Origin of the sequence: Hymenobacter puniceus, from assembly GCF_014333525.1 — a bacterium.
In the GTDB taxonomy this organism is placed as follows: Bacteria; Bacteroidota; Bacteroidia; order Cytophagales; family Hymenobacteraceae; genus Hymenobacter.
In genome coordinates, this window is record NZ_JACSCX010000014.1 from 1 (window position 1) to 41,626 (window position 41,626).

The 41,626-nt window shown below is 59.5% G+C and carries 28 protein-coding genes and 1 riboswitch; of the genes, 14 read left to right on the forward strand and 14 right to left on the reverse strand.

Going from position 1 to position 41,626, the window contains the following annotated elements; genetic code table 11:
- Positions 1–465: 465 nt before the first annotated feature.
- The 3 genes from H8B14_RS20495 to H8B14_RS20505 all read right to left on the reverse strand — a co-directional run bounded on the left by H8B14_RS20495 (position 466) and on the right by H8B14_RS20505 (position 3,802).
- Positions 466–1,755 (reverse strand): serine hydrolase, encoded by a 1,290-nt coding sequence (locus H8B14_RS20495; protein WP_187317546.1) that lies wholly within the window; start codon positions 1,753–1,755, stop codon positions 466–468.
- A gap of 251 nt (positions 1,756–2,006) precedes the next feature.
- A complete protein-coding gene (locus tag H8B14_RS20500) occupies positions 2,007–3,230 on the reverse strand; it encodes a hypothetical protein (protein WP_187317547.1) in 1,224 nt (407 codons plus the stop codon).
- 113 nt (positions 3,231–3,343) lie between these two features.
- On the reverse strand, positions 3,344–3,802 hold the full coding sequence (locus H8B14_RS20505; protein ID WP_187317548.1) for a GNAT family N-acetyltransferase: 459 nt from the start codon (positions 3,800–3,802) through the stop codon (positions 3,344–3,346).
- A gap of 146 nt (positions 3,803–3,948) precedes the next feature.
- Here H8B14_RS20505 and H8B14_RS20510 point away from each other — a divergent pair, with 146 nt between their 5' ends.
- The 4 genes from H8B14_RS20510 to H8B14_RS20525 all read left to right on the forward strand — a co-directional run bounded on the left by H8B14_RS20510 (position 3,949) and on the right by H8B14_RS20525 (position 10,208).
- Positions 3,949–5,349 carry a PQQ-dependent sugar dehydrogenase gene (locus H8B14_RS20510; RefSeq protein ID WP_187317549.1) on the forward strand — a complete coding sequence of 467 codons (1,401 nt, stop codon included), beginning with the start codon at positions 3,949–3,951 and terminating at the stop codon, positions 5,347–5,349.
- A 246-nt stretch (positions 5,350–5,595) separates the two neighbouring features.
- A complete protein-coding gene (locus H8B14_RS20515) occupies positions 5,596–6,930 on the forward strand; it encodes an Nramp family divalent metal transporter (protein WP_222840672.1) in 1,335 nt (444 codons plus the stop codon).
- A gap of 94 nt (positions 6,931–7,024) precedes the next feature.
- The gene (locus tag H8B14_RS20520) at positions 7,025–9,277 is read left to right on the forward strand and encodes a TonB-dependent receptor (RefSeq protein ID WP_187317551.1); all 2,253 of its coding nucleotides are present in this window, start codon (positions 7,025–7,027) and stop codon (positions 9,275–9,277) included.
- A gap of 85 nt (positions 9,278–9,362) precedes the next feature.
- Positions 9,363–10,208 (forward strand): transporter, encoded by an 846-nt coding sequence (locus H8B14_RS20525; RefSeq protein WP_187317552.1) that lies wholly within the window; start codon positions 9,363–9,365, stop codon positions 10,206–10,208.
- Positions 10,209–10,271: 63 nt separating this feature from the next.
- On the opposite strand, the gene H8B14_RS20530 is transcribed toward H8B14_RS20525, so the two are convergent.
- The 3 genes from H8B14_RS20530 to H8B14_RS20540 form a co-directional block, all read right to left on the reverse strand.
- Positions 10,272–11,483, reverse strand: coding sequence for a DUF1501 domain-containing protein (locus H8B14_RS20530; RefSeq protein WP_187317553.1), 1,212 nt, complete (start codon positions 11,481–11,483; stop codon positions 10,272–10,274).
- A gap of 138 nt (positions 11,484–11,621) precedes the next feature.
- Entirely contained in the window at positions 11,622–13,196 is a 1,575-nt protein-coding gene (locus H8B14_RS20535; RefSeq protein WP_187317554.1) for a DUF1800 domain-containing protein, read from the reverse strand.
- 220 nt (positions 13,197–13,416) lie between these two features.
- On the reverse strand, positions 13,417–16,026 hold the full coding sequence (locus tag H8B14_RS20540) for a lamin tail domain-containing protein (protein ID WP_187317555.1): 2,610 nt from the start codon (positions 16,024–16,026) through the stop codon (positions 13,417–13,419).
- Positions 16,027–16,121: 95 nt separating this feature from the next.
- On the opposite strand from H8B14_RS20540, the gene H8B14_RS20545 reads away from it, so the two are divergent.
- Positions 16,122–17,120, forward strand: a complete 999-nt coding sequence (locus H8B14_RS20545; protein WP_187317556.1) for an aspartate-semialdehyde dehydrogenase — start codon at positions 16,122–16,124, stop codon at positions 17,118–17,120.
- A gap of 130 nt (positions 17,121–17,250) precedes the next feature.
- Complete coding sequence (locus H8B14_RS20550) at positions 17,251–18,405, forward strand: TonB family protein (RefSeq protein WP_187317557.1); 1,155 nt, start codon at positions 17,251–17,253, stop codon at positions 18,403–18,405.
- Positions 18,406–18,500: 95 nt separating this feature from the next.
- On the opposite strand, the gene H8B14_RS20555 is transcribed toward H8B14_RS20550, so the two are convergent.
- From H8B14_RS20555 to H8B14_RS20565, 3 genes are all read right to left on the reverse strand, one after another.
- Positions 18,501–19,733: an isocitrate dehydrogenase (NADP(+)) gene (locus H8B14_RS20555; RefSeq protein WP_187317558.1), complete on the reverse strand. Its 1,233-nt coding sequence runs from the start codon at positions 19,731–19,733 to the stop codon at positions 18,501–18,503.
- Between the two features lie 181 nt (positions 19,734–19,914).
- Positions 19,915–20,667: an alpha/beta fold hydrolase gene (locus H8B14_RS20560; protein ID WP_187317559.1), complete on the reverse strand. Its 753-nt coding sequence runs from the start codon at positions 20,665–20,667 to the stop codon at positions 19,915–19,917.
- A gap of 231 nt (positions 20,668–20,898) precedes the next feature.
- A complete protein-coding gene (locus tag H8B14_RS20565; protein ID WP_187317560.1) occupies positions 20,899–21,432 on the reverse strand; it encodes a YceI family protein in 534 nt (177 codons plus the stop codon).
- A 322-nt stretch (positions 21,433–21,754) separates the two neighbouring features.
- On the opposite strand from H8B14_RS20565, the gene H8B14_RS20570 reads away from it, so the two are divergent.
- Positions 21,755–25,222 (forward strand): PAS domain S-box protein, encoded by a 3,468-nt coding sequence (locus tag H8B14_RS20570; protein WP_187317561.1) that lies wholly within the window; start codon positions 21,755–21,757, stop codon positions 25,220–25,222.
- A 70-nt stretch (positions 25,223–25,292) separates the two neighbouring features.
- On the opposite strand, the gene dxs is transcribed toward H8B14_RS20570, so the two are convergent.
- Positions 25,293–27,230 carry a 1-deoxy-D-xylulose-5-phosphate synthase gene (dxs, locus tag H8B14_RS20575; RefSeq protein WP_187317562.1) on the reverse strand — a complete coding sequence of 646 codons (1,938 nt, stop codon included), beginning with the start codon at positions 27,228–27,230 and terminating at the stop codon, positions 25,293–25,295.
- 238 nt (positions 27,231–27,468) lie between these two features.
- Here dxs and H8B14_RS20580 point away from each other — a divergent pair, with 238 nt between their 5' ends.
- The gene (locus H8B14_RS20580; RefSeq protein WP_187317563.1) at positions 27,469–28,548 is read left to right on the forward strand and encodes a lysylphosphatidylglycerol synthase transmembrane domain-containing protein; all 1,080 of its coding nucleotides are present in this window, start codon (positions 27,469–27,471) and stop codon (positions 28,546–28,548) included.
- 104 nt (positions 28,549–28,652) lie between these two features.
- Here the strand turns inward: H8B14_RS20580 and H8B14_RS20585 are convergent, their stop codons facing one another.
- On the reverse strand, positions 28,653–31,238 hold the full coding sequence (locus H8B14_RS20585; RefSeq protein WP_187317564.1) for an erythromycin esterase family protein: 2,586 nt from the start codon (positions 31,236–31,238) through the stop codon (positions 28,653–28,655).
- 195 nt (positions 31,239–31,433) lie between these two features.
- On the reverse strand, positions 31,434–31,850 hold the full coding sequence (locus tag H8B14_RS20590; protein WP_187317565.1) for a lipocalin-like domain-containing protein: 417 nt from the start codon (positions 31,848–31,850) through the stop codon (positions 31,434–31,436).
- Positions 31,851–32,083: 233 nt separating this feature from the next.
- Between H8B14_RS20590 and H8B14_RS20595 the strand changes: the two genes are divergently transcribed.
- The 4 genes from H8B14_RS20595 (at position 32,084) to H8B14_RS20610 (ending at position 37,276) form a co-directional block, all read left to right on the forward strand.
- Positions 32,084–32,365 carry a LysM peptidoglycan-binding domain-containing protein gene (locus H8B14_RS20595; protein WP_187317566.1) on the forward strand — a complete coding sequence of 94 codons (282 nt, stop codon included), beginning with the start codon at positions 32,084–32,086 and terminating at the stop codon, positions 32,363–32,365.
- Between the two features lie 418 nt (positions 32,366–32,783).
- Positions 32,784–32,897: riboswitch (SAM riboswitch) on the forward strand.
- 388 nt (positions 32,898–33,285) lie between these two features.
- The gene (locus tag H8B14_RS20600; RefSeq protein WP_187317567.1) at positions 33,286–34,668 is read left to right on the forward strand and encodes an O-acetylhomoserine aminocarboxypropyltransferase/cysteine synthase family protein; all 1,383 of its coding nucleotides are present in this window, start codon (positions 33,286–33,288) and stop codon (positions 34,666–34,668) included.
- A 315-nt stretch (positions 34,669–34,983) separates the two neighbouring features.
- The gene (locus H8B14_RS20605; protein ID WP_187317568.1) at positions 34,984–36,036 is read left to right on the forward strand and encodes a homoserine O-acetyltransferase family protein; all 1,053 of its coding nucleotides are present in this window, start codon (positions 34,984–34,986) and stop codon (positions 36,034–36,036) included.
- Positions 36,026–37,276 (forward strand): homoserine dehydrogenase, encoded by a 1,251-nt coding sequence (locus H8B14_RS20610; RefSeq protein ID WP_187317569.1) that lies wholly within the window; start codon positions 36,026–36,028, stop codon positions 37,274–37,276. Before H8B14_RS20605 ends, H8B14_RS20610 begins: the two co-directional genes overlap by 11 nt.
- 71 nt (positions 37,277–37,347) lie before the next feature.
- Here H8B14_RS20610 and H8B14_RS20615 read toward each other — a convergent pair whose 3' ends face one another.
- Positions 37,348–38,568 (reverse strand): carboxylesterase family protein, encoded by a 1,221-nt coding sequence (locus H8B14_RS20615; RefSeq protein WP_187317570.1) that lies wholly within the window; start codon positions 38,566–38,568, stop codon positions 37,348–37,350.
- 167 nt (positions 38,569–38,735) lie between these two features.
- Here H8B14_RS20615 and H8B14_RS20620 point away from each other — a divergent pair, with 167 nt between their 5' ends.
- Positions 38,736–39,641: a S66 peptidase family protein gene (locus H8B14_RS20620; protein ID WP_187317571.1), complete on the forward strand. Its 906-nt coding sequence runs from the start codon at positions 38,736–38,738 to the stop codon at positions 39,639–39,641.
- A gap of 18 nt (positions 39,642–39,659) precedes the next feature.
- Positions 39,660–40,193: a GNAT family N-acetyltransferase gene (locus H8B14_RS20625; RefSeq protein ID WP_187317572.1), complete on the forward strand. Its 534-nt coding sequence runs from the start codon at positions 39,660–39,662 to the stop codon at positions 40,191–40,193.
- A 228-nt stretch (positions 40,194–40,421) separates the two neighbouring features.
- Here H8B14_RS20625 and H8B14_RS20630 read toward each other — a convergent pair whose 3' ends face one another.
- On the reverse strand, positions 40,422–41,441 hold the full coding sequence (locus H8B14_RS20630) for a M28 family peptidase (protein WP_187317573.1): 1,020 nt from the start codon (positions 41,439–41,441) through the stop codon (positions 40,422–40,424).
- Positions 41,442–41,626: the final 185 nt, after the last annotated feature.

Below are 41,626 nucleotides of genomic sequence, written 5' to 3' on the forward strand. Positions count from 1 at the left end.
TCCGTAGTCATAAGCTGCGCTGCCCCTTCCGAGCGAAGCGGGCTGCAAAGGTACAACGACCTTTTCGAAGTTGCAAGTGACGCCAGAAGAAATTGTGTTTTTCTGCGCCAACTTAGCCGCCTCCGGTTGAAGCGGGTTGCAAAGGTAGCAACACTTTTTCTTCGTTTCCAAGTTCCAGCAGAACTTATTTTTCTGCCCCGGGCCGGCCGGAACCGGTGAAGCGGGCTGCAAAGGTAAGTGAACTTCCCCGGGATTTGCAACCGCAAAAAAACATTCTTTCAGCGCTGGCCGTAGGGCCCTTTCCCGTACCGCGTTTCGGATTGGGAGTGCAAAAGTAGTAGCCCATTGCTCCTTATGCAAGCCCGGAGCGAAGAAAGTTTAAGGTAAAGCCTACAGCTTCCTTTTTAGGCAGCTGATGTGTAACTACTTATCAGCTATTGAAGGTTCAAATGAAAATAAAAAAGTTTACCTGATCGGCTCCAACTTGAAAAACTCAGATAAATCAGGCGCAAACTCATGTGGGCGGTGGGCCTCGTACTGCAGTACTTGTTGGCCTAGCTTTTCCAGAAAAGGCAAGCCGATGGTTGTATAATCGTAGGCACCGTCGTTGATAATGCCATCTTGATTGACGTAGAGGACGGCGCTCAGCAGAAATTCAGTTTGAGTAGCGGCGTCGGCGAAGTAGGCGACGTCGGATAAGTACCCGTGTGACATGCCAACCACATTATAGATATGCAGCGAGGGACGTGTTTCTGCTTGTGGGCGGCAACCATAGTATAGGTACTTCTTATAAGCATCGAAATATTGACTAGCAGTATATGGCTTGTAGCCTGAGCCGTGTGGTGTGTGATGCAGATAATAGCGCAGGAAGGAATAATCGTCGGGAGTTAGCTGGAATTGTTGGGAGACGGGTATGGCTTGCGGGAAGATGATGGCTTTTAGCATATCGGTAATATGCCGCAGCGAGAGATAATTGGCGGTAGTGAAGTCGAATGGCTGCAAAACGATACGTCCTTCGGCCTGATGTGCTCTGCCTTTGGTGATGCGCCCTAACGGGTGGTTGAATGGAATTGGATTGGTAGCGGCGGGTTGCTGGTGGAGCAATGCTCCGCTTGGTGTGAAAAAGTCAATCGGGTTGGTGTGGCGGTTGGCTTCCGGGTTGCAGGGAGCGAAACGGCGCACGATACGGGTATCAGCGTAGCCTAGCTGCGCCAGACGTTCGTTGAGGGGCCGCTGGCCCAGAAATTCATACAGCCGGTTGTAGGCGTTGTTGTCGCTGACGAGCAGCATCCGTTTGATATAGTTGCCTACGGTATTGAGACGGTCGGGATCGGCGGCGGGGTTGTAGGGAGCGGCGGTCTGGCAGCGGAAGGCGGTGCGGGTGGCCATCGGACTGTGCCGGGTGAGGCCTGGCTTAGCCAGTTGGTTGAGCTTTTCGAGCGCCAGCGCAGCCGTGGGCAGCTTTACGAGACTGGCCGGATTGAAATATCGGTGGGCATCAACCTGGAAGTTGTGCTGGACGAAATGTGGCTGGTTATACTCGTCGCGGTTGATCTGGGTATAAATAATCTGTAGCTCATATTCGTGGGGGTTATCGGCAATGCGGGCTAGCTGGGGGTCAGTATGCAGCAGGCTGTCGAGTAATGGGCTGTTAGCAGTCTGCTGGGTGGTTGAGTGGGGCGCAACATAGCTCGGTATGTCTATGGCGGATTGCCCCGTCGCAAGGCATGGTAGCGCCAGCCAGTGCAGTAGCATACCGAACCGGAGTATACCTATTATATAAGAGTGGCTCATATTCGAAAATTACGCAATCAACAAGCGAGACATTGATTGAGCGGAAACACACTATACAGATAAGCAGGCTTCTTTTCTCCTACCCCAGGTAAGTTGATAATGGAGAGCCTGCCGGTAGACTTGGGATTGTACCTACCAACGAAACAAGCCACAGCATCGGCCGTGGCTTGCTCGGAAAGAATATTCGGCGGCGGATTCCTGATACCCGCAGGCTATAGCATTGTTTTGCGGCGGGCCAGCAGCAGGTTGGAATCGTTCTGTCGCCAGTTGTAGCCGGTACCGAAGGGCAAGGGGCGTGGCCGGTTGGCGGTATCGGTATACACCGTGGTCAGTTCGGGCTGGTAGTGTCTGGCAAACAGGCTGATAGGTCGCTTATAGGCACCGTAGTACGTAAGGTGCCAATCAGTGGGGCGGATATATTTCATGGCGATACCTGAGTCGTCTTGGAGTAGATAATTGCTGCGCGTGAGAATAAGGTTGCGGATTTCGCTGAAGTAGGGCTTGTGCATGAGGTAAGTGGCCGATTTCACGTAGGTGGTCAGCGGCCCCAGGCTGGACACGTATTTCACTATGGCTTTCTTGTTGGTCCCCATTTTCCAGTCGCTGATGTCGGCAGAGAAGTACTGCGCCTTCTGCAGCCTGCCGGACGCACTAAGCATGGCTAGCTCGACGCCGGGAATAACGTTGGGCCCAGGACGGCGCCTACTACTACTACTATCGGCGGGAGCCAGTTGGCCATCGGTGGAAAGCTGCACGTATTTTACTTCCTGAATCTGGTGGCCGGTTCGGGCGGCGAACAGCATCATCAGCGGGAGGGCACCATCCAACTCCACGGACTTAAGATCGACAGCCATGTCGTTGGTGCGAAAGAAGCTGAAGTTCAGCACTGACCACAATGACGCCTTAAGGGCCGGAAACAGCTTGGGGTTACTGAGCGTGGTGCGACCGGGCACAGATCCTACTGGCTCCAGCCCTACCAGCACGTAGGTGCTGCTTTCCGGAAACATCGTCACGACGTTGAGCAAATCAGGACCACTGAATGGATAAAATACGGTAGGGCTGGCTGCCCGGACCGAATCCAGCTCCGTAGCAGCCCATTGCTCTATTTTGGTGGTGCGCGTGGCGTGGTAGCTGGTCCAGCTTTTGTCGGCGTCGGTGGCGAAAGCCTGCCACGCGGGAAGCTCCATCAGCTGCTGCAAGTCGCTTTTGCGGCTTACTAACTGGCCGGCAAGATAAGCGGCTACATCGTGCACGTAAACCGTATCGGGGCGCGGGGCGGCAGGTGCTGATGCAGTTGCTACGGCTGTATCGGGGCGAGGTAGTGCAGGAGCTGCGGATTCAACAGACGTTTTCTTCTGGTCAGAGCAGGCACCCAGAACCAGCAGCGCGGCAGGCAACGCGGCAGGCAATAGGAGCCGGTAGGCAGAGATTTGCATGAAAAGCGTTGGGAATGAGAAGAGCGTCAAGATACGGTGTTGGTGTGTTTCAGAGGAAGGTGTTGCGCTATCATTGCCCGAGCACCACGAACACCGGCACCTAGTTTACTGCTTTAGTTGGCCGTTTCGGCGCCGTAGGGGTTGTGCTTGCGGATTTCCATGAACCGCTCGGGAACTGCTAACGGAGCGAAACCGAATTGCTCGTACAGCCCATGGGCATCGAGGGTAGCCAGCATCCGGCGCCGCAGGTTTTGTAGTTGCGGATGCGCCCACACCACTTCCATCAGCCACTTCGACAACCCCTTGCCTTGATAGGCAGGCAGCACGAATACGTCGCAGAGCCAGGCAAATGTGGCATAATCGGTGACGACGCGCGCAAAGCCTGCCAGCTGGCCCTCAGGAGAGTAAAGCCCGAACGGAAGTGAGTTGGCTATGGCCTGCTTTACGGTTTCAATAGGAATGCCTTTGGCCCAGTAAGACTCGAGGCTTAGGTAAGCATGAATGCCGACTAGGTCGAGACGGGCAGGGTCGGTGCTGATGGTGAAGCCGCTGGGATGAATAAGGCTTGGCATAACTGAAAGGCATTGTCTGTGAACAATTTGCTTGTTCGTATATTCACTACCAAGCAACGTGGCCAAAGCTACAAACCGGCCGCCAACCTATGGGCAGGTCCGGCAGGCAGCAGGACACCCCTATTTCTCACCCTATCAGTTTTCCCATGAAACGTATTCCTACTCTCCTGCTGCTGGCCGGTTTAGCGACTCCGGCCTGCGCTCAGCAGAATCCGCCACTGGCAACCTATACGGTGGGCACCACTACGCTCACGCTGTCGGCTGTTGCCAACAACCTGAATACGCCCTGGGAACTGCTGTGGGGCCCGGATAATTTCCTGTGGATGACGGAGCGCGGCGGCCGTATCAGCCGCATAAACCCTACCACCGGCCAGGTAGTGCCGCTGCTGACCGTGGCCGACGTAACGGAAACCGGCGAAAGTGGCCTGCTGGGTATGGCGCTACACCCCGACTTCACGACTTCGCCTTTCGTGTACATCGTGTACAACTACACCGACGCCGGGGCTCTTAAGGAGAAGCTAGTGCGCTACACGTATTCGGCTACGGCAGGCACCCTGAGTAGCCCGCTGATACTGCTAGGCAACATTCCGGCCGCGACTACGCACAGTGGCTCACGCCTGCTCATCCTGCCCGACCGTACCCTGCTCATGACCACCGGCGACGCACAGCAACTACCTGAAGCCCAGAATAGAGCTTCGCTGAATGGCAAAGTACTGCGCCTAAACCTTGATGGCAGCGTACCGGCCACTAACCCTACGGCGGGCAGCCTGGTGTACACGCTGGGCCACCGCAACCCGCAGGGGCTTGCAAGGGCAGCTTCAGGCCGGCTCTACAGCTCGGAGCACGGCCCCAACAACGACGACGAGGTGAACCTGATTGAGCCGGGCCGCAATTATGGCTGGCCAAATGTGGAGGGTTTCTGCAATCTGCCCGCCGAGCAGACATTCTGCAGCGCCAACAACGTGCGCGAGCCACTGACAGCTTACACGCCGACGATTGCCGTAGCCGGCCTCACGGCATATAATAGCCCCGCCATTCCGCAATGGGCCAACTCCCTGCTGATGGTAAGCCTGAAAGCCGGCAAGCTTACCGCTATACAGCTCAATGCGGCCGGCGACCAGGTAACCAGCCAAGCCGACTTATGGAGCGGTACCTACGGACGCCTGCGGGCCATTTGTGTGTCGCCGCAGGGCAAGGTATACCTGACCACCAGCAACCGCGACGGCCGCGCCACGCCCGGCGCCACCGATGACCGGCTGCTGGTACTGGAAAATCGGGCTTTCACGCCTAGTTCCACTCGCAATGCCCAGTCGGCGGCGCTGAGTGTGTGGCCGAACCCAGCCGCACGAACTGCTACTGTACGGCTGCCTGCACCGGCCAGTGCAGCTCTCACCTTACATGACGCAGTAGGGCGCCTCACTCAAACGCTCCCTATGGCGGGCCGCTCGGAACTGGTGTTGGACCTGAGCCGCCTCGCGCCGGGTGTATATACCGTTCGGACGCAGCTAGATGGTACGCCAGTGCAGCGGAAGTTATTGGTAGAATAGCACCTGCTGTTGAAAGCCGGCCACTGTCTTCTTCCTAAAGATGGTGGCCGGCTTTTTCGCGTTTAAAGAGTGGTTGTATTTGATAAAACCTATTTAGGCACGACACTTCTGAAAACCTTTTCTGAGTGAAACCGGTATTCATGGTGTCTTTAAAAATATTTTTAGACAAGTCTAAAAACGTATATTTGCGTCTCATTACCTCCGTACCTTATGCCTACAACAGTACAGCCTACGCCCGTGCGAGAAATGCCCCCCGCGGCGGAAACCGGCTGGCGGCGGGCCCGCACGTCTTTGTCTTTGAGCGAAGTTCACGGGAGCATTAAGGTGCCAGCCCTCAGTGCTTCGTTTTGGCGCAAAATGCGGGCGTTTTGGGGACCAGGACTGATGGTGGCCGTAGGCTACATGGACCCCGGAAACTGGGCTACCGACATTGCCGGCGGCTCGCAGTTTGGCTACACACTGTTGTCGGTTATCTTGGTTTCCAACCTGTTTGCGATGCTGCTGCAGCATCTGTCGGCTAAGCTCGGCATCGTGACCGGGCGCGACCTAGCGCAGGCCTGCCGCGACCATTACTCCAAGCCGGTGGCCATGGTGCTGTGGTTTCTGTGCGAAGTAGCCATTGCTGCCTGCGACCTGGCCGAAGTCATCGGCTCGGCCATTGCCCTAAATTTGCTGTTTGGGCTGCCGCTGCCCTGGGGCGTGGTGCTCACCATCCTGGATGTGCTGGTGGTGCTGATGTTCCAGAGCCGGGGCTTCCGTGTGATTGAAAGCATCATTGCAGGCCTCACGGTGGTAATTTTTGGGTGCTTCCTGTACGAAATCATTGTATCAAACCCTGATTATTTCGGCATTCTGGGCGGATTGGTACCGCAGCCACAAGTCGTGACCAATCCCAAGATGCTTTATATAGCCATCGGGATTCTGGGCGCCACCGTCATGCCGCACAACCTGTACCTGCATTCCAGCATCGTGCAGACGCGCGCTATCGAGCAAACTGAGCCCGGCAAGCGCATGGCCATCAAGTTTGCTACTATCGACTCGACGGTAGCGCTGTTTCTGGCGTTTTTCGTGAATGCGGCCATTCTCATTACTTCAGCAGCTGCCTTTCACCGCAATGGCCTGCAGGACGTGGCCGACATCGGTGACGCGCACAAGCTGCTGGCACCAGTACTCGGTGCAGGGGCAGCCAGTGTGGTGTTTGCAGTGGCACTGCTGGCTTCGGGCCAGAACTCTACGCTTACGGGCACGCTGGCCGGCCAGATTGTGATGGAAGGCTTTCTGGATATCAAGCTGCGTCCCTGGCTGCGGCGCCTCATTACACGGGGCATTGCCGTGGTGCCAGCCCTCATCGTCACGATTATCTACGGCGAGAAAGGCACCGGCGAACTGCTGGTGTTGAGTCAGGTGATTCTGAGTTTGCAGCTGAGCTTTGCCGTGGTGCCGCTGGTGCTGTTTACGAGCAGCAAGGCCAAAATGGGCGTGTTCGTGAACCGGCCTTGGGTTCAGGTAGCTGCGTGGATTGTGTCAGGTATTATCATCGTGCTAAACGCCTACTTGCTCTACAAAACCTTTTTCGGGTAACAAAAAGCGCGGCTGCCAGCTAGGCTCCGCGCTTTTTTTGCGCATAAAGTTTTAGCATAGTCTAAAAAATAAATAACCATTCAGCTAAAAACACATGAAGCATTTCTTCTTTCTGCTGTTGCTGAATCTGAGTACGCTATTGGCAGCGCAGGGCCAGATAGGTAGCATCCGCGGGACGGTGCGGGCTGAGGGCAAAGTGGTACCATTTGCCAGCGTGGGCCTGAAAGGTAGCAGTATGGGCGCTTCGGCCGACGAAAACGGTGCGTTTGTGCTGCTGAAAGTGGCGCCCGGCAATTACCGGCTGGTGGCCAGCGCCGTGGGTTTCCAGCCAGCGGAGCGGAACGTGACGGTAACGGCCGATAAGCCTACGACCGTGAATGTGGCCCTGACGCCGAGCAGCAGCGCGCTGGGCGAAGTGGTGGTGAGCGGCACGCTGGGCGAAGTTATCCGGAGCGAGTCGGCGGTGGCGGTGGAGCTGTACACGCCGCGCTACTTCCAGAAAAACCCCAGCCCCTGCCTGTTCGAGAACCTGACGATGGTAAACGGCGTGCGGCCCCAGCTGAACTGCAACGTGTGCGGCACCGGCGACATCCACATCAACGGGCTGGAAGGTCCCTACACGATGGTGCTGATTGACGGTATGCCCATCGTCAGCTCGCTGAGCACGGTGTATGGCCTGAGCGGCATTCCGAGCAGCTTGGTGGAGCGGGTGGAAGTGGTGAAAGGCCCGGCCTCGACGCTTTACGGCTCGGAGGCAGTGGGCGGGCTCATCAACGTCATTACCAAGAACCCGGCGAAAGCGCCCCGCTTTTCGGCGGATATTTTCGGCACCTCGCACCGCGACCTGAATGTGGATCTGGCTACGGCCGCCAAGGTGGGTACGGCCTCCACCCTGCTCAGCACCAACCTGTATGGCTACAACCAGCGCCGCGACGTGAACCAGGACGGTTTCACGGATGTGCCTACCCAGCAGCGGGTGTCGGTGTTCAACAAGTGGAGCTGGCAGCGGCCCGAGCAACGCGCCGCCAGTGTAGCGGCCCGCTACTACTACGAAGACCGGTTTGGCGGCCAGCTGGACTGGCGGCCTGAGTTTCGGGGCGGCGACAGTGTGTATGGCGAGAGTGTGTATACCAGCCGCTACGAACTGCTGGGCCAGTACCACTTGCTGGTGGCGGGCCAGAAGCTGCTGCTGAGCGGCTCCTTCAACCAGCACCGCCAGAACTCGGCCTACGGCACCACGCGCTACAACGCCACGCAGCGCGTGGGTTTCGGGCAGCTGACCTGGGCCAAAAGCCCCAGTATCCGGCACAACCTGCTGCTGGGCGCGGCTTTCCGCTCTACCTGGTACGACGACAACACGCCCGCCACGGGCACCGAAACCCGCAACCAGCCCGATTTGATTCACTTGCCCGGCGTGTTTGTGCAGGACGAGTTCCGACTCACGCCCGACGCCACCGTGCTGGCCGGCCTGCGCTACGACTACAACCCACGCCACGGCAGCATTGTCACGCCGCGCCTCAACTACAAGTGGGGCACCCTAGACGGCAGCCGCGTGCTGCGCGTGGGCGTGGGCAATGGCTACCGGGTGGTAAATTTGTTTACAGAGGACCACGCAGCGCTAACCGGCGCCCGCGAAGTAGTGGTACCCGAGGCGCTGCAGCCGGAGCGCAGCTGGAACGCCAACATCAACTACACCCGCTTCTTCACCACCAAAGCCGGCACGTTTTCGCTGGATGGCAGCGCGTTCTACACCTATTTCACCAACAAAATCAGCCCCGATTACGACACCGACCCCAACCAGATTGTGTACCGCAACCTCGACGGCTACGCCATTTCGCGGGGAGTTTCGCTGAATACCGACGTCACGTTCAGCAAGCCCTTGAAGCTATTGGCCGGCATCACGCTGATGGACGTTTTTCGGAAAGAGCGGCCGGTAGATGGGGGTGCGCTTCGGCGGGTGGCACAGCTGCACGCGCCGGTGTTTTCGGGTACGTATTCGGTTAGCTATACTTTCGCGCAGCTGGGCTTGTCGGTGGATTATACGGGGCAGGTGAACGGGCCCATGCAGTTGCCGGTGCAGCCCAACGACTTTCGGCCCGGCCGCTCGCCGTGGTTTTCGCTGCAGAACCTGCAGGCCACCAAGCGGCTGGGGCCACACCTGGAAGTGTACGGCGGCGTGAAAAACCTGCTCGATTTCCTGCCCCGCCACGCGCTGCTGCGCGCCTTCGACCCGTTCGACAAAACCGTGGGCCAGGACAACCCGAACGGCTACACCTTTGACACCAGCTACAACTTTGCGCCGCTGCAGGGCCGGCGCACGTTTCTGGGGCTGCGGTACAGTTTGTAGAGCTAGGCAGGGAGGCCTGCCTCGTTTAAAGGCTGCCTGTAGTACAAAGGGCTAACTTGCGCGGGCTGCGCTTTTCCCTGCCACTATGCTGCTTACTCTCACGCTGGCCCTGGGCCTGACCGGGGCCCCAACTGCCCCCGATACGCTCAAACGCCCCGGCCAAACCAACGCTGCCACCACCGGCGAAACTCCGCAGCGGCAGCTACGCCCGCTCAATGCCGACCGGCCCGGCGTGACGGAAAGCCCCAATACCATCGACCCCGGCCATTTTCAGCTGGAAACCGACCTCGTGCGGCTCATCAACAGCAAGCCGGGGCAGGAAACCCGTTCCCGCACCTTGCGCCTGAACGCCTTTGCCATCCGGGCCGGCCTCACCGACCACACCGAGGTGCAGGTATTCGTGGACCCGTACACGGTGGAAAAGCAATGGGCACCCGGTGAGCCGATGGCGCGGAGCGCTGGTTTCGGCGACGTGGCCGTGCGCGTGAAGCACAATTTCATCGGCGACGATGACGAAACCGAGCCGCTGGTAGTGGCTGCCATCGGCTTCGTACGCCTGCCCACCGGTGGCAGCGAAGGCGCCGGCGGCTTTGAGTACGGCATTCTGGTGCCGGCCACCTACAACTTTCAGCATGAGTGGCACCTCAGCGCCCAAGCTGCTTCGTTTCTGAGCTATGACCGTGACGCCAAGCAACACGCCGTGGAATTAGCGCCCTCTTTTGCCGTCGACCACGGCTTCAACGACTGGTTGGCCGCCTTCGCTGAATTTTCCACGCGCCGCAACCTGAAAACCCGGCAGTGGACTTCCGCTATCAACGTGGGTCCTATTTTCCACGTCAGTGAGCGGGTACAGCTGGACTTTGGCCGCCGCTTTGCCCTCAGCAGCAGCGCCGACCGAGAGTATTATCTGGGCTTCGTGATAGAGCGGTAAGTAGTTTTAGTTGCTGGCTGTCAGCGAGAAAAAAACCAACAACCGACAACTACCTACTGACAACTAAACCAGCCCTTTCAGGCGCTCGAACTGGCTGCCGAGGATAGCCTTGTCGTCGGCTTCCAGCCAATCGTGGAGGACGGTGGCATAGAGGCTGCGGAAGTCCAGCTGGTGGCGCAGGTCGCCTTCGAGCAGGTTTTGCAGGTCGGGGGCGTTGTTGAGGACGCCTTTCTGCTTGAGGCCGCCGCCCAGCAGCAGCACGTTGTTGGCGGTGCCGTGGTCGGTGCCGTTGCTGGCATTCTGGCTCACGCGCCGCCCAAACTCCGAAAACACCAGCACCAGCGTGTCGTCGAAATTGCCGGCCTTCTGCAGATCCTCGGCAAAAGAGCCCAAGCCTTCCGACAAATCACCAAGCAGCTTGCCCTGCTGCTCCTGCTGCCGCACGTGCGTGTCGAAGCCCGTGAGCGACACGTAGAACACGCGTGAGCCGACGCCGGAATTAATCAGTTCGGCAGTGGTTTTGAGGTTGCGGCCAAACTCGCTGTTCGGGTACGCCACCGCCGACTTATACACCTTGCTGGTCTGGTACAGATAGTCGGCCGACGACGAGGTTTCGGCCAGCGTCTTGTAGAGGTAATCCAGCTCCGACACTGCACCAGCGGGCTGCTGACGGCTCACCTGCGCAATAAACTGGTTCTGGGTCAGCTGATGAAACTTACCCGGATTTTTCAGCGCCAGCCCCTTGCGCAGGTCGCCCTTCATGGCCAAACTCAGCGTGTCGTCTACCTCCAGGCCGTTGTAGGCGGTGGGGCAGCTGGGGCAGTTCGAGTCGAGGTAGCGGCCGAGCCAGCCGGTGCTCAGGTACTCATCGGAAGCCGAGCCACTCTGCCAGATATCCATCGAGCGGAAGTGCGACCGGTCGGGGTTGGGGTAGCCCACGGAGTTGAGCACAGCCACGTGGCCCTGGTCGTAGAGGCCTTTGAGGCGCGTCATGGCTGGGTTGAAGCCCAGGTCTTTGTCGAGGGCCAGGATGCCGCTCTGCTCCCGGATACCGAGCGTAGGGCGAGCCTTGTAGTATAGGTCGTTGCGGTACGGAATAACGGTATTGAGGCCGTCGTTGCCGCCGCCGAGCTGCACCACTACCAGCCGACGGCCGCGGGCGTCGCGCAGGTCTTTGAGGCCCTGGCGGTCCAGCGCGTGCAGAAACGAGGGCACAAACAGCAGGCTGCTGGCCAGCACGGAGGTTTTGAGGAAGTCGCGGCGGGTGGTAGACATATTCTATTACGTTTGGTCATGCTGAGCTTGCCGAAGCATCTCTACCGCTTCGTTGCAGTAGCAACTGATTACCCTCAGTAGAGATGCTTCGGCAAGCTCAGCATGACGTTCATTACAAATGCTTTTCAGCACATAAGTCTACATCAGCTGATATTCCGGCAAGCTCAGCAAGCTGGTCACCATAGTGCGGAGGCGGCCTTCGGCGGGGGCTTTGTCGGCGGCTTGCTGAATGACGGTTAGATTTTCGGGGCGAATGGGCGCCTGTAGAACGAAGCGGCTGAGCGCGGCGGCTTGCTGTGGGGGCGGCGTTTTGGACAGTAGCGCCTGCACCGGTGCCAACTTCACAGTGGTTTTCACCTGCTGCTGAAACGTGCGCTCGGCTTTGCTTAGGTTGGGCGCAATGTCGTTTTCGTCTTGTTTGAGCGCCACATTGAACTCGGCGTTTTTAAGCAGCACCGAGGGCAGCTGCAGCCGGTACAGCAGCGACGACGAGTCAATCCAGTTGCGGCCGCCGGGCCAGCCGGCCACGTTCGGCGGCTGAAACAGCGTCTGGCCCAGTGCCTTCTGAAACACAATCAGCGGCCTGTCGTCCACCAATTGCAGGCCCATAGTGCGCTTGATGCCGGCCAGCAGCTCCACCGGCGACTTGATGCGCGTGCCCACGTTGGCGGGCTCGTAAAACCACTGCGCCGAAAACATCTGCTCCAGCAATGCGTTGATGTCATAGCCACTCTTGAAGAACGCCTGCGCCATCGGCTGAATGTGGGCGGGGTTGGGTGTGTCGTTCACGAAGAAGCGGTAGAGCTTGGTGGCAATGAACTCGGCCGTGCGCGGCTGCTCCAGAATGATGGCCAGCACCTGCTCGCCGGTGAAATTGCCGGTGCGCCCCAGGAAGGTTTTGGGGCCGTCATCGTGCTGGTTCTGACGGAATACGAACTCGCCCTGGGCATTGTAGCCCCAGCCGGTAAAGGCGCGGGCGGCTTCCTTCACGTCGGTTTCCGAGTAGTTGCCGCGGCCCAGCGTGAACAGCTCCATCACCTCGCGGGCGAAGTTTTCGTTGGGGCGCTGCTTGCGGTTTTGCTGATTGTTGAGAAACTGCAGCATAGCCGGCTCCTTGCTCACGGCCAGCAATAAGTCAGAAAACTTGCCCAGCGCGAGTTGTCGGATGGTATTGTTGAGGTGCAGGGCCGCATCGGGGCGGCGCACGCGGCAGGCAAAGTGCCCGTGCCAAAAGAACGTCAGCTTCTCCCGCAATTGCGCTGGTGAAGTAGCCATGCGGGTAAGCCAGCCAGTATTCATGGCGTAAAAAGCCTGCTGAATGCTCTGGTTCTGCATTTTCCGCTGTTGTGCGCTCATGTCCTGGCGGCGCAGTAGCGGCGGCTGTGAGCGTCCCTTCTGCTGATTCGCCAGCGCCGAGCGCACCGGCAGCGCCGTCACGGGCACTTCCATTTCGGCACCCATAGTCGTCTGGTCGGGTGTGGTTACCATGCCCGACTGCGGCTTGCCGGCAGCCGGCGCCACCGGCCGAAATTGGGTTAGCGGCTCGGTATAGCGCATTTGCGGGCTGTCGAGCAGCTCCACTTTTTCGGAGTTGCGCAGCAGCTGGCGCAACGCCTTGCGGGGCGTGAAGCCGGCCGCCACATCCTCAGGCCGCGGCCCGAACCCAGCCCGCCAGTACAAGTGCTGAAGCTGTTGTTGCGTCGTCAGAGTCATGATAGTTGGACGCAGAGTATGGCAGCAGGTTTAATGCTGTCATTGCGAGGCCGAAAGCCGTGGCAATCCTTCCTCTAAAAGATGTGAGCTTCAATTAAGCGACAAGCGCTCTGGCAGTATACTAACCTACCGCTGGAAAGCTTGTCGGTAAGGGTTGCTTGGCTCAGAGAAAGGAAAGATTGCCACGGCCTTCGGCCTCGCAATGACAGCTTAGGTGCGCTTAGAATCTAGCGCCCAGCACCACCGTTTTGCGGTATTGCTGCTTGCTGCCGCCGTTGGGTTTGAACAGCTCAATCTGCAGCACATAGTAGCCGATGGCCGCTTTCTGGCCTTTATCCGTGAGGCCGTCCCACTGGAAAAAGCCAGTGGTAGCCAGCGTCTCGTTGCGGGCCAGGCGGCGCGTGAGGCGGCCCTGCGCATCATACACATTCACGCTGCCCGCGTAGCCGGGGCCATCAAGCTGGTAGTTGAGGGTAGTGAAATCCTGCTGGCCGTCCTCGTCGGGCGTGAAAACCTCGGGCACCACGCTGAACTGCTGGTTGCCGGCCGCAGCGTCCTGCTGCTGGGAATTAGGGCGGCCGGGCGTGGCATAGCCCGCACTGCTGGCCGCCGAATGGAAGTTGCTGGCCGTACTCGGCCCCGCGGCCCGAATCCGCTCCAACGACACGCCATTCACATCATCGAGCAAGCGCAAATGCTGGTCGGCGTTGTAAGCGAAACGGTCCAGCCGGCGTCCCTGGTTGTCGAACAGCGCCACAATGCCGGCATCATCCGGGAAAGTAGGAAAGGCAGACATAGCCAGGAAGGCAGCCGGGTCGGAGCTGGTGGGATACTCGCGCTGCACGATGTCGGGGCGGGTGGTGAGCAGCAGCAGCTGGCCGGGCGCCAGCACGTAGGGCCCGGCGCTGACAGCCTCCGCGTCGGCGGTGCTGTCGGGGCGAATATTGGCCAACTGCCAGCCCTGCACGTCGAGGTACTTGCCAGAGCGGTTGAGCAGTTCCACAAAATCCACGGCGCTGGTGCGCGGGTTGAACAGGATTTCGTTGACCACCACGTCGCCAGCCGCTACGGGCGAGGGCAGCCCGAACGTAGCTGAGGTAGCCGGGCCGGCGGCATTGCCCACGCAGTCGAGGGCGCGCTGCACGGTCAAGGTCAAGGGTTGGCTGGCTTGTAGCGCCGTGGCCAGTGTGAGGTCTACCACCCGGAAATCGGGTGAGACGGGTGCGGCGCGTGTGACGGCCGTAGTGGGCGTGAGCGTGTAAAGCGCAGGGTTGGCAGCCGTCAGGCTATCGAGTTTTTCCCCAAAAAACAGCCGCACAGTGGTAGAATTGAGAGCCAGAGCGCGCAGCAAAACCGGGGCCGTACGGTCGGGGTTAATGGCACGCACGGAATTAGCGCGGCCGGGCGTGCCGCCGCGGGCGTCGGTGCTGGCCGTCCAGTTTTCGATGCCCGCGCAGGGGTTGGCCGTATCCACCATTTCCAGGCTCCAGCCGCCGTCTTTTTTGCGGCTGTCTTTGTACCAGGTGTCAGAATAGCTGATTTCAAACAGTGTGCGGCCGGTGCGGGTGCGCAGTAGCAGCTGGTCGCCGGCATTGCTGAGGCTGGGGAAATTACTCAGCCCGAACACCTTGCCGAAGGTTGCAAACAACGGGGCCCGCGTGCTGCCACACACCACAGCATACTCACCGGGCAGCAGCGTCGCGCCGGCCGGAAACACCGCCGGATTACCCGTCTGGCCTGGTTTGAGCAGCTGCACACCCGCCAGATCCAGCACAGCCGTGGCCGAGGGATTGTGGATTTCCAGGTACTCCGAGGCCGGCAGCCCCACCACCGGCGTCTCATCAGCCATGATTTCAGTGATGAGCACCTGGCTGAAGGCTGGGGCCACAGCCGTACCGCTGTAGCTGAACGTGGCTGTGAGCGGGCCGGCAGCGGTGTTGCCGTAGAGGTCAGCCACGTTGCGGGCTTCCACAGTATTGCTGCCCAGCGGCAACGGCCCGGCCAGCGTCAGGTGCACGATAGTTGGGTCGGTGGCGTCGCGCAGGGCGGCCGTTACGGCGGGCGCGCCGGCCCCCGTCAGCCGGTAGCTAGCGGCGTTCTGCGTAGCCGACACCGGCTCATTGAACGTAACATCAAGCTGCTGCGGGCCAGTGACACCGGCGATGATGGCGCGGGGCGGCGCCGTATCCGTCACACGGAAATCATCGAAGGAAAATGCCCGGTTGTTGGCCGATGAGTACGTCAGATACACCCCAAACCAGGCGCCGCGCTGGTACGTAGCATCAGAGGCCGTGCCTTCGCTCACATAGCTGGTGCCACCCGTCAGGTCGCGTTCCAGCGTCCAGACGTCGGCGACGGAGCGCGTAACGCGCACCCGCACGGGGTTGTTGGTGGCCGAGCTGAGCGTAGCATCAGCACCGTTGATGACGTAGGCGGGGCTGCCGGTGGCGTCTTTACGGAACAGGGCCACTTCATCGGGGGTGCCGCCGAGGCGCACGAAGTAGCCGCGGTTGCCGGTGGCTTTCAGGTCGGATTGCTCGGCTACCAGCCACACGTCGGCATAGTTGCCGCTGCTAGTCGCCAGCCGCAGATTCGCCCAGAACTCCCAGGTGGTGCCGCCCGTGGCGGCCTGGCACGGCGTGGCGAGTTGCAGCTGGGTGCCAGTAACAGTGGGGCCATTGCTTTGCAGCTGCTGGTTAGCTACCTGAAAGCTGGCGGCGTCGCCGGTCCAGGCGGGGTTTTGGGTGAAGTCGCCGTCGGTAAAGGAATCGGTAAGCTGGGCTGCCGCCGTGAAAGGGCTTAGCAGCAATAACAGTAGCAGTTTTTTCACGGGCACTAGCATCAGGAAAGCAGGCAACGCCCGCCAGGTAGAAGTATGGCATGAAAGATAACCGCTTTACCTTTACGCCCTAATCCTTGATGCACATGAAAGTAGCCGTAGTAGGTGCCACCGGTTTGGTGGGCACCGAGATGCTGAAAGTACTGGCCGAGCGCAACTTCCCGGTCACCGAACTGCTGCCCGTGGCCTCCGCCCGCTCGGTGGGCCAGGAAATCGAGTTCCAGGGCAAGAAATACAAGGTGGTGAGCATGGACGACGCCATTGCAGCGCGTCCGGCCGTGGCCATCTTCTCGGCCGGCGGCTCCATCAGCAAGCAGGAGGCGCCGCGCTTCGCTGAAGTGGGTACCGTGGTCATCGACAACTCCTCGGCCTGGCGCATGGACCCCACCAAAAAGCTGGTGGTGCCCGAAATCAACGCCCGGGAGCTGACCGCCGCCGATAAAATCATTGCTAACCCCAACTGCTCGACCATCCAGATGGTGGTGGCCCTCAACGAGCTGCACAAACGGTATAAAGCTCAGCGCATCGTGGTGAGTACCTACCAGAGCGTGACGGGCACCGGCAAGCAGGCCGTGGATCAGCTGCTGGAAGAGCGCGCCGGCCAGACGCCCACCAACCCCGCCTACCCCCACCGCATCGACCTGAACGTGCTGCCCCACATCGACGTGTTCGAGGACAACGGCTACACCAAGGAGGAAATGAAGATGGTAAACGAAACCAAGAAAATCTTCGGCGACGACACCATCCGTGTAACGGCCACCACCGTGCGCATCCCAGTGATGGGCGGCCATTCCGAAGCCATGAACGTGGAGTTTGCCGAAGAATTCGACCTTGACGAAGTGCGCGCCATCCTGCGCCGCACCGAAGGCGTGGAGCTGGTGGACGACGTGAAGAACAACATCTACCCCATGCCTAAAGACGCCCACGGCCGCGACGCCGTGCTCGTCGGCCGCCTCCGCCGCGACGAAACCCAGCCCCGCACCCTCAACCTGTGGGTGGTAGCCGACAACCTGCGCAAAGGCGCCGCTACCAACGCCGTGCAGATTGCCGAGGCCATGCTAAAAATGGGCTTGCTGATGGCCTAAAACGGCCTTTTCAAGTAGTGAGTATTCAGGCTGTCATTGCCATACAACCAGCCAATGATAGCCCGAATACTCACTACCTATCACTCAGCGCTTACCCGCTATATCGTCTATCCGAGCTTATCCAACTTTCATGCATTCCGCAGTCCGTACCCTTTCTTTTGTAGCCCTATGCGGCCCGGCTTCGGCCGTGGCGCAAACCGCCTCCCCTACCCGCCCCGGCACCGAGCAGGTTATCAATAAAATCTACACCTACGTGGAGCAGATGCCCGAATTTCCGGGCGGCCAGCCCGCACTGTTCCGGACGCTGGGCCAGACGATAGTGTACCCGGCGGAGGCGCTGCAGCAGGGGCTGGAGGGCAAGGTGTTTGTGTCGTTTGTGGTGGCCGCGTCGGGGCAGGTACAGGACGTGAAGGTGAGCAAGAGCGTGCACCCGCTGCTCGATGCCGAGGCGCTGCGCGCCGTGCAGGCGCTGCCGGCTTTCGTGCCCGGCAAGCAGAACGGCCGCCCGGTGGCAGTAGCCTACACGCTGCCCATTGCGTTCAGAGTGCCCGCGGAAGCCGCGCCGGTAGCAACGGCCCCGGTGGCACCGCTGCTCACGGGCCCGCGGCCGGCGGCTAAGGAAGGCCGTAGCCCGCGCCCGCAGGGTGGGCAGGAGGCGTTGGCCGAGTACCTGAAAACCGTTGCATACCCCGCAGACGCTCAGCAGGCCCAGGCCTCCGGACTCATCGTGGTGGAGCTGACCGTAGGTGCCGACGGCAAGGTGAGCAAGGTGAGCACCGATAACGGCATCGGCCTGCAGAACGGGCAGGCTACCCGCCTGATGCCCGCGCTACGCTTCGCCGCCATCAGCCTGCTCAACGACGCTCCTGCCTGGGCGCCGGGGCAGCTGAAGGGCAAAAACGTATCCAGCAACATCCAGATTCCGCTGCAGTTTGACGCCGCCAGTGGCATCGTGTCCATCGTTCCCGGGCTGCGGCTGTTTCCCGACGAAGGCCCTGCGGTACCGGGCGGGCCCGAAGCCCTGCTCAGAACCATGTCGCAGAGGCTGCAGTACCCCATGGAAGCACTGCGCAACCAGCGGCAGGGCAAAGTGGTGCTGTTTCTGCAAATCAGCGAAGAAGGCCGCCTGGAGCAGCCCTTGGTGGTCGGGCCAGTATCGCCGGAACTTGATGCCGAAGCCTTGCGCGTAGCAACTCTGCTGCCGCCCGTATTTCCAGCGCTGGAGCAAGGCAAGCCCGTACGCAGCTACTATCTGCTACCGGTGGTATTCGAGATTCGGGAGTGACGAAAACACCCTAGCCATTCTTTTCAGCAAACAAAAAAGCTCTTCCGGATATCCGGAAGAGCTTTTTTGCTATTCAGCTTTAAACCGAAACAGCCCTACTTGGCCAGCTTGGCTTTCAGATTCTCATCCAGCGCAGCCAGGAACTCCTCGGTGTAGAGGTAGTCTTTGCCGTGCTCCACTTTGTTGCCGTGGATGCAGACGGCGAGGTCCTTGGTCATCTTGCCGCTTTCCACGGTTTCAATGCACACGGCTTCTAGAGCGTGGCAGAAGTCAATCAGCTCCTGGTTGTTATCCAGCTTGCCGCGGAACTCTAGGCCGCGCGTCCAAGCGAAGATGCTGGCAATGGGGTTGGTGCTCGTAGGCTTGCCTTTCTGATGGTCGCGGTAATGACGCGTTACGGTGCCGTGGGCAGCTTCGGCCTCCATGGTGCCGCCGTCGGGCGTAACCAGCACGGAGGTCATCAGGCCGAGCGAGCCGAAACCCTGGGCCACGGTGTCGCTTTGCACGTCGCCGTCGTAGTTTTTGCAGGCCCACACGAAGTTGCCGTTCCATTTCAGGGCCGAGGCCACCATGTCGTCAATCAGACGGTGCTCGTAGGTGATGCCGGCTTCCTTAAACTTCGCCAGATAATCCTGCTCATAAATCTCCTGGAAGATGTCCTTGAAGCGACCATCGTACTTCTTCAGGATGGTGTTCTTGGTGCTCAGATACAACGGCCAGCCCTTGCTCAGGGCCTGGTTGAAGCAGGCGTGGGCAAAGCCGCGGATGCTTTCGTCGGTGTTGTACATAGCCAGGGCCACGCCGTCGCCTTTAAAGTTGTACACCTCAAACGACTGGGTTTCGCCGCCATCCTCGGGCTGGAAGGTTACGGTCAGCTTGCCTTTGCCTTTCGTTACGAAGTCGGTGGCGCGGTACTGGTCGCCGAAGGCGTGGCGGCCGATGCAGATCGGGGCTGTCCAGTTAGGTACGAGGCGGGGCACGTTGCTCATCACAATCGGCTCACGGAATACGGTGCCGTCGAGAATGTTGCGGATGGTGCCGTTCGGTGACTTCCACATCTGCTTCAGGCCAAATTCCTGCACCCGCTCCTCGTCGGGGGTGATGGTAGCGCACTTGATGCCCACGCCGTACTGCTTGATGGCGTTGGCCGCGTCAATAGTTACCTGGTCGTTGGTTTCGTCGCGGTACTCAATGCCGAGGTCGTAATACTTAATATCGAGCTCCAGATAGGGCGTAATCAGCTTGTCCTTGATGAACTTCCAGATGATGCGCGTCATTTCGTCGCCATCCAGCTCTACTACCGGGTTTGCTACTTTGATTTTGGTCATGGGTCAGAGGGGAATATGTGGTAAATCGGTTCGGTGCGGAAATGGCAGTACGTACGGGTTTGACGTGCTCAGGGCCAAACCTGCCTAAGCAGCCGGGCCGTATCTGCCGCCGCAAAGATATGGGCTGCCGCGAGGTGCGCCCCCGGTCCTGGCCGGACCGGCAAATTAGCTTGGTTTCCGGTTAGCTGAGCACGCCTCCCGCGAAATCCAGTACGGCGCGGCGCGTAAGTTCCGGCTCCTCAAAGAAGCCGAGGTGCCCTACGTCGCTGAGCAGCAGCGCGTGGCTTTCAGCCGGCAGCGCCAGTTGGGGCAGCAGGCTTTCGGTGGGTACCGCCACGTCTTCTTTGCCGGCAATGAAAAGCACCGGAAACTTGGCGTCGCGCAGAATGTGAGTACGGTCGGGGCGGTTTTTCATGGCTTCCAGCGCGCCCAGCACCGTGGCTTCGGGTGTGGCCCGGCCAATGTCCTCCAGAAACTCGCGCCGCTCCAGCAGCCGCTCGCGGTTGGCGGGCGCAAACAACGGCCGAATAAACGATTCCATGAACTTCTCCACGCCGTGGCGGCGCACGAAGTCCATGTTTTTGTCGCGGTTGGCCTTTTTCTCGTCGGTATCGGGCAGGGCGGTGCTGTGGAATAGCACGAGGCCGGCCACCATTTCGGAGTAGCGCTCAGCAAACGCCAAAGCCACGTAGCCGCCCATGCTGTGGCACACCAGCAGCGCGCGTTCCACGGCTTTCTGGCGCAGCTGCTCGGCCACGTAGCGGGCCTGGGCCTCCATGCTGTAGTCGCGGATGTCGTGCACGTTGGTGCCGTGGCCGGGCAGGTTCAGGGTCAGCAGGCGGTATTCGGCGGGAAACTCGCGGGTGAAATCCGTCCACACCTCGCGCGATTCGCCGAAGCCGTGGAGCAGCACAATAGTTGGTTGGGAAGTCATAAGAAGAAGGCCGCGGCCAACCGCGGCCGCGCAATGTAGGATGGGCACAAGTACGCACATTTGCGCAGCTTGGCTGCTCCGCTTCCGCTGCCAGAGCGCAAAAGCGCCTGTCTCCCAAGCGAGAAACAGGCGCTTTCACTGATTATAGCCATGCAGTGTTTGTCCGCTGAGCAACCTGATTAAACGGTCTGCAGGTATGCCGACTCAGCGGAAAAGCATAGCGGCAGGACCTTAGGCCTGCTTGGCAAACTGCAGGCTGGCCTGCAGCTTCACGTCGTCGCTTACCACAATAGAGCCGGCTTCGGTGATGCCGCTCCAGGTCAGGCCGAAGTCTTTACGGTTGATTTTGCCGCTCACTTCGAAACCCGCTTTCTGGTTGCCGTAAAAGTCGCCGGCCTGGCCGCCGTACTCCACGTCCAGCGTGATAGGCTGTGTTACGCCGTGTAGAGTCAGGTTGCCGGTGAGCTTGTATTCGCCCTCACCTTCTTTCACGAAAGACGTCGACACAAACGACAGCTCCGGGTACGTGGCAGCATCGAAGAACTCAGCACTTTTCAGGTGCTCGTCGCGCTGAGCCTGGTTGGTGTCGATGCTGTCAATCTGGGCCGTGAACTGCACCTGCGCGTTGTCAAACGTGTCGTCTTCGGTAGTGGCGCTGCCCGAAAACTGCTTGAACGAGCCGGTTACCGTGGAAATAACCAGGTGCTTCACCTTAAACTGAACTTCGGAGTGCATTGGGTCTAGTGCCCACTGGGTAGCTGCCATATAACTGAAGAGAAAAAAGAGGAAAAAATCAAGTACCAAGTGCTGGAGCGGGTCAGACAACCCTATCAAGAACCAACGACTCAAATGTATGAATAATGTATCTACATACGTGTACATACATGATATTTTTATTTGCAGGTGCTCGGCACACATGCCCACTGCATGGCGCCGCTGCTAGATTGTTGTTGCTGTACAACACTTCTGAAAAGTGCTTGGATCGTTTGGCCTATGGTTGCGGCCAAGCATGCCATAAGCCATAAGTTATAGTAACTTACTGTCGCAATACTTACTGTGGCACGTTTTGCTTTGCTATGCTTGCGCTGTGAATCTTCCTCCCTCCAGCTTCTTATCTGCATCCGGCTATTCCGCGTTGACACTCCTGGAAGGCGTGTTCGACGCCGTTGTGCTGCTGGCGCCGGATGGAAACTTGCAGTGGGCTAATCCGAACTTTCTGCGTCTCACTGGCTTTGCTGATGTGCAGGCTGCAGCAGAAGTAATACAGGAGGCCATGACAGCAGCAGGCAGCCCACTTGCCGTATTAGGGCCATCTGTCAGCAACCAAACTTTGCCGTTTACGCTGGCTTTGCGCCGCGCTGATGGCAGCCGGCTGCCCGTGCGGCTGAAAGTGCAGCCACAGCCCACCGGCTGGCTTGGGCTGCTGGACGTTGAGCAGGCCGGTGCTTTCTCAGCTAATACGCAGCAAGAACAGGAAGCTCGCTTCAACTACCTCACCGATCAGGTTCCCGGTGTGCTGTTTCAGTGGCGCGACGCCAATGGTATTGCGGAGTTGAGCTACATCAGCCCACAGTTGCAGCTGCTTTTCGGCCTGGCTCCTACGCAGGTACACACGCTGCCCAGCCTGCTCCATCCCGATGATTTGCCACACTGGCGGTCTGCCGCACGCCGCACACGCCGGCTAGGAGTACCTTTTGTGTTCGAAGGACGCCTGCTGGTGCCGGGGCAGCCCATGCGGTGGCTGCGCGCCACTGCCCAGCTTTCACGCGCCGATGCTACCGGCAAGCTCTACAGCGGCCTGCTCACAGATAGCACCGCCCTTAGGCAGGCAGAAGCCGCCGTGCAGGACCACGAGCAGCGCTGGCGCTTGGCTATCGAGCAATTCGGTGATGGCGCTTGGGAGTTCAATTACCAGACTGGGGCGGAATACTTTTCTCAGGCTTACCATACAATGCTGGGCTACCTGCCCGGTGGCCCCGAACTGCTGCCGCGCAGCTGGGAGCAGCACGTCCATCCCGACGACCGTGCCATAAGCCTGGAAGCGGCCGCTGCTTACCTGAATGGGACCAAGCCCATATATTCAGTGGAACGCCGTCTGCGCTGCCAGGATGGCAGCTACAAATGGGTACTTACCCGCGGCCTTATCACGCAGCGCGACGAGCATGGCGCGCCCCTGACCATGACCGGGGTACACACCGATATTTCGGCGCTGAAAGAAACCAGCCTGGCGCTTGAAGCCAGTACACTGCGCTTTGCCACCACCATTGCCAGCTTACAGGAAGGCATTTTGCTGGAAGACGAGCATCAGCATGTGGTGTTGGCCAACGATGCGTTGTGCGACATATTCAAGCTCAATACAACCCCAACTCAACTGGTGGGCTACAACACGCGCTTGTTGGAAAAGAACATGCAGCACCAGTTCCGGCAGCCCGAAACCTTTGTACAGCGCTACACCACCATTGTACAGGCGCGGCGGCCGGTAACAGACGAGCTATTTGAGCTGGCCGATGGACGCATCGTGCAAACCGACTTCGTACCCATTTTTGTGGCGGAGCGCTACATCGGGCACCTGTGGAAGTTCCAGGACATTACGGAGCGCAAGCACAACGAAGATGCCCTGCGGCAGCGCGAGGAGAAGTACCGCGGTATTATCGACAACATGAACATGGGCCTGGTGGAGATGGACCTGAACCGCCAGGTGATGTTTATCAATAAGGCTTTCAGCGACATTACCGGCTACTCCAAGCAGGATTTCAGCGACCAGCATACGCTCGACCGTCTGATGTCGCCCGAAGATATTAGCTTGGCGAAGCAGCGCGACCTGCGCCGCCGCCTTGGCGAGTCGGAAACCTACGAAACGTCCATCACAGACAGCAAAGGCACACTCAAGTGGCTGCTGGTGAGTGCCGCTCCCCTCTACGATGAGGCGCAACAGGTGTACGGTAGTATTGCCATTATTCTCGACATCACCCACCAGAAAGAGCTGGAGCACAATCTGCGGGCAGCCAAAGAGCAGGCCGAGGACCTAGCCCAGGCTAAAGAGCTGTTTCTGGCCAATATGAGCCACGAAATCCGCACCCCGATGAACGCTATTCTGGGAATGGGGCAGTTGCTAGCCAAAACGCCACTCGATGCAGTGCAGCTCACGTACCTGCGCGCCATTGAAACGTCGGGCGAGAACCTGCTGGTGATTCTCAACGACATTCTGGATTTGTCGAAAATAGGAGCCAGCCAGCTTCAGATCGAGCAGATTGGCTTTAGCTTGTCGGATTTGCTGCTGCAGATCGAGAAAAGCCTGCACTTCAAGGCCGAGGAAAAAGGCCTTGCATTTCAGGTGAAGCTGGATGAACAGCTGCCGGCGGTGCTGCTCGGCGACCCGTACCGCATCACGCAGGTGTTGCTTAACCTGGCCGGCAACTCCATTAAATTCACGGAGAAAGGCTCCGTTACGGTAGCCTGCACCCAGGTAAGCACCGACGGAACGCACGCGCTGGTGCACTGGGGCGTAACCGACACCGGCATTGGCATTGACGCCGACTATCTGGCGAACATTTTCAAGGAGTTCAGCCAGGAAGATTCGTCGGTTACGCGCCGCTTTGGTGGTACCGGCCTGGGGCTGAGCATCAGCCGCCAGCTGGTGCAGCTGATGGGCGGCGAAATCAGCATCGACAGCCAGAAGCACCAAGGCACTCACAGCCATTTTGTGCTGCGCCTGCCCATCGGCACAGCCGAAGATCTGCCGCGCAAAACACTCATCACGGCCAACATCCGGGAGAAGCTACGGGGCCGCCAGGTGCTACTGGTGGAAGACAACCACTTCAACCGCCAGATTGCGAAAGGCTTTCTGCATAACGCCGGCGTGCTGGTGCAGGAGGCAGAAAACGGGGCCCAGGCCGTAGAGCTGGCGCGCCACGGCACCTTCGATGTAGTGCTGATGGACGTGCAGATGCCAGTGATGAACGGCCTAGAAGCCACCACCTACCTGCGCCAGCACCTGCAGCTGAGGACGCCCATTATTGCACTGACGGCCAATGCCGTGAAAGGCGAGCGGGAAAAGTGCCTCCAGGCCGGCATGAACGACTACCTCGCCAAGCCTTTTCAGGAAGATAAGCTTCTAAAACTGCTTTGCATCTGGACGCTGGGCGAGTTTCCGGTTGAAGCCACTAACCTGGAGTATGCTGCAAGCACACCAGAATCCGGGGCACTCTACAACCTCGATATCGTGCGCCAGATAGGCCAAAACAGCGTGTCGTTTACGGTGCTGATGCTGGAATCCTTTATTGAGAGCTGTGAAGAAGCTATAACGGAGCTGCACGCCGCTATAGAACAGCAGGACTCCACCCAGATCCGGGCGGCGGCGCACAAGCTCAAGCCCAGCCTCGACCACCTCCAGGTGTATAGTCTGCTCCCGCTGGTAGTGAAGCTCAACAATTGCCCTGAGCCATTCGACGCACAGCAACTCCCGCAGCTTGTAGCGCAAACCGTAACTCAGCTGCAAGAGCTCATCGGCCAGATGACACTGGAGCTACAAGAGTTGCAGCAGGAGCTGGAGTAATGCCTAGTACAAATATCAAAAAGCCCCACCGGACGAATCCGGCAGGGCTTTTCATTTCATCGACTGCCGATTATAGCAACACCTTCTCTGACGTGGCCACGACCTTACCACTCAACTCACGCAGAGCAGTGGCAATGCCGGCGGCGTCGAAGCCGCACTCTTTGTAGAGCTCATCCTGGGTACCATGCTCCACGATACGGTCGGGAATGCCGAGGCGCTTGACGGGCAAGCTGTAGCCGTGGTCGGCCATGAATTCCAGTACTGCCGCACCGAAGCCGCCCGGGAGGCAACCATCTTCCACCGTCACTATGGCCTTATACTGGCGGCAGATATGGTGTAGCATCTCCTTATCAAGCGGCTTGCAGAAGCGCATGTCGTAATGGCCGGGGTTGAGGCCTTCGGCGGCGAGCTGCTGGGTGGCTTTCACGGCGTAGTTGCCGATGTGGCCGATGCTGAGCACTGCCACGCCTTCGCCTTCGCGCACTACGCGGCCAGTGCCGACGGTAATTTTCTTCAGCGGCTTGCGCCACTCCGGCATCACGCCCTCGCCGCGGGGGTAGCGGATGCTGAACGGGCCGGCGTTTTCAGGCAGCGTGGCCGTGTACATCAGGTTGCGCAGCTCTTCCTCATTCATCGGGGCCGATACTACCATGTGCGGGACGCAGCGCATGTAGGCCAGGTCGTAGCAGCCGTGGTGCGTCGGGCCATCGGCGCCAGCGAAACCAGCGCGGTCAAGGCAGAACACCACGTGCAGCTTCTGCAGCGCCACGTCGTGCAGCACTTGGTCGTAGGCGCGCTGCATGAAAGAAGAGTAGATGTTGCAGAACGGCACCAAGCCCTGGGTGGCGAGGCCAGCCGAGAAGGTCACGGCGTGCTGCTCGGCAATGCCCACGTCGAAGGCGCGGTCGGGCATAGCCTTCATCATGATGTTCAGCGAGCAGCCCGAAGGCATGGCCGGCGTCACGCCCATGATTTTGTCGTTCTGCTCGGCCAGTTCCACGATAGTGTGCCCGAACACGTCCTGGTACTTGGGCGGCTGGGGCTTCTCGTAGGTTTTGGTGTGGATTTCGCCCGTCACCTTATCAAACAAACCGGGCGCGTGCCACAGCGTCTGGTCTTTCTCGGCCAGCGCGTAGCCTTTGCCTTTTACCGTTACGCAATGCAGGATTTTGGGACCTGGAATGCTCTTAAGGTCGGTGAGGATGGTGGTCAGGTGCTGCACGTCGTGTCCATCCACGGGGCCGAAGTAGCGGAAGTTCAGGGCCTCGAACAGGTTGCTTTGCTTGAGCAGGGTGGCCTTCATGGCGGCCTCTACCTTGCGGGCAATCTGCTGGGGGTTGGGGCCGAACTTGCTGAGCTTGCCAAGCACGTTCCACAACTCGTCGCGCACCTTGTTGTAGGTGCGGGAGGTGGTAATGTCGGTGAGGTATTCCTTGAGCGCGCCCACGTTGGGGTCAATGCTCATGCAGTTGTCGTTGAGAATAACCAGCAGATTGGAATTGGCCACGCCAGCATGGTTGAGGGCCTCGAAAGCCATACCGGCCGTCATGGCCCCGTCGCCGATTACGGCAATGTGCTGGCGGTCGAATTCCTTTTTGTAGTCGGAAGCCACGGCCATGCCCAGCGCCGCCCCGATGCTGGTGCTGCTATGGCCCACGCCGAAGGCATCGTACTCACTTTCGCTGCGCTTGGGAAAGCCCGACATGCCGTGGTAGCGGCGGTTGGTCGGGAACCGCTCGCGGCGGCCCGTAAGGATCTTGTGGCCATAGGCCTGGTGGCCTACATCCCACACGAGCTGGTCGTAGGGCGTGTTGAACACATAATGCAACGCCACCGACAGCTCCACCACGCCGAGCGAAGCGCCGAAATGACCGCCGTAAATCGAGACGGTATCCACAATAAATTGCCGCAGTTCCTGGCTCACCTGCACCAATTGGTCGGGGCTGAGCTTCTTCAGGTCGTCGGGGGAATTGATTTCCGCCAGCAGGGCACCAGGTTCGACAATCATGCTTTGGGGGTAGGAAATGGGGATAAGTAGCGTGGCAACAGGCAACTGCAGCAGAAAGTTACGCTTCCGTTGCTAAGCTGCTCCGTACTGCCAGCAAAGTTACGGGTTTTCCCTTCCGGCGGATGATGTGAGGATAGGGATGATTCTATAAATCGGACCATGCTACTTCATCACTGAACCCTAACACCTCTGCCCTACCCAAATCCGTACCTTTGCCTAACCACCTAGTTTCCTGTTCATGCCCCAGCTTACCGAAACCCAGGCTGAAGACCAACAGCTGCTCGACAAGCTCCGCCCCTCGCGGATTGTGCTGCCGGTAATCATCGGCTTGAGCGTAGTGGGCTTCATGTTCTGGCGCAGCTACAAGCCCGGCGACCTAGCCCCGCTGGCCCACGCCAAACCGCTCTGGCTGCTGCTGATGCTGGTAGTGCTGGTGGCCCGCGACGCTGGCTACGTGTACCGCATCCGCTACCTCACCCAGAAAGTACTGAGCTGGCGCGCCGCTCTCGACGTAATTATGCTCTGGGAATTCTCGTCATGCGTGCTGCCCTCGGCGGTGGGCGGTACGGCGGTAGCACCGGTGCTGCTACACAAAGAGGGCATTCCGCTGGGCAAATCGGTGGCCTACATCATGGCTACGGCCATGCTCGACAATCTGTACTACGTGCTGGCCGTGCCGCTGGTGGTGCTCATCGGCGGCGACGCGCTGTACCCGCACGAGGCCTTACAGGGTGGCTTGGTGGCCACGTTGCGTATCGGGTTTATTTTAAGCTACGTGTTCGTGACGGTGTATGCGCTACTGATGCTGTACGCCATCTTCATCAATCCGCAGTCAGTGAAGAGGTTGCTGGTGCGGCTGTTTACAGTGCGCGGGTTGCGCCGCTGGCGCAACAGGGCGTATAAAATGGGCAACGAAATGGTGCTGGCCTCGGCCGAGCTGCGCAACAATGGCCGCGCCTACTGGCTGCGCGCCGCCCTCAGTACGGCCTTCGTCTGGACGGCCCGCTATCTGGTTATCGGCTGCCTGATTGCGGCGTTTGTTGACGTGAGCTGGCCGGAGTTCTGGCTGATTTTCGGCCGCAACCTCACCTATAAAGTCATCCTGCTGATTGCTGTTACGCCCGGCGGCGCGGGCATTGCAGAGGGCGCATTTCCCACGTTCTTCGGTAAGTTCATCGGCACGGCCACCATGACCAATTTCATGGTGCTGCTCTACCGCATCCTCACCTACTACCTCTATCTTGTGCTGGGTGCCATCTTCCTGCCCCGCTGGATTAGGCGCATTTATGGCAAGCGGATCACAGAAGGTGCAGATTGAGGGATGCCACAGATTGCAGATGGTGCCAATAAGAAGATGTCGCAGATTTTCGTTCTGATTGAAGCCGAGATCTGTGGTATCCCCTCATCTGCACCATCTGTGCTTTATTTAGTAGCCTCCAACTCCGGGGCAGGCTCGGCGGGTACGGGGCGCTGGTAGGTTTGCCAGAACTCAGGGCGGTACGGCGCTTTTAGCAGCTGCCAGATTTCTCCGTTATTGAGTGTGGGCTCCGTCTTTGGGTCGAGTGGGGCCGCCGTGCCGGGCCAGGCACTGAAGTATTCCTCACACGATGCCTGGCTATAAAAAGCCTCGCCGCCTAATACGCGGCCAACAGTGAGGTTTTGGGCTACGCTGGTAGCCACGTGGTAGCGGCCATCAGCTGCCTTTTGGTACGTCACGACGTGGGCTTTGCGGTTGTCGGAAAACACTTGTGAATAGAGCCGTGAGATGGTGTTTCGGCGACCATAATACTTATGCGCTACGGCGTTGTACTCCACCGTATCTTCCTGCCACAGTGCTTCATAGCGCACCACCGCAAGGTCATCCTGCCGCACGTATACTTTGCCTGCATATCCGGCGGTGAGGCCCATACCGGTTGTGCGGCTGTTGGCCCGCTTGGCCTTAAACCGGATAACATATAGGGCGGTGCCGTTGCGCTGCTCGATGCTGTCGAGTTTCAGCTCGTAGCGGCCCAGTGTACCCATTTTGAACAGCGGCGAAATGCGCACCGGGTCGGAACCGGCCGTATAGAATCCGTGCCCGCCCTGCTCGTAGTGCGCAGCGGATATTGGCTTGACGGTGCGCACCACCACGTTCTTTTCCAGCACTTTGTGCATCTCTTTGACACCCATCATCAGGAAGCCACCATTCCAGTCCTGCAGGCCCGCGGGCTCAAACGTCTGGCTCACATATTCCACTTCGTGGCGTAGCGTGTCGAAGTTGGTGAGGCGGCGGCGGGTATACACTAGGTTGGTGAAATCCTGCCGCTGATAATTGGTGGCCGCGGCCTTTATCACCTTTTTCATGATCCGCCTCGGGTCCTGCGACTGGGCACTCACACGCACATCGGCCAGCGCGAAGGTGGCCGGCAGCAGGCGGATGCTTTGCGCTGCGCCACTCTGCACCGGCAGCGTAGTGGCCTCATAGCCGATGCTGCTCACCTGCAGTAGCTCACCGCGGCGCACTTCCAATCGAAAACGTCCTTGCGCATCCGTTATGGTGCCAGCGCTGCGGGCGGGTACGGCTACTGTGGCGAAGGGCACGGGCTTGCCGGTTTTGCGGTCGAACACCGTGCCGCTAAGTGCAAGAGCAGCGCCGGTTTTAGTGGGCTGACGGAGCGCCGCATTTTGCTGGCCCAACTTGGTTGGCGGCAAGGTAGTAGCCGCTTCCGCAGCTACTGGCTGTAGGGTAGCCCCTGTTGCCATAGCCGCGCTGGGCGGCTTAATGATTTTCAGGTACAAAAGCCCATCAATAGCCTCACTCCAGAGTCCGGAAATCGGCAGAAACTCGAAAGCATACGTGGTCAGGCGGCGTCCCGGCGCATCGTGCTTCAAGCTAATGAAACTGTACTCCTGGCCCTGGATTAGCAGGTTGGCCTCCAAAGAGCCAGGCGCGGGAGTCGGCACCAGTTGATGCTTGCCCCAATAGCCAAAACCGTGGGTGCCGCCGCCGGCCAGCGTGCTGAGCACGTACACGGCATCATCGCCCAGCGCCGCCTTCACGGTCTGGCCCATGGGCTTGAACTGGTGTAGCTCCTCGTTTTCCAGCCCGCTCACTTTGCCGGCCAGATGCCCGATGGCGCCCCAGCACACCACCTTTTCCTGCGGGTGCTGGCGCAGATACCACAGTAGGTTGTCGGCCATCTGCGCGTCGCGGGCGTTGCTGTCTTTGGCTTTGAACTCGGCAGAATCTTTTACGGCCGGGTCGTTGGTGGCATAGTCGTGGGCCTGGGCCTGCAGGCTGCGCAGTTGCTGGAGCCAGAACGCGGCTCGCTCGCGCCGCTGCTTATCGGGGCCGGCGGCTACTTTCGTCAGCAGCTTGCGGGCCTTGCTGAGCTGCATATCAAACAGCAGAATCTGGTGCGAGGGCGGGAAGATAGAATGCTCGCCCATCGTGCTGACGCACTCGTCAAGGTAGTCGTAGGCAATGCCGTCGGCTCCCTTTTCGGGCTTAAGGAAAGTTTCCAGCTCTTCCAGCATTTCGTCGTCGTTCCAGCTCACCTGCGAGTCGAAACCCGTTATGCGCAGGCCGCCTTTGCCCAATAGCGGCAGCATGGCCTGGAACTCCTGCGTCTCGGTCCAGACCGGATACACCGAGGCTGAAATAGCCGCCGGTACTGGCGCACCCCGCTGGATTTCCCGCTCGGCCCGGTCCAGGGCATAGAAGCCACTTTCAAACGCCACCGTAGTAAAGCCCATCTGCTCTTTCAGGAACCGCAGCAGCCGGATGCGGGCCTCCGTGGCCGTGCCTACGCCGTGGGTCGGCTCGCCCAGCATCACCACCCGCGCCCCGCCAATTTCCTGGCGTAGGAAGTTCAGGTCCGAGAAGTCGGTGTCGGCTGGGTTGATGGTGCGTAGCGTGTGCGTGGGTAGCGGATTGGCGGCCGGGGCTTTCTGGGCCAGCATAGTGGTGGAGCTACCGAGCAGCAAAGCCAGGCAAAACAGCGCCAGCCGGCGGATAGGCGAGAACATACGGATAGGATAAGGGGAATGAATATTTAAAGCGGCAAGCTAGAGGCTTTTCCGATTCCACTCTTATTCCATCAACCTGCCACTCCCAGCTGCCAGAAATATTTATTGGTATGTAGCGCGCAAAAAAAACGCCCTGCCGCAAATGCGGCAGGGCGTTTTTACAGATAAGTAAACGCAGCTTAAAGCTGCTGTTGCTTACTCCTTCTCAAGGCGCAGCTCAGCGCCAGCGTCGCTTTTCAGCGTGAGCTTGTCGTCGGTAAGCGTCACTACGTTGAACGAGTTGCTTTGGGCAGCACCATCGGGCGTCATGGTGATGGTTTTGCCGGCCTGATCGAAGGTGTACTTGCCATTCACGGCACCCGCAGGCGAGGTCATGTTGTACTTGCCATCAGCGAAGAAAGTGATACGCTCGTCTTCCTGCGCGTCGGTTTGCTTCACTTTGTCGCCGGTGGCGCTTAGCTCTTTATCGGTTTTCCAGACTTTACTTTGGGTGCCGTAGAGCATATTCACACCTTCCACTTTGCCTTCTTTGCTTCCGCACGAAGCGGCAAACAACGAAACGAGCATCAGGAGGCTGGCCAGATAGCGGAACGGATGGGAGAGAGTTTTCATGGGATGCCGTGCATTGGTTGAGAGATGGAAAAACAGATGTGCAATAGCCAGCGGTTCCGGCCAAACGCTGAAAGCTCCAGCGTTGCGCTTCTTACGGGAGGTTGCGGCAAGATGTTCAACACGCCTATATATGCCTCAATAACTTATTGTTGAACTTGGCGTAATAAGCCAGACGACAGGCTTTCGGGCTGATAGTCGGCACTTTTCCCACTCTTCCAAACCAACGCACGACTATGGGACTCTTTGATTTTCTCTCGAACGAAGGCGAAAAAAAACCTGTTGAACCAGTTAAGCCTGCTACCACCGGCGGCGCTACCGATTTTTTTGGCAATGCCAACGAGAAGGCCGGCGATACTTACACCGTAGTAAGCGGCGACTCGCTCTCCAAAATTGCCCGCAACCATTACGGCGACGGCACCAAGTGGAAGCAGATTTACGAAGCCAACAAAGCCATTATCGGCTCCGACCCCGACAAGATTGAAATTGGCCAGGTCCTGACGCTACCAAAAGAGTAGCATTTCCTAAAACCTGGAAATATCCTAAAAGCCACCCTTTACAGGGTGGCTTTTTTTATGCTTTTTCCCAATCATCATCTTCTGAAACAAGTGTCCTGCACTAGTTATTTTGCGTAGCCGAGCGCCACTATTTCATCATCAGAAGGTGTGTCAAAATCCCCTGAAGCCACTTTTAAAAGCAAGTATTTTGCTTATTGACCACAGCAACCCGTCTATCCTATCAGCTTGTATACACAACATCTACAGGCACATAGCGCAGCATCATTCTATATTGCTGCCTTGGGCTAGGGCCACTCAATGTGGTTGATCCGGCTACAGAAAAAAATAAAGCACAACGCTTGCAGATATCAAAACTGCGTCTATACCTTTGCAATACCAACCCGGTACTCCCCCGCTCGCGGCGGGGAAGTTTTCATAGGATTTATACAGAAGTGGCGAGAGACTAGGCTCCCTGACCCACTGGCAACCTTCGACCGCGCGAAAGGTGCCAATTCCTACCCGACCAGCCATTTGGCGGCGGGGCATATAACCTCGGAGTACCATGGAAAACACCCTCGCTTTCGCTCTTCAGTACCCCACCGCTCCGGCCGCCTTCGGGCCTGCCGCTTTGCTGTGGGGTTTCCGCATTGCTTCGGTTGCCGCCCTGGCTGCTGACCGAATGCGAATGCGCGGCTGTTGCGACGTGCCTTGTTGCTGTTGCTAGCCTGATTTCGGCTACGCAGCGCCCCTCTCCCTTTTTGCCCCAGCCCTGACCGGCATCTGCCCCTAGTGGCATCCGGCGGCTTCCATCTCCGGTATCTGGCCTGTTCCCTGCGCGGTTCGGCAGTCTTGCGGTGGTCTCGGCTACGCTTCGGCGCGGCTTCTCAGCGGTTTACGCTCCCTCTTCCCATATCCACAACGCCTTCAAAACCAGCAGTATCATGTCCACGCAGAACTTCCACTTCGAGACGCTCCAACTCCACGCCGGCCAGCAGCCCGACCCTGTAACCGGCTCCCGCGCCGTGCCCATTCATCAGACTACCAGCTACGTGTTCAAGAATGCCGAGCACGGCGCCAACCTGTTTGCACTTAAGGAGTTCGGTAACATCTACACTCGCCTGATGAACCCTACTACCGACGTGTTTGAGCAGCGCGTGGCGGCGCTTGAAGGCGGCGTGGCGGCGTTGGCAGTATCATCGGGACAGGCGGCGCAGTTCATTGCCCTGAACAACATCCTGCAGGCCGGCGACAATTTTGTGAGCACCACCCACCTATACGGCGGCACCTACAACCAGTTTAAAGTGGCCTTTAAGCGCCTGGGCATCGAGGTGCGCTTCGCTGATGGCGACCAGCCAAGCACATTTGAGGCGCTGATTGACGACAAAACCAAGGCCATTTACCTGGAAACCATTGGCAACCCCAGCTTCAGCATTCCCGACTTTGAAGCCATTGCTGCCGTTGCCAACCGGCACGACCTACCACTCATCGTCGACAACACGTTTGGGGCGGGCGGCTACCTGTTCCGGCCGCTGGAGCACGGCGCGCACATTGTGGTGGAATCGGCTACGAAGTGGATTGGCGGGCACGGCACCAGCATTGGGGGCGTAATTGTGGATGGCGGCAAATATGACTTCGGCAACGGCAAGTTCCCGCAGTTCACGGAGCCTTCCGATGGCTATCATGGCCTGGTTTTCAACGACGTATTCGGCAAGAATGGTCCATTTGGCAACATTGCCTTCATCATCCGGGCCCGGGTGGAAGGCCTGCGCGACTTTGGTCCGTCGCAGAGTCCGTTCAACTCCTTTCTGCTGCTGCAGGGCCTCGAAACGCTGAGCCTTCGGGTGGAACGCACTGTGGAAAACGCCTTGCGCGTAGCTACCTGGCTGGAGCAGCACCCGCAGGTGGAAGCCGTGAACTACCCCGGCCTGCCGAGCAGCTCCTACCACCGCTTGGCCCAGAAATACCTGAAGCGCGGCTACGGCGGTGTACTCACCTTCGCCATCAAAGGCAGCAAGGAAACCGCCACCCAGTTCATTGACAACCTGAAGCTGGTGAGCCACCTAGCCAATGTGGGCGACGCCAAAACGCTCATCATCCAGCCATCGGCCACCACGCACCAGCAGCTATCCGACGAGGAGCAGCGCGCCGCCGGCGTACTGCCCACGCTGTTGCGCCTGTCGGTGGGCATCGAGCATTTCGATGATATCCGCGCTGATTTGCAGCAGGCGTTTGATGCCGTGCGCAATGCCGCCACGCCTGACGTTACCGAAACTACGCTGCTACCTGAGGTGCAGCCCGAACATGCCGCACCGCTGGAGGTGTAAGTGAGAGTGGGGTTGCAGGTGGGCTGTTTTTGAGAGGGCAGCCCGCCCCGCCTCCAGTTTTGCGGCGCGCGGGCAGGGCCACGGTTTTTTTGTGAGAGAGGAAACCGATGCGTGCTGCCCGCCCATGGCCGGGGCTGGGTTGGCCTAGCCAGCTCAGCCCACGGACCATGGATATTTTCACTACCAGTGCTGCCAAGCCAACGCCTATCTGCCGGGCCTGCGGCCGCCGCTAACTGGTATCCAGAACATCTTACGTTGCTTTTCGCCTTGGTCGTGCCAGTTTTTGCCAGGCCAGTTACCGGGCTTTTCCCTGCTATGAAATCCACTGCTATTTCCTCCGACGAGCCGCACGTGTTCCGGCTGCCCCGGCCGCTGCGGCTGGAAAGCGGGGCGCTCCTGCCGCGGGTGGAAATAACCTACCAGACCTACGGCCGTCTGAATGCCGCCCGCGACAACGTGGTGTGGGTGTGCCACGCCCTCACGGCCAACGCCAGCGTGCTCGACTGGTGGCCGGGTTTATTCGGTGCCGGTTGCCATTTCGATCCGGCCGAGTGGTTTATCGTATGCGCCAACGTGCTGGGCTCCTGCTACGGCAGCACCGGCCCGGTTTCGCCCCCGGATTCAGAGGCCGAGTCGCTGTACCACGCGTTTCCGCTCGTGACGGTGCGCGACCTGGTAGCGGCGCACGAGGCTCTGCGTGAGCATCTGGCGCTGCGCCAGATTCATACGCTCATTGGTGGTTCGTTGGGCGGGCAACAGGCCGTGGAATGGGCCGTGCAGCAGCCCACGCTGTTTGAAAATCTGGTATTGATTGCCACCAACGCCCGCCACTCTGCCTGGGGTATTGCCTTCAACGAGTCGCAGCGGCTGGCCATCTTCGCCGACCCGACTTACGCGGCCGCCACACCCGAAGGCGGCGCCGCGGGCCTGCGGGCGGCCCGGGCCATTGCGCTGCTCAGCTACCGCAGCTACGACGCCTACCAGCGCAGCCAGACAGAAACCAACGACGACACGCTGGACAACCACCGCGCCAGCTCCTACCAGCGCTACCAGGGCGACAAGCTGGTAGCCCGTTTTAATGCTTACTCCTACGTGGCGCTCAGCCGCACCATGGACTCGCACCACGTGGGGCGGGGCCGTGGCGGAGTGCCGGAGGCGCTGGGCCGCATCCGGGCCCGCACCCTCGTGATTGGCATTGCGTCGGATGTGCTGTTTCCGCCTACCGAGCAGCAACTGCTGGCCCGCTACATCCAGGGTGCCACTTATGCCGAAATGGATTCGCAGTACGGCCACGACGGCTTTTTGCTGGAAACCACCCAACTCACGCATTTTCTCGAACGATTTTCCGTCCAGACCTATGTCCATTAATTCCGCTGCGACTGCTGCTCCCCTTCGTATTGGCCTGATTGGGTTCGGCTGCGTGGGCCAGGGCCTTTATGACATTCTGCAGCAACAGCCCGAATCCGGGTTCGAAATTGCCCGCATTGCCGTCAAGAGCACCACCAAGGCCCGCACGCTGCCGCTGGAGCGGTTCGACTTCAAGGCTGATGACTTGTTGCAGGATGCCTCGCTGGATGTACTGGTAGAGGTAATTGACGACGCCGACGAGGCTTTCCGGCTGGTGCGCGAGGCCTTGCGCCAGGGCCGCCGCGTGGTTACGGCCAACAAGGCCATGCTGGCCCGGCACCTGCCGGAGCTGGTGCAACTGCAGCAGCAAACCGGCGGCACGCTGCTCTACGAAGCGGCCGTGTGCGGCAGCATTCCTATCATCCGGACGCTGGATGCCTATTTCGGGGCCGAGCCGCTGCGTAGCGTAACCGGCATCCTCAACGGCTCCTCCAACTACGTGCTGACCCGCATGGGCGAGCAGGGTGCCGACTACGCGCCGGCGCTGGCCGAAGCGCAGCAGAAAGGCTTCGCCGAAACCGACCCCACGCTGGATATGGGTGCTTTCGACCCGCGCTCCAAGGCCGTGATTCTGGCGGCCCACGCCTACGGCACCTTCCTGCAGCCCGACGATGTGCTGAACCTAGGCATTGAGAGCATCAGCGCGGTGGATATTGCGTTTGCTGCCACATTGGGCCGCAAAATCAAAGTAGTGGCCGGCCTACAGCGCCTACCCGACGGCCGCGTAACCGCCCTGGTAACGCCCCTGCTCGTAGCGTCCGAGTCGCCGCTTTACGCCGTAGACCACGAGTTCAACGGCGTGGTGATTGAAGCTGATTTTGCAGGGGAACAGTTTCTGCGCGGCCGCGGAGCTGGCGGATACCCCACCGGCTCGGCCGTACTCGCCGATCTGGCCGCTATCCGCCAGGGCTACGCTTACCAGTACCCGAAGCTGCACGCCGCGCCCCTCCCCTACGCTACCGACTTGGAACTGGAAATCTACCTGCGCACCGACGAGGACCGCCTGATTGACGCGCTGGACTTCACCGAAATATCGGAGGAAGCCGACGAGGACGGCTACGTGGTAGGCTACGTGGCCCTGGCCAACCTGCTGCGCCTGCGCGACAAGCTGCGCGAGTACGGCGCGTTTGTGGTACGCACCGGCCAGGTTCGCCCGCTTTCCTCGCCAGTGGCAGCTCGGGAGTTTGAGGAGGCTCTGTAGCAACTTAGCAAAGCAAAAAAGCCACTCAACAGCTAGTTGAGTGGCTTTTTTGCTTTGCTGGAATTGGCAGTTTACTCAAACACCACTCGCACGTCGGCTAGCTGCTCGGCATGTACTATATAGGTGCCAGCGGGCAGGTTTTCGCGCAGTAGCACTTGGTCGGGCTGCTGCCAGCGGAAGCGGCGCACCACCCGGCCGGTAAGGTCGAGTAATTGCGCCTGCTGGGGCCGGAACGCCGCGCCGCGCGGTACGGCCAGCCGGATTTCGGTGGTGGCGGGTACCGGATACGCTTGCGAACCTACTCGGCCGGTTGCTTTGGCGGCACTCAGCACCGTGCCGGGCTGACGCAGCAACGGGCGCAAAAAGTCGCGGATGGTGCGGAAGGTCGTATCGGCGTAGGCTAGGCCGGCGGCGCTGCTGCTTTCGAACGGAATGTGGCCGGCGCCGCGCAAGGTGCGCAGCGTGTTCGGGATGCCCACGGCGGTGGCGCGGGGATGGAGCCGGCCGCTGCCTACTACATACTTGGGTGGCAAACCGCCCCCAACGCGGCCCTGCGCGTAGGGCACCACGGCATCGGCGGTGCCATGCACGCTGCATAGTGGCACGTTGCCGGGCTCCAGATACGCTACGCTTTCGGTAGCACCGCTCAGGTTAAGCACAGCCAATGCGGCGCTGCTGTAGCCAGGGTTGCCACTGCTGCCTTCGATGCCGCCCAGCGTGGCCAAGCCCACGTAGCCCGGCACTTCACTGTCTTTATCGAGGTAGCCAACCTGCAGCGCGGCAAACGCACCGGCCGACGAACCGCCGACCACAATGTAGCGCGGATTGACACGATAGGTGCGGGTGGTAGCGGCGTCGCGGCGGAAGAAGCGTACGGCGGCTCGCAGGTCTTGCATACCGCGGATGGCGGCTCGGGCTACGTTCACAGTGTCAAAAGGAAAGAAGCCCAAGCGGTACTCAATGCTGGCCGTGACGTAGCCGAGCCGGGCAAAGCGGGTGCATACTTCCACCATGTAAGGGTCGGTGCGCGAGCCTACCAGAAAGCCGCCCTGATGCGCGAAGATGATAACCGGCCGGCGGCTCACGGTGTCGCCGGTGGGCTGGTAGATGTCCATGAGCAGCGTCTGGGGCGTGCCGGCAAAGTTGGGCGCCGAGCCGTAAGTGACGTTGCTGCTGACCGTGACGTTCGGGAATACGGGCTGGTAGTAGCGGCCCCGCGTGGTATCAATCTGGGCGTGAGCAGCCGTGAGCAAACCCAGGCAGGCCAATAGCAGCAGTACGATTTTCTTCATGATGAGCAGCTTTAGACAGTGGCGCGAAGGATTTTTCGCAGTTGGCATACAAGCAGTTGGAACGGCCCAGGCAACTTACGCACCGCTCCGAAATCCTCTTTGGCAGGACGTGGAAAACCGAGGCAGGGTTCCGTAAGTTTGCGGCTGACCCTCACACCGGCCCGTTTATGCCCACCATTGCGCCTCCTTTCCTGCGTCCTGGCGACCAGGTAGCCATCGTTTGCCCCGCCCGTTCGGCCTCACACCAGGAGCTGGCCGCCGCCGTGGCGGTGCTGGAAAGCTGGCAGCTGCGCGTGGTGCTGGGCGAAAGCACCAACAGCACGCACCACCAGTTCGGCGGCGACGACGACCTGCGCCGCCGCGACTTTCAGCAGCAGCTCGACAACCCCGAAATCCGCGCCATTCTGAGCGCCCGCGGTGGCTATGGCACCACCCGCATCATCGACCAGATCGACTTTTCGCGCTTCGCCGCAAACCCTAAATGGGTGGCCGGCTTCTCCGACATCACCACGCTCAACTGCCACCTGCTGGCGCTCGGCCACCAAAGTATTCATGGCGTGATGCCGCTGCTGTTTGGGCAGACTGGCGGTGAGGAGTCGCTGGAAAGTCTGCGGCGGGCGCTGTTCGGGGAGGAAGTACGCTACGAGGTGGCGCCGCACCAACTCAACCGTTTCGGCACGGCCACCGGCGAACTAGTGGGCGGCAACCTCAGCCTGCTCCAGACGCTCACCGGTACCCACTCCGACGTGGCCACGGCCGGCCGCATCCTGTTCCTGGAAGATATCGACGAGTACCTGTATGCCATTGACCGGATGATGGTGCATTTGGACCGCACCGGCAAGCTGCGCGACCTGGCCGGCCTGATTGTAGGGCACTTCACCAACCCGCAGGACAACACCATTCCTTACGGCCAGACGCCCAACGAAATCATCCAGCATTACGCCACTAAGTACGATTTCCCGGTAGCGCACAACTTCCCCGTCGGCCACGAACCCCACAACATGGCCCTGATCTGCGGCCGCCCGGCCCGCCTCACCGTGGATGCCGCCGGCAGCCGGCTGGCGTATGTGTAACCTGTAATTTACTGACTGATGCTCGTCACGATTCATCTTGTTACTGCGCCGGAGTTTGCAACTCATGCCGATGGCCTGGCCGAGCTACTGCGCGACGCCGTTGATTCGGGTGCTTCGGTAGGCTTTCTGCCGCCGCTGGCGGCCACGGAGGCCCGGGAGTTCTGGGCGGGCATAGAGCAAAACGTGGCCGCGGGCACTACGCTACTGCTAGTTGCCGAAGAGTCTGGCCAGTTAGCAGGCACCGTGCAGCTGGTACTGGCCACCAAACCCAACGGCCTGCACCGCGCCGAAGTATCCAAGCTGCTAGTACATTCCCGGTTCCAGCGCCGTGGTATTGGGCGGCAGCTGATGGTGGCTGTGGAAGAACTGGCCCGCCAGCACCAGCGTAGCACGTTGGTCCTCGATACGCTGCAGGGTGCCGGCTCTGAGCAGCTGTATCAGCAGTTAGGTTACGTGGCCGCAGGCGCCATTCCGCAGTTTGCCCGCGTAGCCAGCGGCGCGCTGGAAGCTACTGTGGTGTATTACAAGCTGCTGTCAGGTACCAGGCAGTAGCGCGAACTTTGTAGTTCGCGTCCCCGCGCCGATGGATCCGCTATAACGGCGCATGGACGCGAACTACAAAGTTCGCGCTACAGAGCGGACGGTGCTTTAGCCGACGTGCGGCGTAACGCCCACTACAGGGCTGCCACATTCTTCCCTCTAAACGAAGTGAGGCATTCTGGCGAAGCCGTTGAACGACTTCACCAAAATGCCTCACTTCATTAGGGCAGCCCTGAAAAATTACTCGCCGTACACTGTTTGCAGCACCGTTTGGCCTACAGCTTTTAGCGTGCGTTTGTCGATGACGCTCATGTTGTCGTCGGTGGTGTGATGGTAGGGCTGGAATTGGCCGGTGGGCAGGTAGTCGATGATGTCGATGGTGCGGATGCCGGCTTCGTTGGTGAAAGCATGGTCGTCGGTGATGCCGGGCGAATCCTGGAATAGGAAGTAGTCGGAGTAGCCGATTTGGGCAGCCAGGTTCCAGACTTTGTTCACGATGTCGTTGGCCTTATCCCGGGAAATACCTTCGCGGGTGAACTTGGCATTCTTCGCGCCCACCATGTCCAGCAGAATCCCGAATTCTGGCTTGTAGTTGCCGGGAATCAGGTTTTTGCTCCAGTACTGTGACCCCAGGCACCAGCTGGAGCCACCCGACGTTTCCTGGCTGGCCAGCTGGTTGGTTAGCTCGCCCTGGGTGCTGGAATCGTAGCCGTAGTCTTCGGAGTCAAACAAGATGAAGTCGATGCCGACGGCGGGCGTGAGGCTATCGGGCTGGGCAGCCAGCACGCGGGCCATTTCCAAGGCCACACCTACGCCGCTGGCCCCATCGGAAGCGCCATCCAGCGGGGCGTTTTTGCGCTTGGTATCCTTGTCGGCAAACGGACGGGTATCCCAGTGCGTGAAGACAGCCACGCGGCGTGCGGCCTGCGGCTGAAACTGCGCGATGATGTTGCGCGACTTCAGCATTTTGCCATCAAAAGCCATAGCCACAAACGGCTGCTCCCGCACTGTTAGTCCCAGCGCCTTGAACTTGTTTATCACCCAGTCGCCGGTGTTTACGTGGGCGGGCGTGTTGGGCACCCGCGGCCCGAAAGCCACCTGCTTGGCCACGTAGGCGTAGGCCGAATCGGGGTTGAAAGCTGGCGCAGCCGCCAGCTTGGCTGGCGCTTCCACCTCGGTGGTAGCAGGCTTTTTGTCGGGGCAGCCAGTGAGCAGCAGCAGCGCGGCCAGAGCAGCCGGCGCAAGGCGGAAGAGTTTCATTAGGCAAGAATAAAGAACGTCATGCAGAGGCGCAGCCGAAGCATCTCGCGTGCTGTGATTGAGTTAATAATAAGGAACGTCATGCTTGATCTGGCGTCCGCTTGCCGAAGCATCTCTACTGCTTCGTTGCACTGGTTCACGCGAAGCGGTAGAGATGGTTCGGCTAGCGGGTGCCTGGGTTAGCG

Excerpts from the sequence above, each read along its gene's own strand:
- H8B14_RS20545 (WP_187317556.1), top strand. The coding sequence starts at position 16,122 with ATGAAAGTAGCCGTAGTAGGTGCCACCGGTTTGGTGGGCACCGAGATG.
- H8B14_RS20530 (WP_187317553.1), bottom strand. The coding sequence starts at position 11,483 with ATGTCTACCACCCGCCGCGACTTCCTCAAAACCTCCGTGCTGGCCAGC.
- H8B14_RS20500 (WP_187317547.1), bottom strand. The coding sequence starts at position 3,230 with ATGCAAATCTCTGCCTACCGGCTCCTATTGCCTGCCGCGTTGCCTGCC.
- H8B14_RS20565 (WP_187317560.1), bottom strand. The coding sequence starts at position 21,432 with ATGGCAGCTACCCAGTGGGCACTAGACCCAATGCACTCCGAAGTTCAG.
- H8B14_RS20520 (WP_187317551.1), top strand. The coding sequence starts at position 7,025 with ATGAAGCATTTCTTCTTTCTGCTGTTGCTGAATCTGAGTACGCTATTG.
- H8B14_RS20525 (WP_187317552.1), top strand. The coding sequence starts at position 9,363 with ATGCTGCTTACTCTCACGCTGGCCCTGGGCCTGACCGGGGCCCCAACT.
- H8B14_RS20505 (WP_187317548.1), bottom strand. The coding sequence starts at position 3,802 with ATGCCAAGCCTTATTCATCCCAGCGGCTTCACCATCAGCACCGACCCT.
- H8B14_RS20535 (WP_187317554.1), bottom strand. The coding sequence starts at position 13,196 with ATGACTCTGACGACGCAACAACAGCTTCAGCACTTGTACTGGCGGGCT.
- H8B14_RS20605 (WP_187317568.1), top strand. The coding sequence starts at position 34,984 with ATGAAATCCACTGCTATTTCCTCCGACGAGCCGCACGTGTTCCGGCTG.
- dxs (WP_187317562.1), bottom strand. The coding sequence starts at position 27,230 with ATGATTGTCGAACCTGGTGCCCTGCTGGCGGAAATCAATTCCCCCGAC.
- H8B14_RS20585 (WP_187317564.1), bottom strand. The coding sequence starts at position 31,238 with ATGTTCTCGCCTATCCGCCGGCTGGCGCTGTTTTGCCTGGCTTTGCTG.
- H8B14_RS20615 (WP_187317570.1), bottom strand. The coding sequence starts at position 38,568 with ATGAAGAAAATCGTACTGCTGCTATTGGCCTGCCTGGGTTTGCTCACG.
- H8B14_RS20510 (WP_187317549.1), top strand. The coding sequence starts at position 3,949 with ATGAAACGTATTCCTACTCTCCTGCTGCTGGCCGGTTTAGCGACTCCG.
- H8B14_RS20555 (WP_187317558.1), bottom strand. The coding sequence starts at position 19,733 with ATGACCAAAATCAAAGTAGCAAACCCGGTAGTAGAGCTGGATGGCGAC.
- H8B14_RS20580 (WP_187317563.1), top strand. The coding sequence starts at position 27,469 with ATGCCCCAGCTTACCGAAACCCAGGCTGAAGACCAACAGCTGCTCGAC.
- H8B14_RS20590 (WP_187317565.1), bottom strand. The coding sequence starts at position 31,850 with ATGAAAACTCTCTCCCATCCGTTCCGCTATCTGGCCAGCCTCCTGATG.
- H8B14_RS20620 (WP_187317571.1), top strand. The coding sequence starts at position 38,736 with ATGCCCACCATTGCGCCTCCTTTCCTGCGTCCTGGCGACCAGGTAGCC.
- H8B14_RS20550 (WP_187317557.1), top strand. The coding sequence starts at position 17,251 with ATGCATTCCGCAGTCCGTACCCTTTCTTTTGTAGCCCTATGCGGCCCG.
- H8B14_RS20495 (WP_187317546.1), bottom strand. The coding sequence starts at position 1,755 with ATGCTACTGCACTGGCTGGCGCTACCATGCCTTGCGACGGGGCAATCC.
- H8B14_RS20610 (WP_187317569.1), top strand. The coding sequence starts at position 36,026 with ATGTCCATTAATTCCGCTGCGACTGCTGCTCCCCTTCGTATTGGCCTG.
- H8B14_RS20600 (WP_187317567.1), top strand. The coding sequence starts at position 33,286 with ATGTCCACGCAGAACTTCCACTTCGAGACGCTCCAACTCCACGCCGGC.
- H8B14_RS20560 (WP_187317559.1), bottom strand. The coding sequence starts at position 20,667 with ATGACTTCCCAACCAACTATTGTGCTGCTCCACGGCTTCGGCGAATCG.
- H8B14_RS20515 (WP_222840672.1), top strand. The coding sequence starts at position 5,596 with ATGCCCCCCGCGGCGGAAACCGGCTGGCGGCGGGCCCGCACGTCTTTG.
- H8B14_RS20625 (WP_187317572.1), top strand. The coding sequence starts at position 39,660 with ATGCTCGTCACGATTCATCTTGTTACTGCGCCGGAGTTTGCAACTCAT.
- H8B14_RS20630 (WP_187317573.1), bottom strand. The coding sequence starts at position 41,441 with ATGAAACTCTTCCGCCTTGCGCCGGCTGCTCTGGCCGCGCTGCTGCTG.
- H8B14_RS20595 (WP_187317566.1), top strand. The coding sequence starts at position 32,084 with ATGGGACTCTTTGATTTTCTCTCGAACGAAGGCGAAAAAAAACCTGTT.